At 59.8% G+C, this 57,400-nt stretch carries 46 protein-coding genes, 1 tRNA gene and 1 riboswitch; of the genes, 15 read left to right on the forward strand and 32 right to left on the reverse strand.

All coding sequences use genetic code 11. From position 1 onward, the window contains the following. The 10 genes from ACT6QH_RS01045 to fumC all read right to left on the reverse strand — a co-directional run. On the reverse strand, positions 1-359 hold a 359-nt coding region (locus ACT6QH_RS01045; protein ID WP_444972960.1), incomplete at its 3' end, for a GTP-binding protein. A 63-nt stretch (positions 360-422) separates the two neighbouring features. Further along, positions 423-2,498, reverse strand: coding sequence for an elongation factor G (fusA, locus tag ACT6QH_RS01050; protein WP_444972961.1), 2,076 nt, complete (start codon positions 2,496-2,498; stop codon positions 423-425). A 20-nt stretch (positions 2,499-2,518) separates the two neighbouring features. Continuing rightward, complete coding sequence (gene rpsG / locus ACT6QH_RS01055; protein ID WP_444972962.1) at positions 2,519-2,989, reverse strand: 30S ribosomal protein S7; 471 nt, start codon at positions 2,987-2,989, stop codon at positions 2,519-2,521. Between the two features lie 24 nt (positions 2,990-3,013). Beyond that, positions 3,014-3,385, reverse strand: a complete 372-nt coding sequence (rpsL, locus tag ACT6QH_RS01060; RefSeq protein WP_444972963.1) for a 30S ribosomal protein S12 — start codon at positions 3,383-3,385, stop codon at positions 3,014-3,016. A gap of 541 nt (positions 3,386-3,926) precedes the next feature. Continuing rightward, on the reverse strand, positions 3,927-4,910 hold the full coding sequence (locus tag ACT6QH_RS01065) for a malate dehydrogenase (protein ID WP_444972964.1): 984 nt from the start codon (positions 4,908-4,910) through the stop codon (positions 3,927-3,929). Between the two features lie 192 nt (positions 4,911-5,102). Beyond that, entirely contained in the window at positions 5,103-5,762 is a 660-nt protein-coding gene (locus tag ACT6QH_RS01070; protein ID WP_444972965.1) for a TPM domain-containing protein, read from the reverse strand. 264 nt (positions 5,763-6,026) lie between these two features. Further along, positions 6,027-6,863, reverse strand: coding sequence for a TPM domain-containing protein (locus tag ACT6QH_RS01075; RefSeq protein WP_444972966.1), 837 nt, complete (start codon positions 6,861-6,863; stop codon positions 6,027-6,029). A 155-nt stretch (positions 6,864-7,018) separates the two neighbouring features. Then, complete coding sequence (locus tag ACT6QH_RS01080) at positions 7,019-7,621, reverse strand: LemA family protein (protein WP_444973003.1); 603 nt, start codon at positions 7,619-7,621, stop codon at positions 7,019-7,021. A gap of 70 nt (positions 7,622-7,691) precedes the next feature. Then, positions 7,692-8,285, reverse strand: a complete 594-nt coding sequence (locus ACT6QH_RS01085; RefSeq protein WP_444972967.1) for a ParB-like protein — start codon at positions 8,283-8,285, stop codon at positions 7,692-7,694. 120 nt (positions 8,286-8,405) lie between these two features. Next, positions 8,406-9,794, reverse strand: coding sequence for a class II fumarate hydratase (fumC, locus tag ACT6QH_RS01090; RefSeq protein ID WP_444972968.1), 1,389 nt, complete (start codon positions 9,792-9,794; stop codon positions 8,406-8,408). Between the two features lie 331 nt (positions 9,795-10,125). Here fumC and ACT6QH_RS01095 point away from each other — a divergent pair, with 331 nt between their 5' ends. The 5 genes from ACT6QH_RS01095 to ACT6QH_RS01115 all read left to right on the forward strand — a co-directional run bounded on the left by ACT6QH_RS01095 (position 10,126) and on the right by ACT6QH_RS01115 (position 14,643). Further along, a complete protein-coding gene (locus tag ACT6QH_RS01095) occupies positions 10,126-10,329 on the forward strand; it encodes a DUF4169 family protein (protein WP_444972969.1) in 204 nt (67 codons plus the stop codon). Continuing rightward, on the forward strand, positions 10,310-10,588 hold the full coding sequence (locus ACT6QH_RS01100) for a ribbon-helix-helix domain-containing protein (RefSeq protein ID WP_444972970.1): 279 nt from the start codon (positions 10,310-10,312) through the stop codon (positions 10,586-10,588). The genes ACT6QH_RS01095 and ACT6QH_RS01100 overlap by 20 nt, the downstream gene beginning before the upstream one ends. 273 nt (positions 10,589-10,861) lie before the next feature. Beyond that, positions 10,862-12,001, forward strand: a complete 1,140-nt coding sequence (hflK, locus tag ACT6QH_RS01105; protein WP_444972971.1) for an FtsH protease activity modulator HflK — start codon at positions 10,862-10,864, stop codon at positions 11,999-12,001. Further along, positions 11,998-12,897: a protease modulator HflC gene (hflC, locus tag ACT6QH_RS01110; protein WP_444972972.1), complete on the forward strand. Its 900-nt coding sequence runs from the start codon at positions 11,998-12,000 to the stop codon at positions 12,895-12,897. The genes hflK and hflC overlap by 4 nt, the downstream gene beginning before the upstream one ends. A gap of 225 nt (positions 12,898-13,122) precedes the next feature. Continuing rightward, on the forward strand, positions 13,123-14,643 hold the full coding sequence (locus ACT6QH_RS01115) for a DegQ family serine endoprotease (protein WP_444972973.1): 1,521 nt from the start codon (positions 13,123-13,125) through the stop codon (positions 14,641-14,643). Between the two features lie 69 nt (positions 14,644-14,712). On the opposite strand, the gene serB is transcribed toward ACT6QH_RS01115, so the two are convergent. Further along, a complete protein-coding gene (gene serB, locus ACT6QH_RS01120) occupies positions 14,713-15,624 on the reverse strand; it encodes a phosphoserine phosphatase SerB (protein WP_444973004.1) in 912 nt (303 codons plus the stop codon). 22 nt (positions 15,625-15,646) lie between these two features. Between serB and miaA the strand changes: the two genes are divergently transcribed. After that, positions 15,647-16,570 (forward strand): tRNA (adenosine(37)-N6)-dimethylallyltransferase MiaA, encoded by a 924-nt coding sequence (gene miaA / locus ACT6QH_RS01125; protein WP_444972974.1) that lies wholly within the window; start codon positions 15,647-15,649, stop codon positions 16,568-16,570. A gap of 77 nt (positions 16,571-16,647) precedes the next feature. On the opposite strand, the gene ACT6QH_RS01130 is transcribed toward miaA, so the two are convergent. Together ACT6QH_RS01130 and ACT6QH_RS01135 are read right to left on the reverse strand one after the other, a co-directional pair. Further along, positions 16,648-17,754 (reverse strand): tellurite resistance TerB family protein, encoded by a 1,107-nt coding sequence (locus ACT6QH_RS01130; protein WP_444972975.1) that lies wholly within the window; start codon positions 17,752-17,754, stop codon positions 16,648-16,650. A gap of 109 nt (positions 17,755-17,863) precedes the next feature. Next, a complete protein-coding gene (locus tag ACT6QH_RS01135) occupies positions 17,864-18,658 on the reverse strand; it encodes a thymidylate synthase (RefSeq protein WP_444972976.1) in 795 nt (264 codons plus the stop codon). A gap of 177 nt (positions 18,659-18,835) precedes the next feature. Continuing rightward, a riboswitch (TPP riboswitch) is annotated at positions 18,836-18,968 on the forward strand. Between the two features lie 101 nt (positions 18,969-19,069). Here ACT6QH_RS01135 and thiC point away from each other — a divergent pair. Further along, positions 19,070-20,938, forward strand: coding sequence for a phosphomethylpyrimidine synthase ThiC (gene thiC / locus ACT6QH_RS01140; RefSeq protein ID WP_444972977.1), 1,869 nt, complete (start codon positions 19,070-19,072; stop codon positions 20,936-20,938). 165 nt (positions 20,939-21,103) lie between these two features. On the opposite strand, the gene ACT6QH_RS01145 is transcribed toward thiC, so the two are convergent. After that, on the reverse strand, positions 21,104-21,466 hold the full coding sequence (locus ACT6QH_RS01145; RefSeq protein ID WP_444972978.1) for a hypothetical protein: 363 nt from the start codon (positions 21,464-21,466) through the stop codon (positions 21,104-21,106). Positions 21,467-21,952: 486 nt separating this feature from the next. Here ACT6QH_RS01145 and ACT6QH_RS01150 point away from each other — a divergent pair. Further along, positions 21,953-22,029: transfer RNA gene (locus ACT6QH_RS01150), tRNA-His, on the forward strand. Between the two features lie 92 nt (positions 22,030-22,121). Here ACT6QH_RS01150 and ACT6QH_RS01155 read toward each other — a convergent pair. Both ACT6QH_RS01155 and ACT6QH_RS01160 read right to left on the reverse strand, forming a co-directional pair. Beyond that, the gene (locus ACT6QH_RS01155) at positions 22,122-23,045 is read right to left on the reverse strand and encodes an SGNH/GDSL hydrolase family protein (RefSeq protein WP_444972979.1); all 924 of its coding nucleotides are present in this window, start codon (positions 23,043-23,045) and stop codon (positions 22,122-22,124) included. Continuing rightward, a complete protein-coding gene (locus tag ACT6QH_RS01160; RefSeq protein WP_444972980.1) occupies positions 23,042-25,051 on the reverse strand; it encodes an FUSC family protein in 2,010 nt (669 codons plus the stop codon). The genes ACT6QH_RS01155 and ACT6QH_RS01160 overlap by 4 nt, the downstream gene beginning before the upstream one ends. 212 nt (positions 25,052-25,263) lie before the next feature. Between ACT6QH_RS01160 and recA the strand changes: the two genes are divergently transcribed. Continuing rightward, positions 25,264-26,349, forward strand: a complete 1,086-nt coding sequence (gene recA, locus ACT6QH_RS01165; RefSeq protein ID WP_444972981.1) for a recombinase RecA — start codon at positions 25,264-25,266, stop codon at positions 26,347-26,349. A gap of 222 nt (positions 26,350-26,571) precedes the next feature. On the opposite strand, the gene ACT6QH_RS01170 is transcribed toward recA, so the two are convergent. The 3 genes from ACT6QH_RS01170 to ACT6QH_RS01180 all read right to left on the reverse strand — a co-directional run bounded on the left by ACT6QH_RS01170 (position 26,572) and on the right by ACT6QH_RS01180 (position 29,183). Beyond that, positions 26,572-27,852, reverse strand: a complete 1,281-nt coding sequence (locus tag ACT6QH_RS01170; RefSeq protein WP_444972982.1) for a lytic murein transglycosylase — start codon at positions 27,850-27,852, stop codon at positions 26,572-26,574. Positions 27,853-27,874: 22 nt separating this feature from the next. Continuing rightward, positions 27,875-28,735, reverse strand: a complete 861-nt coding sequence (murI, locus tag ACT6QH_RS01175; protein WP_444972983.1) for a glutamate racemase — start codon at positions 28,733-28,735, stop codon at positions 27,875-27,877. A 127-nt stretch (positions 28,736-28,862) separates the two neighbouring features. Next, complete coding sequence (locus tag ACT6QH_RS01180; RefSeq protein ID WP_444972984.1) at positions 28,863-29,183, reverse strand: 2Fe-2S iron-sulfur cluster-binding protein; 321 nt, start codon at positions 29,181-29,183, stop codon at positions 28,863-28,865. Between the two features lie 283 nt (positions 29,184-29,466). Between ACT6QH_RS01180 and ACT6QH_RS01185 the strand changes: the two genes are divergently transcribed. Next, entirely contained in the window at positions 29,467-33,582 is a 4,116-nt protein-coding gene (locus tag ACT6QH_RS01185; protein ID WP_444972985.1) for an apolipoprotein A-IV repeat region-like domain-containing protein, read from the forward strand. Between the two features lie 411 nt (positions 33,583-33,993). Here ACT6QH_RS01185 and ACT6QH_RS01190 read toward each other — a convergent pair whose 3' ends face one another. Genes ACT6QH_RS01190 through ACT6QH_RS01205 form a run of 4 tightly spaced genes read right to left on the reverse strand, consistent with a single transcriptional unit; the run spans position 33,994 to position 37,572 of the window. Further along, positions 33,994-34,647 (reverse strand): ABC-type transport auxiliary lipoprotein family protein, encoded by a 654-nt coding sequence (locus ACT6QH_RS01190; protein ID WP_444972986.1) that lies wholly within the window; start codon positions 34,645-34,647, stop codon positions 33,994-33,996. Positions 34,648-34,655: 8 nt separating this feature from the next. Beyond that, entirely contained in the window at positions 34,656-35,579 is a 924-nt protein-coding gene (locus ACT6QH_RS01195) for an MlaD family protein (protein ID WP_444972987.1), read from the reverse strand. 57 nt (positions 35,580-35,636) lie between these two features. Next, entirely contained in the window at positions 35,637-36,440 is an 804-nt protein-coding gene (locus tag ACT6QH_RS01200; RefSeq protein WP_444972988.1) for an ABC transporter ATP-binding protein, read from the reverse strand. Positions 36,441-36,447: 7 nt separating this feature from the next. After that, positions 36,448-37,572: an MlaE family lipid ABC transporter permease subunit gene (locus tag ACT6QH_RS01205; protein WP_444972989.1), complete on the reverse strand. Its 1,125-nt coding sequence runs from the start codon at positions 37,570-37,572 to the stop codon at positions 36,448-36,450. Between the two features lie 297 nt (positions 37,573-37,869). Here ACT6QH_RS01205 and dgcA point away from each other — a divergent pair, with 297 nt between their 5' ends. Then, on the forward strand, positions 37,870-38,874 hold the full coding sequence (dgcA, locus tag ACT6QH_RS01210) for an N-acetyl-D-Glu racemase DgcA (RefSeq protein ID WP_444972990.1): 1,005 nt from the start codon (positions 37,870-37,872) through the stop codon (positions 38,872-38,874). A 6-nt stretch (positions 38,875-38,880) separates the two neighbouring features. Here the strand turns inward: dgcA and ACT6QH_RS01215 are convergent, their stop codons facing one another. The 3 genes from ACT6QH_RS01215 to ACT6QH_RS01225 form a co-directional block, all read right to left on the reverse strand. Next, entirely contained in the window at positions 38,881-40,128 is a 1,248-nt protein-coding gene (locus ACT6QH_RS01215) for an MFS transporter (protein WP_444972991.1), read from the reverse strand. 236 nt (positions 40,129-40,364) lie between these two features. Then, entirely contained in the window at positions 40,365-41,441 is a 1,077-nt protein-coding gene (locus tag ACT6QH_RS01220) for a glycosyltransferase family 4 protein (RefSeq protein ID WP_444972992.1), read from the reverse strand. Beyond that, positions 41,441-42,319, reverse strand: a complete 879-nt coding sequence (locus tag ACT6QH_RS01225; RefSeq protein WP_444972993.1) for a UDP-2,3-diacylglucosamine diphosphatase — start codon at positions 42,317-42,319, stop codon at positions 41,441-41,443. Before ACT6QH_RS01225 ends, ACT6QH_RS01220 begins: the two co-directional genes overlap by 1 nt. Before the next feature lie 278 nt (positions 42,320-42,597). On the opposite strand from ACT6QH_RS01225, the gene ACT6QH_RS01230 reads away from it, so the two are divergent. Then, on the forward strand, positions 42,598-43,443 hold the full coding sequence (locus ACT6QH_RS01230; RefSeq protein WP_444972994.1) for a fumarylacetoacetate hydrolase family protein: 846 nt from the start codon (positions 42,598-42,600) through the stop codon (positions 43,441-43,443). Positions 43,444-43,518: 75 nt separating this feature from the next. Here the strand turns inward: ACT6QH_RS01230 and ACT6QH_RS01235 are convergent, their stop codons facing one another. The 6 genes from ACT6QH_RS01235 to ssb all read right to left on the reverse strand — a co-directional run bounded on the left by ACT6QH_RS01235 (position 43,519) and on the right by ssb (position 51,043). Beyond that, positions 43,519-44,643: a carboxylate-amine ligase gene (locus tag ACT6QH_RS01235; RefSeq protein WP_444972995.1), complete on the reverse strand. Its 1,125-nt coding sequence runs from the start codon at positions 44,641-44,643 to the stop codon at positions 43,519-43,521. A 242-nt stretch (positions 44,644-44,885) separates the two neighbouring features. After that, the gene (locus ACT6QH_RS01240; RefSeq protein ID WP_444972996.1) at positions 44,886-45,620 is read right to left on the reverse strand and encodes a 16S rRNA (uracil(1498)-N(3))-methyltransferase; all 735 of its coding nucleotides are present in this window, start codon (positions 45,618-45,620) and stop codon (positions 44,886-44,888) included. Positions 45,621-45,774: 154 nt separating this feature from the next. After that, entirely contained in the window at positions 45,775-46,173 is a 399-nt protein-coding gene (locus tag ACT6QH_RS01245) for a c-type cytochrome (protein ID WP_444972997.1), read from the reverse strand. A 298-nt stretch (positions 46,174-46,471) separates the two neighbouring features. Then, positions 46,472-47,542, reverse strand: a complete 1,071-nt coding sequence (locus ACT6QH_RS01250; RefSeq protein ID WP_444972998.1) for an NAD(P)H-dependent flavin oxidoreductase — start codon at positions 47,540-47,542, stop codon at positions 46,472-46,474. Positions 47,543-47,613: 71 nt separating this feature from the next. Then, a complete protein-coding gene (gene gyrA / locus ACT6QH_RS01255) occupies positions 47,614-50,355 on the reverse strand; it encodes a DNA gyrase subunit A (protein WP_444973005.1) in 2,742 nt (913 codons plus the stop codon). A gap of 142 nt (positions 50,356-50,497) precedes the next feature. Beyond that, positions 50,498-51,043, reverse strand: a complete 546-nt coding sequence (ssb, locus tag ACT6QH_RS01260) for a single-stranded DNA-binding protein (RefSeq protein WP_444972999.1) — start codon at positions 51,041-51,043, stop codon at positions 50,498-50,500. Between the two features lie 430 nt (positions 51,044-51,473). Here ssb and uvrA point away from each other — a divergent pair, with 430 nt between their 5' ends. The 3 genes from uvrA (at position 51,474) to ACT6QH_RS01275 (ending at position 57,218) form a co-directional block, all read left to right on the forward strand. Next, positions 51,474-54,485 (forward strand): excinuclease ABC subunit UvrA, encoded by a 3,012-nt coding sequence (uvrA, locus tag ACT6QH_RS01265; protein ID WP_444973000.1) that lies wholly within the window; start codon positions 51,474-51,476, stop codon positions 54,483-54,485. Positions 54,486-54,704: 219 nt separating this feature from the next. After that, on the forward strand, positions 54,705-56,105 hold the full coding sequence (gene trmFO / locus ACT6QH_RS01270; RefSeq protein ID WP_444973001.1) for a methylenetetrahydrofolate--tRNA-(uracil(54)-C(5))-methyltransferase (FADH(2)-oxidizing) TrmFO: 1,401 nt from the start codon (positions 54,705-54,707) through the stop codon (positions 56,103-56,105). Positions 56,106-56,114: 9 nt separating this feature from the next. Then, positions 56,115-57,218, forward strand: coding sequence for an AMP-binding enzyme (locus ACT6QH_RS01275; RefSeq protein ID WP_444973002.1), 1,104 nt, complete (start codon positions 56,115-56,117; stop codon positions 57,216-57,218). Positions 57,219-57,400 lie beyond the last annotated feature (182 nt).

Below are 57,400 nucleotides of genomic sequence, written 5' to 3' on the forward strand. Positions count from 1 at the left end.
ATGTGCTCACGGGTCTGCGGCATCGGGCCGTCAGCGGCGGACACGACCAGAATCGCGCCATCCATCTGCGCCGCGCCGGTGATCATGTTCTTCACATAGTCGGCGTGGCCGGGGCAGTCGACGTGCGCATAGTGGCGGTTCTGCGTCTCATATTCCACGTGAGACGTGGAAATCGTGATGCCACGAGCCTTCTCTTCAGGGGCCTTGTCAATCTGATCATAGGCCGTGAAGGACGCACCGCCAGCTTCAGCAAGAACCTTCGTGATCGCAGCCGTCAGCGACGTCTTGCCATGGTCAACGTGACCAATGGTGCCGATATTGCAGTGCGGCTTCGAACGGTTAAACTTCTCTTTGGCCATGGGACACTCCGTTGGGTCTCTCTGGCGGATCTCTAAGGGTGAATTGGAAATTCAGTCCGACGCTCAGGCGTATTTGGACTGGATCTCCTGAGCCACGTTCGACGGCACCTGCTCATAGTGGTCGAACTGCATGGTAAAGGTCGCACGACCCTGACTGAAGGAACGCAGAGTGTTCACATAGCCAAACATGTTGGCCAGCGGCACCATTGCATTCACGACATTCGCGTTACCGCGCATGTCCTGCCCCTGAATCTGGCCACGGCGAGAATTCAGATCGCCAATAACCGAGCCAGTGTACTCTTCAGGCGTCACGACCTCGACCTTCATGACCGGCTCAAGCAGAACGGAAGCGCCCGTCTGCAGAGCTTCACGAAGAGCGGCGCGCGAAGCGATTTCGAAGGCCAGAGCCGACGAGTCAACTTCATGGAAAGCGCCGTCGATGAGCTGAACCTTCAGATCCACGACCGGGAAGCCGGCGATAACGCCCGCACCAAGCACGCTTTCAAGGCCCTTCTGAACGCCGGGGATGTATTCCTTCGGAACCGCACCACCAACGATCACGCTCTCAAACTCAAAGCCCTTGCCAGCCTCATTCGGCTCGACAATGAACTTGACGCGAGCGAACTGACCCGTACCGCCAGTCTGCTTCTTATGGGTGTAATCCACCTCGGTCTTCTTCGTGAGAGTCTCACGATAAGCCACCTGAGGCGCACCCACATTCGCGTCGACCTTGTAGGTCCGCCGCAGAATGTCGACCTTAATATCGAGATGCAGCTCGCCCATCCCCTTCAGGATGGTCTGACCGCTCTCGGTGTCGGTAGACACACGGAAAGACGGATCTTCCGCTGCCAGCTTGGAGAGAGCGATACCGAGCTTTTCCTGGTCAGCCTTGGACTTCGGCTCAATCGCAATCTCGATAACGGGTTCAGGGAACTCCATATTCTCGAGAATGATCGGCTTGGCCGTATCGCACAGCGTATCACCAGTGCGCACATCTTTCAGACCAGCAAGGGCGACGATATCGCCAGCGTGGGCTTCCTTGATGTCCTCACGGTTGTTGGCATGCATGAGCAGCATGCGGCCAACACGCTCGCGCTTCTCACGGGTGGAATTGGCAACGGTCGAACCCGCCTCCAGAACACCCGAATAGACGCGACAGAAAGTGATGGTCCCAACGAAGGGGTCATCCATGATCTTGAACGCCAGAACCGAGAGCGGCTCTTCATCGCAAGGCTTACGCTCGGATTCCGCTTCCGTGCGCGGATCAGTCCCATGAATGGAACCACGATCCACCGGGGAAGGCAGATAATCGACAACCGCATCAAGAAGCGGCTGCACGCCACGATTCTTGAACGCAGAACCGCAGAAGACCGGGTTGAAGGCGCGCGAGATCACAGCCTTGCGGATCAGAACCCGCAGCTCATCTTCGCTCGGCTCCTGACCTTCCAGGTAAGCCGTCATCGCATCATCATCAAGCTCGACCGCAGCTTCGATCAGCTTGTTACGATACTCGACAGCCTTCTCCTGAAGGTCGGCCGGGATCTCGATCTCGGAGAACTTCATACCAGAAGCGTCTTCGTCCCAGACGAGACCCTTCATGGTGATGAGGTCCACCACACCACGGAAATTGCTTTCCGCACCGATCGGAATCTGACAGCAGACCGGGTTGCCAGCCACACGATCAACGATCATGTCCACGCAACGGAAGAAGTCGGCGCCAATCTTGTCCATCTTGTTGACGAACACGATACGCGGCACGTCATACTTGTCGGCCTGGCGCCACACGGTCTCGGTCTGAGGCTCAACGCCCTGATTGCCGTCAAGCACGCAGATCGCGCCATCAAGAACACGCAGCGAACGCTCAACTTCAATCGTGAAGTCCACGTGGCCGGGAGTGTCGATGATGTTGAGGCGCTTGCCCCGCCAGAAAGCTGTCGTCGCGGCAGACGTAATGGTAATGCCGCGCTCCTGCTCCTGACTCATCCAGTCCATGGTGGCAGAGCCATCATGGGTTTCACCGATCTTGTGGTTCCTGCCCGTATAGAAGAGGATCCGCTCGGTGGTCGTGGTTTTGCCAGCATCAATGTGCGCCATGATGCCGAAATTACGGTAGTCCTCGATCGCGTGGCTGCGCGGCATGGCTCAGTCCTCGGTTCCGATCACCAGCGGTAATGCGAGAAGGCACGGTTGGCTTCAGCCATACGGTGCGTATCCTCGCGCTTCTTCACGGCTGCGCCGCGATTGTTGGCCGCATCGAGCAGCTCGGCAGAGAGACGCTCCACCATGGTCTTCTCGTTGCGGGCACGGGCGGAAGCAATGAGCCAGCGAATGGCCAGCGTCTGACGACGCTCATTGCGAACTTCCACCGGCACCTGATAGGTGGCACCACCCACGCGGCGGGAGCGAACTTCCACCGCCGGAGCCACATTCTCAAGCGCCTGAATGAACACTTCAACCGGATCGTGCTTGGCCTTCTCTTCGACAACGTCGAGAGCGCCATACACAATACGCTCGGCAGTCGACTTCTTCCCATCACGCATCACGGAATTCATGAAGCGGGAAAGAGTGCTGGAGCCGTACTTCGGATCCGGGATAACCTCGCGGCGCTCGGCCTTATGGCGACGGGACATCTTTCAATTCCTCACTTCAGCCGATCACTTGGGCCGCTTGGCGCCATACTTCGAACGGCGCTGCTTACGGTTCTTGACACCCTGGGTATCAAGGACGCCGCGCAGAATGTGATAACGCACACCCGGAAGGTCCTTCACACGACCGCCGCGGATCATGACCACGGAGTGCTCCTGAAGGTTATGCCCCTCACCCGGGATATAACCGATCACTTCGTAGCTGTTGGTCAGCCGCACCTTGGCGACCTTACGCAGAGCCGAGTTCGGCTTCTTCGGGGTCGTGGTGTAAACGCGTGTGCAGACACCGCGCTTCTGGGGGCTAGCCTGGAGCGCAGGCGCCTTCTCCCGCGCCTTCTGCGCCTCCCGCGGCTTACGGATCAGCTGGTTGATCGTCGGCATGTACGCCTTCGCCTCGTCCTGATCTGCGGCCGAAGCCGCATTCTTCATTTCGACGACCCGGACGGGCCGCCACGATTGGCCCCAAGGGCCTGTGAATTCTATTCGACCAGATGATTCTGGCCGCACCACGTCAGAAACGGCGTCGCCCGCTCCTTAAAAGGCCGGACACGCCAGTCGCGACAGAGGATCACATCACAAAGCCCTCGAAGAGGACCGGAAACGCGATCATGCACCTGAATTATCGCAGTGCTGTTTCTGGCAGCGTCGGAGCCTCGGATGCGGGAAGAGCCGAATATTTCAGGCATTTCCACTTTTTGCGTCCGAACCGGCATCGACTGTCTGCCGCGAAAGTGGGCTGCTTCTACCCGTAGAGTCGCTTCAAGTCAAGCGCTGGCGCGGCTTCAGAGCAACAAAACGCGCTAGACCAAGCTATTTTGGCGACTTCATTAGGATTTAGCCGCCTTATTTTCCGTTAACTCATTTTCAAAAGAAAAGCGCGGCGTTGAAACGCCGCGCTTCACAAAGCCAAAAAGAATCAGGCTCAGCCCAGAAGATGGGCCACACCATCACGCTCCTCAAGCAGCTCCTTGAGAGTCGCGTCAAACTTGGTCTTGGAGAAATCATCCATCGGCAGGTCCTTGACGACCTTGTAATCACCGCCTTCGCAGACGGCCGGCACGCCGAACACGATGCCTTCAGGAACGCCATAGGAACCATCAGAGGCCACACCCATGGAGACCCAGCCACCATTGGTGCCATGGATCCAGTCATGCATGTGGTCCACAGCCGCATTGGCCGCAGAAGCTGCGGAAGACAGGCCGCGCGCCTCGATGATGGCGGCGCCACGCTTGCCAACGGTCGGAATCAGCGTATCGCGATACCAGGATTCGTCACCGACGAGCTCGGGCAGAGACTTGCCGTTCACGGTGGCGAAGCGATAGTCGGCATACATGGTGGGGGAGTGGTTGCCCCACACGGCCAGCTTCTCGATATCCTGGCTCAGCACACCGGCCTTCTTCGCGAACTGCGACAGAGCGCGATTATGGTCGAGGCGCAGCATGGCGGTGATGTTGCGGGCCGGCAGATCCGGAGCGGACTTGGCGGTGATGTAGGCATTGGTGTTGGCCGGGTTGCCAACCACCAGAACCTTCACATCGCGCTTGGCGGCTTCGTTCAGGGCACGGCCCTGCACCTTGAAGATCTCGGCATTGGCGGAGAGCAGGTCAGCGCGCTCCATGCCCTTGGAGCGCGGACGCGCCCCCACGAGAATCGCGGCGTCCACATCCCGGAAAGCCACCTTGGCGTCATCGGTGATGACAACATCGGCCAGATTCGGGAACGCGCAATCCTCAAGTTCCATCACCACGCCGCCGACAGCACCCTGCGCCTGCGGCAGATCCAGCAGCTGCAGAATGACCGGCTGATCCTTCCCGTACATATCGCCATTGGCGATGCGGAAAAGAAGCGAATAACAGATCTGACCAGCGGCACCCGTGACAGCGACGCGAACGGCGGGTTTGCTCATATGAATATGCCCTTTGCCTAGAGTGAGCCCCTGAGGCTCGGCCGCGCAATCTAAGCGGCCATATCGCTCTTGGAAAGCCATGAGCGGGACGGTGATGAAAAAGACACGGGCGGCAAGGGGCCCATTTGCCGCTGCCCTGTCTTCCCCCGACCCACAGGCCCGGAGACGCTCTGCCTCCTCAAGAGCGGGTAATCACAGAATGATAACGCGATTTTCTATCTCGTTTGTGTCACCGGGCTGACGAGGCACCACTTGCGACAACATATCCCCTGCGCGTTCAACGCCGGCGACAAGTCCATCCGCCAGATGGCCATGCCGCGCCTGGCGCGCAATAAGAGCACAGATCTCCGCCCAGGCTGTTGCACCAAGGCGATTATGCACGCCCTCATCCGCCACAACTTCCACCATATGTTCATGCGCGGCGACAAAGATGAGCACTCCGGTGCGACCGGCCGTTTCAACCATGCCGTATGACAGAAACTTCTCAATGGCTGAGGAACGCACGGCGGCTTTCAGAGCCAGCCGCGGCACAACCTTGTCTGAAAAGCGCGGCAACAGCAGAATACCGGCCAGCACCATGAAGATAATGGCCTGCACTTCCAGAATGGCCAGCGCCGAAAAGGACCAGAACAGCAACGCGCCCCATGGCAGAACAAGCGCGACAAACCCCGCCCACATGAGTGGAAAGAATGAGTGCTGAACAATAGGGGCTTTTGAAATCACAACCCTTATTTCAGCCGCGGTCTTCTCCTCCGCCTCTGAAATGGCCGTGGCAATGCGATTCAGATTTTCCGGTGCCAAGCCGAGTTCCCCTCCCCCCATATCCGGCGAGGTAGTCCCGACAGAAGTCATAGCTCGCATCTCCAATGCGCAAGGCCCATCATCATTCCAGAGCACACGGAACATGGAGCACCTGCTCTCCGAAGCTAAGCGGAGGCCCTGCCGAAATGAACGCCGGCAACGAGTCTAGGTCTCACTGAATCCTGAAAAGAATCAAGACGGGGCCTGCGGAAAAATCCAACCGCGACGCATTAACCGCCCATTAAGGTAAATGCTGCGGTACAGTTCTCCCGAACGCTGTCCCATGGAAGCGCACCCAAACGGTTGTGGCTGCACCTACCAGTCGCCGGAAGCACCACCACCGCCAGAGGAGCCACCACCACCACCCCAGCTGCTGCCACCGCCGGAAGAACCACCCCAATCCCAGGTCGAGATGAAAACCCCATCATCGTCGTTGGAGCGCCGGCGCCGGCCGCCCTGCCCTCCGTTTCCGCCACCGGTACGCCAGATCACGAAAAGGCAGAACACAACGAACACGATGAAAATGATGAGATCGGTCCAGTCTTCATCCGTCATCCCCTCATTTTGCTGCTCAAGCGCACGTAGCCGGGCCTGCGCTTCTTCCGGGTCGAGGTTCAGCAGTTCAAGAATGGCCTCGGCTCCCTTGCGGGTCCCCTCAGACATATCCCCGTCCTTGAACTCCGGAATGATGACATTGCGAATGATAGTGCTGGCCATGGCATCCGTAAGAATGCCCTCAAGGCCGTAGCCCACTTCAATTCTCACCTTGCGTTCATTGGGGGCGACCAGCAGCAGCAGGCCATTATTTTCCTTCTCCTGCCCCAGCTTCCAGGACCGGAAAAGACCGTTGGCATAATCCTCGATCGGCAGCCCATCCAGCGAAGAGACGGTGGCCACCACGAGCTGATCCGAGGTCTTTTCCTCCTGCGCCACCAGTTCCGCTTCCAGACTGGTGCGTATTTCCGGGCTCAAAATCTGCGCTTCATCCACCACATGGCCTGTCAATTCCGGGTAGGAAGGCCCGGTTTGAGCCAGGGCGGGCAAAGCCAGAACAAGCCAGAGCAACATCATGGCCATGCCGGCCTGTCGGATCAGGGCAGGAACAAGCGCCCCATACCCGTTGGGGGAATGGGCCGGGGATAGTCTCCTCATATCCTGCTCATACCTCTTGCAGCCTGCCATGGTCCTCGCCGCCCCTCCCCACTGGCAGGCCCCAGAGAGCCCCTGCCATTACTCTGTCTTTCAGCTTTGAAGGCTGCGCCCCGAACAAAGCCGGGCCACAGCCTCCCGCATGCTGGCACCCTGCCTCAGTTGAATTTCACCTGAGGCAGCTTCATTTGTTCCTGAGAAATGGCGAAGGTCTCCATGGGCTTGTAAGAGCTGTAAAGCGTCATCGCCCAGATACGGCCGGGGAAGGTCTTCAGTTCGGTGTTATAAACACGCACGGCCTCGATATAATCGCGCCGCGCCACCGCAATGCGGTTCTCTGTCCCCTCGATCTGCGATTGCAGGGCCAGGAAGTTCTGGTTGGCCTTCAGGTCAGGATAGGCTTCTGAAATGGCCAGAAGCCGGCCCAATGCCCCCGAAAGCCGGGCCTGCGCCTCCTGGAACTGACGGAATTGCGCCGGGTCCGTGATGGTTGTGGCATCCACACGCACGGCCGTAGCCTGAGCACGGGCCTGCGTCACCTCATTTAGCACTTCGCGCTCATGCGAAGCGTAGCCCTTCACCGTCTCAACCAGATTGGGGATGAGATCCGAGCGGCGCTGATACTGGTTCATCACCTCACTCCAGGAGGCTTTGGCCTGCTCTTCCGCAGTGGGAATGGCATTGATGCCACAGCCTGCCAGCAGAATCGAAAGAAAGACGAGGAATAGCGGCGCTTTCAGCCGCCCAAGCCCAGAAACCATTGCTGTCATGATATCCTCTGCATTCAGATTCCGGCATTCCGGGCCGGCTTTGCGTTCAAAATGCGCCATCTCAAACCTTGGCAATATAGCCCGGCAGATCCTGCGCCTCATCAATCTGTGAAAGTTTCACGGCCATTTCTGTCGCCAATGCAACATCACACTCCAGTAAGCGCCGGCTCATGAAGGAGCGATAATAATCGCCCCATTTGAATTCCTGAAACGGTGTGTCCTCATTCGTATAGGCCTGCCCGCGCACACTGCGGGCCAGAGTCCGCCAGGGATTATCCGTCAGATCCCGGACATGATCCGGTATTCGGGAGTAAGGCCGCCGGTCGCCATTCACGTCGATCGGCCAGCAAAAATTCCGCGCTTCCATCTGAAGCCAGAATTCCTGCTGGTTCAGTGCAGACAGATCCGCCAGTTGCGCGCCGAGAATCACCTTCTCCCGGCCGATTTCCAGCAGAGCGCGGCACAGATGGTGGTGATCCACCATGTAAATCTGCCTCTCAGGGCCAAGCACATGCGGAATGGCCTTGTTCAGCAACAGCGCCTTCAGATCTCCCGGCGCAAGCTTGTTCATGGCCTGCGCACGGCGGCGCACTTCGGCCATTCCAAGCGTCAGCTGGGTGGGGTGAAGGTCATCAATGCTTACATTCTGTTCCATTCGCCTCTCCGCAATCTGTGGCGACGCGGGAGAGCAGAGCAACATTTCCCCCGCAGCGCAAAAGAAAACGGCGCATCTGTGAACACAGACGCGCCGCCTTCAATTCATCCTCCGGAAAGATCAGGCCGGAGAGATCATCTTCTCCGGGAGAACAACAGCGTCGAATTCCTCATTCGTCACATAACCACCGCCCACGGCTTCCTCACGCAGGGTGGTGCCATTCTTGTGGGCCGTCTTGGCGATCTTGGCGGCGTTGTCATAGCCGATCTTCGGAGCCAGAGCCGTCACCAGCATCAGGGAGCGCTCCAGCGCGGCCTTGATGTTGTCCTCACGCGCCTCGATGCCCACCACGCAATTATCGGTGAAGCTCACAGCCGCATCCGCCATCAGCCGCACGGACTGAAGGAAGTTGTAGGCCATGACGGGGTTGTAGACGTTGAGCTCGAAATGGCCCTGACTGTCCGCGAAGGTCAGTGTGGCATGGTTGCCGAAGATCTGCGCGCAGACCTGCGTCATCGCCTCACACTGGGTGGGGTTCACCTTGCCGGGCATGATGGAGGAGCCGGGCTCATTCTCCGGCAGGGACAGTTCGCCCAGGCCGGAGCGCGGGCCAGAACCCAGGAAGCGAATGTCGTTCGCAATCTTGAACAGCGAGGCTGCAACCGTGTTGATGGCCCCATGGCTGAACACCATGGCGTCATGCGCGGCCAGCGACTCGAACTTGTTCGGCGCCGTGGTGAAAGGCAGCCCCGTGATGGCTGCAACCTTTTCCGCAACCTTCTCGGCAAAGCCGATGGGGGCGTTCAGGCCGGTGCCCACAGCGGTTCCGCCCTGCGCCAGCTGCATCAGGCCCGGCAGCGTCATTTCAATGCGCTTGATGCCATTGGCCACCTGCTGGGCATAGCCGGAAAATTCCTGACCAAGAGTCAGCGGGGTCGCATCCTGCGTATGGGTGCGGCCAATCTTGATGACATGCTCCCACTGCTTGGATTTGGCAGCCAGCGCATCATGCAGCTTGTGCAGAGCCGGCAGCAGGCGATGCACCACCTCTTCTGAGCACGCCACATGCATGGCCGTGGGATAGGTGTCGTTGGACGACTGGCTCATGTTCACGTGGTCGTTGGGGTGAACCGGCTTCTTGGAGCCCTTCTCCCCACCCAGAATCTCGATGGCGCGATTCGAGATGACCTCATTCGCATTCATGTTGGACTGGGTGCCAGAACCCGTCTGCCAGACCACCAGCGGAAAATGCTCATCCAGCTTGCCGTCGATCACTTCCTGCGCGGCCTGCACGATGGCGTCGGCCAGCTGGGGATCGAGACGACCCAGATCCCGGTTGGTCTCGGCGGCAGCGCGCTTCACAATGCCCAGCGCCCGCACCACCGGCAGCGGCTGCTTTTCCCAGCCGATTTTGAAATTGCCCAGCGAGCGTTGCGCCTGAGCGCCCCAGTAACGATCCGCAGAAACCTCAATAGGACCGAACGTGTCGGTCTCGGTACGGGTGGTCATTGGTTAAACCCTTTCTTTACCGTGATGCGCGGCGGCGCGCTCATAGCACATCTTCTCACGGGGCGGGGAGAGCGTGCGTGACAGGCAATGCGAAAGCACGCGGAAAAATTGCGTGGCAAAAAGCTGAAATTATTCCAAAGTGGTATTCTAAGGCTGCATGGCATGGGGCAAACCGCCATATCCTCGCCTTTCTTACAGAGGTATTCTGTTCTTAAAACTCTGGAAAAATCGGCGTTTGCAACCGATTCCGAGAATGAGGGGGATGCAGGCGGCCCGCCCATACAGGCGCCTCGCCTCTCGGTTCGCAAAGTTGAAAAGTCTGGAGGGGCGATTGGGGGACGTCGTCAATCTGCACCGTGAACGCAAGGCGCGCAGCCGAAAGGCTGAAAAGGTGCAGGCCGAGGAAAACCGAATTCGATTCGGGCGGACCAAAGCCGAACGCAAGGCCCTTGCTGATGCGGCGGAGCGCCAGCGTCGCCTTGTTGAAGGCCATGCATTGAGCGGGAGGGAAGAAGATGAAAAGCCCCGTGGTTAAACGGTCCATTGTCATTGCCGGGCACAAAACCAGCGTGAGCCTGGAAGATGCCTTCTGGGAAGCGTTGAAGGAAATTGCCGCCAGCCGTCGGCTGACGCTTTCCGACCTTGTGGCCAGCATTGATGCCGCACGTAGCCAGGGCAACCTGTCTTCCGCCATTCGCCTTTTTGTGCTGGATCACTATCGCAGCGCCGCACAAAATATCCGCAGCACGGAGATGCCGGAACAGGCCATCGCATACTTCCCTCCCGTTGCGTAAACCGCAAAGCCACCCTATCTGCTTGCGAAGCGGAGCCGCACGTCGCGTTGAAAGCGAGCGTGTGGTTCCCTATAACCATCCCTCTCATGCGGCTCCGTCGCAGGGGATGGATTTCGACGCCTTTGAACCGGCGATGGTTTCATCATCTGCCGCGATCCATGTGGTGCGCCTGCCTTTCTGGCCGAGGTGCCACGGCGTGGTCCGCCTCGGCGGTGCTCGGGCTAGACACGGTGTGATGCGGTAGCCCAGGGGCGCCGCCGGGGAGAAACACGGATGTCATGGAAAAATCAGAGTGGTGGCCCATGGGGCAATGGGCCTCGCGGCCCATGGGGCAATGGCCCCTCTTCCTCAGGGCCAACGCCACCTGACATAGAAGACATCATCCGCCGCAGCCAGGATCAGTTGCGCACCATCATGCCGGGTTCTTTCGGCTTCAAGGGTGTCATTCTTGTTCTTGTTCTGGTGGTTGCGGGCTGGCTGATGTCCGGCTTCTATCGGGTGCAACCGGATGAACAGGGCGTGGTGCTGCGCTTCGGCAAATTTGTGGGCATCACCCAGCCGGGCCTTAATTATCACTGGCCCTATCCCATCGAGACGGTGCTGACCCCCAAGGTCACGCGCGTCAACCGCGTCGATATCGGCATGCGCATCGCTGAAGACGGCCGCACCGGCACCACCATGCGTGACGTGCCGGCTGAAAGCCTGATGCTGACTGGCGACGAAAATATCGTTGATGTGGACTTCTCGGTGTTCTGGGTCATCTCCAATGCCGAGGAATATCTGTTCAACGTGCAGAATCCTCAGGGCACCATCAAGGCCGTGGCCGAAAGCGCCATGCGCGAGGTGATCGGCCGCACGGATATTCAGCCCATTCTCACCGGCGCCCGGCAGAATATTGAAAATGCCGTGCAGGAGCTGATGCAGAACACGCTGAATGGCTACAAGGCCGGCGTCAGCATCACGCAGGTGCAGTTGCAGAAGGTCGACCCGCCAAATCAGGTCATTGACGCCTTCCGCGATGTGCAGGCCGCCCGCGCCGATGCCGAACGTTCGCAGAACGAAGCGCAGACCTACGCCAACCGCATTCTGCCTGAAGCGCGCGGCAATGCCTCCCGCATCGAGAATGCGGCCCAGGCCTATCGCGAGCGCACCGTGGTGGAAGCCCGTGGCCAGGCTGATCGCTTCCTCCAGATCTACGAGGAATATCGCAACGCCAAGGATGTAACGCGCCAGCGCATGTATCTCGAAACCATGGAGCAGGTGCTCGGCCGCCTCGACAAGGTGATCGTGGATAGCAGCAGCACCAGCCGTTCAGGCGAAGGTGGTGGCGTGCTGCCCGTTCTGCCCCTGAATGACATGCTGCGCGGCAAGCCGGCGGCGAATGCAGGCCAGACCCAGGGAGGCCAGAAGTGAGGCATCAGGTTCTCGGCGTCGTCATCGCCATTCTCGTCGCGGTCGGGCTTGTAGTGCTCTACTCCTCGGCCTTCATCGTCAGCCAGACCCAGCAAGCGCTGGTCCTGCGGTTTGGTGAGCCTCTGGAGCCAGTGACCCAGCCGGGCCTGCACTGGAAGGCCCCCTTCATTGACAGCGTTGTCTATCTCGACAATCGCATTCTTGATCTGGAAAACCCCTCTCAGGAAGTGATCGCCTCCGATCAGAAGCGGTTGGTGGTGGATGCGTTCGCGCGCTACCGCATCACCAATCCGCTGCGCTTCTATCAGGCGGTTGGCACCGTGCAGGCGGCCAATTCCCGGTTGGCGACCGTTCTCAACTCGGCCCTGCGCCGGGTGCTGGGCGAAAGCACCTTCATCGCTGTTGTGCGCGACAATCGTGAAGAGCTGATGCACCGCATCGCCGAGCAGGTGAACCGCGAGGCCGCCGGCTTCGGCATTACCGTGGTGGATGTGCGCATTCGCCGGGCGGATCTGCCGGAAGCCAATAGCCAGGCCGTGTTCCAGCGCATGCAGACGGAACGTCAGCGGGAAGCCGCCGAAATCCGCGCGCAGGGTAACGAGGCCGCCCAGCGGCTGCGGGCGCGCGCCGAAAGAGAAGCCACCATCATCCTGGCCGAAGCCAATTCCAAGGGTGAGCAGGTGCGTGGTCAGGGCGATGCTGAACGCAACCGCATCTTTGCCGCAGCCTTCGGCAAGGACCCTGACTTCTTCTCCTTCTATCGTTCCATGCAGGCATATGAAGCCAGCATGAAGCCGGACGATACCCGGCTGCTCATCAGCCCGGATTCCAGCTTCTTCAACTACTTCCAGAACCCCCTCGGCGCAGCCGCCAAGCAACCGGCTGCGGCGAACTGAGGTCGCACGACCCGGTGTCGGAAGAGGCACCGGGCCCGCGCCTTAAACTCACTGGAATATGGATAAATCAGAACGGCGGAGCGTGTGAAAACACGCCCCGCCGTTTTCATATCTGCCTGACACGCCGGTTTCGTCTATCAGCCGCAGAACGGCCCGCTTCCACCTGATAGAATGGGCGCTCAAATTCTGTGTCCCGCCATGGTCGTGGACATTCCGAGGACAACCATGCCCGCACTCCGCTTCTCGCGCTCCGGCCACAACAGCGCCATGCGCAAGCTGATGCCGCCGCTTTCCACAATGGCCCTCGCGCTGGCCTGCGCGACGCCGCTCGCCACTCATCTGCTCATGCCGCAGCCGGCACAGGCCGCAGCGACCAAGGGGCCAGACACGGTGGCCGATGTCGCCGAAAAGGTGATGGATGCGGTTGTAAACATTTCCACGGCGCAGAATGTCGCCGCATCCCGCAGTGTGCCAGTGCCGGAACTGCCGCCCGGCTCACCCTTTGAAGATTTCTTCGAGGATTTCTTCCGCCACCGGAAGGAGGATGGAAAGGACGGTGGCCCGAGGCGGGTCTCGTCTCTCGGCTCCGGCTTTGTCATTGACCCGGCCGGGCTGATTGTGACCAACAACCATGTCATCGCAGATGCGGATGAAATTTACGCCAATTTCAGCGATGGCACCAAGCTGAAGGCAGAATTGATCGGCCGTGACACCAAGACCGACCTCGCCTTGCTCCGCGTCAAGCCGGAAAAGCCGCTGACCGCAGTTAGCTTCGGTGATTCAGACCAACTGCGCGTAGGCGACTGGGTCATGGCCATTGGCAACCCGTTCGGCCTAGGCGGCACGCTGACGGTCGGCGTCGTCTCCGCCCGCAACCGGGATATCAATTCCGGGCCCTATGACAATTTCATTCAGACCGACGCCGCCATCAATCGCGGCAATTCCGGCGGGCCGCTGTTTGATATGGAAGGCAGGGTGGTGGGCATCAACACTGCCATCATCTCCCCTTCGGGAGGATCTATCGGCATTGGCTTTGCGGTGCCCTCAGCCACGGCCAAGCCCATACTGGCACAGCTTGAGCAATTCCACGAAGTGCGGCGCGGCTGGATTGGCGTGCGCATTCAGCCGGTGACAGATGATATCGCCGAAGCGATGGAGCTGCCCTCCACCCAGGGGGCCCTGATTGGCGTGGTGGACAAGGAGGGCCCTGCGGCGAAGGCTGGTCTACAGGCTGGAGATGTCATCCTCACCTTCGATGGAAAGCTCATCAAGACCGTCCGAGATCTGACCCGCACCGTGGCCGATACCATGGTGGGCAAGACAGCCCGCATCGAAATTATCCGCAAAGGCAAGCCCCAGACCCTGTCCTTGCAGGTCGCCCGCATGCCCGTTGAGAAGGAGGCGGAAACCAAGCCTGCCACCCTTTCAAAGGAAAAGACCACAGCCCCCCGCAAAATGCTGGGCCTTGAGCTTTCCCCCATCACGGAAGAACTCCGCCAGCGCTTCAATATTCAGAGCAGCATTCAGGGGGTGGTCATCATCCATGTGGATGAGAATTCGCCCGCTGCGGAAAAGGGGCTCGTACCGGGGCTCATCATCATGCAGGCCGGGCCCGAGCCGGCCAGAACCCCGGATGATGTAGAGCAGCGCATTGCCCAGCTCCAGCAAAAGGGCAAGCGCGCCATTCTGCTTCTGGTTTCGGATGGAGAGGGAGAGCAGGAATTCATCACCCTGCCGCTGGAATAAAAGCCCGCATCAACGGAGCGGCTGCATGCCATACATAAAGCCCCCGCGATATTGCGGGGGCTTTTTTGTTCAATGCACCTCTTCAGGCGTACGGAACTCTTCAGCCGTGTAGCCCTGCATATAGAGCAACGCAGTCAAGTCGCCATGGTCAATGCGGGCATGGGCCGCTTCCGCAACCTTGGGCTTAGCATGATAGGCAACCCCCAGCCCAGCCTCGGCCAGCATGGACAGATCGTTCGCTCCGTCCCCCACGGCCAGCGTTTCAGAGGGTGCCAGATGCATCTGGTCGCGCAGCTCCACCAGTGTGGCAAACTTGGCGTCGCGGCCCAAAATCGGGTCCGCCACCTTGCCTGAGAGAATCTCACCTTCCACAAGCAGGGTATTGGCGCGGTTTTCATCAAAACCGATCCATTCCGCGACCACTTTGGTAAACAGGGTGAACCCCCCGGAAACCAACGCCGCATAAGCCCCGTTGGCGCGCATGGTAGCCACCAGCTCGCGGCCGCCGGGGGTCAGGTGAATGCGCTCCTTCAGCACATCCGCCACGACATTCACCGAGAGCCCCTTCAAAAGCGCCACGCGCTCGCGCAAGGCCGGCTCGAAATCAATCTCGCCACGCATGGCTCGTTCAGTGATGGCGGAAACATGCGCCTTCAGCCCGGCCTTGTCGGCCAGCTCATCAATACATTCCTGGCCAATCATGGTTGAATCCATATCCGCCAGAAACAGGCGCTTGCGCCGGCCGGCCTCCAGCTGGACAACCACATCCACCGGCGCACCATTCAAAGACTGACGCACAGTTTCCGCAATGGCGCGCGTATCAGCCCCAAGGGTGGGCTTGAAATGAATATCTACTGCCACATCCTGGTGGAGAACCACAGGTTCTTGCGCACGGGGCAGCACAGCGCGCGCATTGTGGATTGCCTCATTCGTGATTGCAGGGGCAGAAGGATTGGAAATCAGCGTTGCAACATAGGCCATGACGATACCGGAACCTAAGGACATGAAAAGATCGGCGGTGCTTATCGCGGGCCCTACCGCCAGCGGTAAATCGGCGCTTGCCCTTGCGCTTGCCGAACGCAGGGGCGGAGTCGTGCTTAATGCAGATTCCATGCAAGTCTATGGCGATCTCGCCATATTGACGGCGCGTCCAAATGACGCAGACCTCGCCCGCGCGCCCCATCGCCTCTATGGCCATGTGGATGCGGATGCGGAATATTCCGTCGGGCGCTGGGCGGAAGAGGCTCAGGCAGCCATGCAGGAATGCTGGCGAACCGGGCAATTGCCCATTCTGGTTGGTGGCACCGGCCTTTATTTCCGCGCGCTGACACAGGGCCTTGCCGAAATCCCTCCGGTGCCCGAACAGATCCGCTCCGCTCTGCGCGCGGACGCCGAGCAGGAAACAAACCAGACCCTGCACCACCGCCTGCAACAGGCCGATCCGCAAAGTGCGGCCCGCATCGCCCCGAATGATCGACAGCGGATTTTACGCGCGCTGGAAGTGAAGGCCGCTACCGGTCGCCCGCTGAGCGCATGGCAGGCCGAGACTCAGCCCCCCTTCCTGCAACCGGAAAAAATTGTCCCCCTCGTGCTGGAGGTAGACCGCACCTTACTGTGCGAACGCATTGATACGCGCTTTCTCGATATGCTGGAGGCGGGTGCGCTGGAAGAGGTGCGCGCGCTGGCCGCCCGCAATCTGCCGACGGGCAGAACTGTGCTGAAAGCCCATGGAGCCCCCGCCCTCACACGTCATCTGGCTGGAGAGATCACGCTGGAAGACGCTATCGCGGAAGGGCAAGGTGATACGCGGCGTTATTCCAAGCGCCAGAATACTTTCTTCCGTCACCAGATGGCCGAATGGCCGCGCCGCGCGCCGGAAGAAGCCCTGCCCTATCTGCTGAGTGCAATCGACAGGCAGCAGGATTAAGGCTCCGCCTTTTCCTGAAGATAATATGCCCGGCCGTGCGGACGACCGGACATATTATTGTGCGTCACCAGGGAAGATCAGGCCGCGTTGAGATCGCGATCGATCTGGGCCTTGAGGCCCGCATCAATATTCAGCGCCTGAGCGAGACCCGCCAGATATTGTTGTTCCGCCACGCTATCCACCCGAATGGACATGGCGGACACGGCGTAGATTTCCATAGCGGCCTGAGGCGTTGTGGCGGCGTCAATCAGCGTCTGCGGATTAACGGGCGTCGTGAGATAACGCATCAGCGCCTCACGATCATCCGTACTGGCCCCCACCTTGGCCAGCCCCTGAGTGATGTGCTTCAGCTCATCGGCATCAATCTCGCCATCCGCCTGCGCCGCGGCTGTCATGGCGCTCAGCAGCACAGCGGAGAATGCCTCAGGACCACCGGGCATTTTTTCAGGTGCGAAGGTGGTGTCGGAAGGCTCGACATCACCCATGAGGCGGGAAGCCCCCCCCCCCTGCTGGGCCTGCCATTTGCGGAAGGCATTGAAGGCCAGCATGCCGATCACCGCAAGGCCGCCATATTTCACCAGATCATTGCCGCCAGCGGCCTTGCCACCGGAAGTGTTGCCGGAGGGAGCCTGCTGCGGCATCGGGGCAGGAACGGGCGCGGAACCGGAAGAAGACGGCACGGAGGCCGGCACACTGCCGCCGCTTCCCAGCGCATCCGTCACCATATCGGAAAGACCGCCACCGCTGCCGCCCCGCGAGGCGGAGGTGCTGCCCTGCTGTGCAGCGCCGCCCCCAAGGACCTGTCCCAGCAGATCGCCAAGGCCGCCCGGCAAACCACCGGAAGCCGCACCGCCCTGAGAGGAGCTGCCCCCACCAAGCACCTGGCCGAGTATGTCACCCAGCCCACCCGGCAGACCCGACGCATTGCCCTGCGGCCGAGCACCGCCCTGCGGCGCACCACCGCCCAGCACCTGGCCGAGAATATCTCCCAGCATGCCGCCGGCACCACCCTGCTGCGCAGTAGAGGAGCCTTTCACCCCACCACCACTGAGCACCTGGCCTAGCACTTCACCCAGAGCCCCTTGCAAACCGCCTGAATTGCCAGATTGCCCGCCCCTGCGGACACTGCCATTCGAAAGAGCCGCCCCAAGCAACTGACCTAGAAGGCTACCTGCGTCCGCCATCGAAATCTCCCCCGACATCTGAGCGTTGATGTTTCACCCTGTCACATTTTCAAGGCAAGAACACGGTTGCCTGAAAGCGCCCGCACCATTTGCGTGCAGAAACCACACCCTACACCGCAACCGGCGCGCGGATAACAGGCCACGGATCATAATCCTCCACCTTCACATCCTCATAACGGAAGGCGAACAAATCCTTCACCTGCGGGTTCAGTTGTAGCCTGGGCAAATGGCGGGGCATGCGCTCCAGCTGCTCATGGGCCTGATCGAGATGGTTCACATACAGATGGGCGTCCCCCATGGTGTGGATGAAATCCCCCACCCTCAGCCCTGTCACCTGCGCCACCATATGGGTGAGCAAGGCATAGGAGGCGATGTTGAAAGGCACCCCCAGAAACACATCGGCGGAACGCTGGTAAAGCTGGCAGGAGAGCTTTCCATCCAGCACCGCGAACTGGAACAGGCAGTGACAGGGCGGCAACGCCATTTTCGGCACATCGCCGGGGTTCCAGGCCGTCACGATCAGACGGCGGCTGTCGGGATTGGTGCGGATCTGCTCCACCAGATCAGAGATCTGGTCGATCACACTGCCATCCGGCGAGGGCCAAGAGCGCCACTGATGGCCATAGACCGGTCCCAGATCGCCTTCCGCATCCGCCCACTCATCCCAGATGCTGACGCCATGTTCCTGCAAATAACGCACATTGGTGTCGCCAGCGAGGAACCACAGCAGTTCATGCACGATAGACCGCAAATGCAGGCGCTTGGTGGTGACAAGCGGAAAGCCCTTTTCCAGATCAAACCGCATCTGATGTCCAAATACGGAAAGAGTGCCCGTTCCGGTACGGTCGTCCTTGCGAACCCCTTCCGAGAAAATGCGGCGCATGAGATCAAGATATTGCTGCATGCAATGGGCCTTCGCTTTGGAATGTCAGCGGCTGTGTTGCCCTTCTTATTCCCCTCCCGAAGAAATTTTCCAAGCCTGCTTTTCACACGGCCCGGTTTTTCCGGCCTGTGATACAAGGCGCACGGACACAGCTTCATGAGAAGCGTTGACTTTCGCTGCCTGTGTGGCCCACAGTCCTCCTGTTCCAAGGGGGGCCCCGTGATGGGGCTGAGATTTCGCATCGCCTGAACCGGCAAGGTTCCGGCACCGCGTTGACCCTTCGAACCTGATCCGGGTCATACCGGCGAAGGGATCGGAACCCGTGCGGCAATGCCACAGGCGCATCCGCATCCGCCTCCTGCAGCTTGAACCCCGGCTCTCACTTCGCCCGCGCGTGCACCCCTCGCCCGCGCCAGCTTGATGGAGAACCGCATGCTTGATGAAGCTTCCACTTCATCCCTGAAAGTCACCACCGGGCCCCTGCCCCAGTCCCGCAAGATCTATCTTGAGGCGGGGCGGCCGGATGTGCGCGTCGCCATGCGCGAGATCGCCATTTCTGATCCGGCAGAAAAGCCGTTGCGTGTCTATGACACCTCCGGCCCCTATACTGACCCGGAAGCCGTCATCGACCTGACCAAGGGCCTGCCAGCCCTGCGCGCGGAATGGATTCTCGCCCGTGGCGATGTGGAAGATATTGAAGGGCGCGCCATTCGCCCGGAGGATAACGGGCTGAAGGCCGGGCAGGAATCCGCCATGCCGCAGTTTGACCGCACCGGCCGCAAGCCGCTGCGCGCCAAGCCCGGCAAGCGCCCCACCCAGATGGCCTATGCCCGCGCCGGCATTATCACGCCGGAAATGGAATATGTGGCCGCGCGCGAGAATCTCGCCTTCGCCAATGGCGGCCCGCACCCGCGCCACAAGGCCATGGGGCTCGGCGCGCAGATCCCCACCGAGATCACCCCGGAATTCGTGCGTGAGGAAGTGGCTCGCGGCCGCGCCATCATCCCCGCCAATATCAACCATCCTGAAATCGAGCCGATGGCGATTGGCCGGAACTTCCTGGTGAAGATCAACGCCAATATCGGCAACTCCGCCGTCACCTCCGGTGTGGCCGAGGAAGTGGACAAGCTGGTATGGGCCACCCGCTGGGGTGCCGATACGGTGATGGATCTGTCCACCGGCAAAAACATTCACACCATCCGCGAATGGATTATCCGCAATTCGCCGGTTCCGATCGGCACTGTGCCGCTCTATCAGGCGCTGGAGAAGGTCGGCGGCATCGCCGAGGACCTGACCTGGGATGTCTTCCGCGATACGGTGATCGAACAGGCCGAACAGGGCGTGGACTATATGACTGTCCATGCCGGCGTGCGCCTGCCCTTCGTGCCGCTGACAGCGGACCGGGTAACCGGCATCGTCTCGCGCGGCGGCTCCATCATGGCCAAGTGGTGCCTCGCCCACCACAAGGAGAGCTTCCTCTACGAGAATTTCGAGGAACTGTGCGAGATTCTCGCGGCCTATGACATCTCCTTCTCGCTGGGCGACGGCCTGCGCCCCGGCTCCATCGCCGATGCCAATGACGCCGCCCAGTTCGCCGAGCTGGAAACGCTGGGCGAGCTGACAGAAATCGCCTGGAAACATGATTGCCAGGTGATGATCGAGGGCCCCGGCCATGTGCCGATGCACCTCATCCGCGAGAATGTGGAAAAGCAGCTCAAGGTTTGCCACGAAGCGCCCTTCTATACGCTTGGCCCGCTCATCACCGATATTTCCCCCGGCTATGACCACATCTCCTCCGCCATTGGCGCAGCGATGATTGGCTGGTTTGGCACGGCAATGCTCTGCTATGTGACCCCGAAGGAACATCTGGGCCTGCCAGACCGCGATGATGTGAAGACAGGCGTGATCTCCTACAAGATCGCTGCCCATGCGGCAGATCTGGCCAAGGGGCACCCGGCGGCGCGCATCCGCGATGATGCGCTCTCCCGCGCCCGATTCACCTTCCGCTGGCGCGACCAGTTCGCTATCTCTTTGGATCCGGAAACCGCAGAGCGTTTCCATGATGAGACGCTTCCGGCCGAAGGCGCCAAGGTGGCGCATTTCTGCTCCATGTGTGGGCCGAAATTCTGCTCCATGAAGATCTCGCAGGAGCTGAAGGTCGAGGCGGGTGATATTGCCCGTGCGGAAGCCGATAATACGGCTGCCGAAGGCATGGCTGAGATGGCGCGCAAGTTCCGCGATAGCGGCAGCGAAATCTATCAGCCCGCGCCGGATGTCACCCAGCCGCCTGCGGCGGAGTGATGGCCCACCGGACCCCCTCCTCAATGCAGGGCTGACCCGGAAAAGATAAGCACAGAGAATGGCCGTTCCTGCCGGAGCGGCCATTTTCACATGGAAAAGGGCCGGCCCCACCGGACCGACCCCACTTCATCCGTACCTGCTGATGCAAGGCGCAATGTCCAAGGCTCAAACCTCAGGTTTCACGACATCAAGCGGGCCATGGTCATCGCAGTGATCGCCATGGGGATGATGCAGGCGACCCTCCACCAGATAATCCACATGGTCGCCATGCGGCACGGCTTCATGGCCGCAACCCGGCCCGTGGGTATGGTCAGCCTCATGCCCTTCCACATTGCCGGGGGTGCAGCGATCCGGATTGGTTTCGCTCACCTCGATCACATGTTCATCCACATGATCCCCGTGGGGATGATGCAGATGACCATCATGAAGATAATCCACATGGTCGCCATGGCGCACCGCTACATGGCCGCAACCGGGCCCGTGCGTATGGTCATGGTTGGCATGTTGCGGCTTCTTGCAGTCACCCATTCCAGCTCCTCCTGTTTGACCTGCCTCCTCGGACAGACGTGCCGGCGACGTTTCAGTCTCCGGCCCCGAACCAGCCCCCATTGAAGCGCTGGCTCGCCCCTTCCCGATGCGGGATTTTGCAGAAAGTGATATAACATATCATAATGAGAAGAGGTGCTTGAAGAAGCGTTTTCCCATCAAGCGCCCGGATGCCTCAAAGACGAATCTTGTGCGGAATCGGCAGAAGGTCTTTTGAAAAAAGAGGCACCATATGCCTCACATGTCGCAGATTTTGGTTTTCAGGACGTACGCACGTTTTTTTCAATGCTCCCAGAACTTCGCGCAAGCATTTGATATTGTTGCGTTAAACCAAAGACGCAGCTCCGCCACAAAAAAATAAACGCGCTTTACCACAAAGCCTGTGGAGAGCGATCGGATCTGTGCTTGCAATCCGGGAAAAGGCCGACTAATTTTCGCGCTCACTTCAAGGGCAACAGCCCGAGGCGTGCAGGTGTAGCTCAGTTGGTTAGAGCGCCGGTCTGTGGAACCGGAGGTCGGTGGTTCGAGCCCACCCACCTGTACCATTCAGAAGTGATTTCCAGAATTTCAGATATTCTCGTTGTGAAGTGCGTTTTGCGCGCGCGAAGAGGCTCCCCGCCACCAGCACGAGAGCAACTCAATACAAGCCGTGATAGGCCGATGATGAATCCCTTGATACGGAGGGTTTTATAGCGAGCCCCGCCGGCTTCTTGCTCGTCCCACTCCCCTGCAAGGCTTCCAGAATGGTTGCGGACAGCAACTGCGCCAGACAAGCATAGCCAGCCTCATTCATGTGGAAGCGATCCCATGAGAGCAATTGCCCAAAGCCGGTCGGGTCGCGCCGAGACCATGCTTTCATCATGGAATAGCGCGGCAGAAGCGAAACACCCTGCATCTGCGCCGCATCATTCACCGCAGCCACGAAGGTTTCATAACGTGGCACATTGAGGATCAGCGGATAATATTGCTGATTCATCAAAATGACCGGAACACCCGCTGCATCCGCAATTTTCAACCCGGCCATTACAATATCCGAAAGCCTGTCGGCCCGTCCGCCAAAGACATAATCATTGGTGCCCACCTGCCAGATCAAAAGATCCGGCTTGTGCGGCTGGGACAGGAAAGCCTCCAGGCGCCTCAGGGTCGCCGGCCCGCGTTCACCCGAAACACCGGCATTCATCACCGTAACAGCCTGAGGGCCCAGAGCCTGCGACAGATGCATGGCCAGTTGTGCAGGAAAACTGCCCTGCCTGGATGCCCCAACCCCGGCTGTGCTGGAAGAACCAATGGCCAGAATGGTGACCCGCCGCCCCTCAGCAAGCGCCTTTCGCGCAGCCTCCAGCTTTGGCACAGGCTGTGGGCGGGCCGAGATGGGACAAACCGCTTCAGCCCATGCAGGCGGCACAGCCAGAGCGGTGAGCACACATACCAATGGCACCACCGCGTGCATGATGACACGCAAGACGCCATGCGCCAGTTTCCAGCCAAGATCCATCGCCACGCACATGAGACAGGAGATGCCAGCCCTGCCCCAAACTGGCAAGCTGACGAACAGCCTCATCCCGCTTTCAGGCTCACAGCCTCTGGCACAAGATTGGCAATCTCCGGCCCATAAATGCGTAATGTGGAAAGAATGCGCAAAGCCCCCAGCAAGGTCTTGAAGGCTGAGGCAGCGTAAAGAGCATCTCCTTTTTCGTCCTTTCCAATCGCATCGCGGGCAAGGGCATGGCCCTGCTCTGCAATGACAACCAACTCTGCCAAACCCGCCCGCCAATTATAGAGGTGCAAACGGGCCATGCCGGCCTGTAACGCACGCACCTCACCGGCCCAGGGCACTTGCGGGTCCAGATCCCCCTCAAGGAATGCGAAAGCCGTTGCCGCCAGCCCGGTCGCAAACCCGATTTCGGTTTCGTAATAAGGGTTGGCCTTCTGCGCCTTGAGCTGGGGCGCAATGGTGCTGGCAAGAAAGGTGAGGCGCATCTGGGAACGCTGGCTCAGCGCCATATCGGCATTGGCGCTACGCCGCAATGTGCGCGCGGCCGCCCGCAACAGACGCAAACGCAAAAGCCATGGCGCCACAGGCAAGACAAGCAGCCCCACAACACCACACACAGCAAAACTCAGCGTCAGCGCCAGAAGATCCTCCAGCGCTCCCGCCATATCATATGTCATGACATTTTCCGGATCGAGCGCCACCAGAAACATCAGAATGATATTCACCCCTGCAAGCTTGTAGGGGCCATCCATGCCGATCAGCATGTATGACACCAGAAGGAAAGGTGAAATCGCCAGAGCGAAGAAAGGAAAATCCGAAAACAGCGGCACTATCTGAAAACTCACCACCAATGCTGGGACAAGCCCCAGTAATATTCCCCATATGATGGTGCGATAACCCTGCGTCGTGGTCAGCAGCAAGGTATAGACGCTGGCAATAGTGATGCCGATAGAGGCTGCATCCCAAGCTGTAAGCCACCAGAAAACCGTGATAATCAACACGCTGGAGACAAGCTGTAACGAAACAATGGTCGCAACCAGGCTATCCGCCCCGGCAATATGGAAAGGCCCGGCGACCGGAACCGGCTCGATCTTCGGATCATGCAAAGCTCTGTAACCCTGCAAAATCTGAACGCAATTACCTGCGAAAGCCTGCCAGGAAACTGGCTTCTCATCCTCCAGAGCCTCCGTTTTCGCTTCACGGATCTGCACCTGAAGCGCCCCGGCGGCATCTCCCCATTGCTTCTGCGCCTCTTCCGCAGCCTGCGGGCTGGAAAGCGCCTGTGGCAAAGCCGCAACCAGCGCCATCAGTTCCGGTTTCTGCGCCTCGGAATGCGACAAGGCGCGCGAGATGAACAGATTGCTCATGATGGCCCGGTTCATGCTGCGAATGGCATTGACCCGGTGTTGCGCCCCCGGCACACCCAGGGAAATCCGCCGGCCGTAACGGTGCAACTCAGCGAACAGATCTGCCAGCTGCACCCGCGCGGCAGCCCCTTCCACGCCCGGCTTCAGGCACATATTCAGAAGGCGCGCTGACTCTTTCAGCTTTTCCGGCAAATCCAGATTGCCAAAACGCGGAAACAGAATAGCAGAAGCCGCCCAGGTGGCCAGAATGCCAATGCACACTTCCGTTGCACGGCTCACGGCAATATCCGCAGCCATATCCGGGCTCAATACGCCAGACAGCCCCACAATCGCGCCAGTGTAGCCAGATAGCGCGAAAATATAGGCTTCCAGATCCCTGAACCACATCAGCATCCACTGGCACAGCCCCAGCCACAGGCACAGGCTCAACATGAAGAGCACCCGATGCTCGGCAAACAGAGCCACCAACGCCAGCCCCACAAGGGCCCCCACAATCGTACCGGCCACCCGCGCGAGGCTCTTGGCCGCGACCTGATCCGTATTGGCATTCGCCAGCACAGCAACTGTGATGACAGACCATTTCGGATCCGGCATGGAAGACCAGAAGGAAATGCCCAGCGCCAGAAGCGACGCCAGGGTAAACTTCAGGCCAAAAAGCAACACAGGCCCGTTCAAACGGAACCAGACGGGCTTTTCCTCAGCCATATGAAGCCTCATTTGGATTCTCTGATTTTCTTCTAGCCTGAACTCCGCTTTTTTTCATGCGCCCCTGCATCCGTAACAATGCCAATATCCGCTTTCTCCCACCACTGTTGAGATTGCGCACACTCAAAACAGGAACATATTGCGAACGAGGAACATATCATGTACATACATTTCACGTTCATTTTCCCTTGCGCCAATACCGGAGCGCGGCGATGACACAGGCAACACTCCGACTCGTCGAAGGTTCTTCTATGGATAAAACCAAGGCTCTGGATGCCGCGCTCTCCCAGATCGAACGCCATTTCGGCAAAGGTTCGATCATGAAGCTCGGAAAAGGCAAGGCGCTGGAGATTGAAAGCGTCCCGACCGGCTCACTCGGGCTGGATATTGCGCTTGGCATTGGCGGGCTGCCCAAAGGGCGTATCGTCGAAATTTACGGCCCTGAATCTTCAGGTAAAACCACGCTGGCCCTGCACACGGTGGCAGAATCTCAGAAGCGGGGCGGAATCTGCGCCTTCATTGATGCCGAACATGCGCTGGATCCGGTCTATGCCCGCAAGCTCGGCGTCAATCTGGATGAGCTGCTGATCTCCCAGCCGGATGCAGGCGAACAGGCGCTGGAAATTGCCGATACGCTGGTGCGCTCCGGTGCGGTGGATGTTCTGGTGGTGGATTCTGTAGCCGCCCTGACCCCGCGCGCCGAGCTTGAAGGCGAAATGGGTGACAATCAGCCCGGCATGCAGGCCCGCCTGATGAGCCAGGCCCTGCGCAAGCTCACCGGCTCCATTTCCAAATCCAACACCATGGTCATCTTCATCAATCAGATCCGCATGAAGATCGGTGTTGTTTATGGCTCTCCAGAAGTCACCACAGGTGGCAATGCGCTGAAATTCTACGCTTCCGTGCGCCTTGATATCCGCCGCACCGGCGCCATCAAGGAGCGCGATGAGGTGGTGGGGAACCAGACCCGCGTAAAGGTGGTGAAGAACAAGCTCGCCCCCCCTTTCAAGCAGGTCGAATTCGACATCATGTATGGCGAAGGCGTTTCCAAGATGGGCGAATTGCTGGATCTGGGCGTGAAGGCCGGAATCGTGGAGAAATCCGGCGCATGGTTCTCCTATGACAGCCAGCGCCTTGGGCAGGGCCGGGAGAATTCCAAGAACTTCCTGCGGAAAAACCCCGAAATCGCCGAGCGGATTGAAGCCGCCATTCGTCAGAACGCCGGCCTTATCGCCGAAAAGATTCTGGAAGGCGAGCCAGAATCTGACGCCGACGGCACTCCCCCTTCGGACGACTGAACACAGGCAGGCCAGAAGCGGAGCCTCCCTGGCCAGTCTTGCCGGAACTAAGAAAAAGCCCGCACTTTGATGCGGGCTTATTCATGTATCTGTCACCGTGCCGGCAGGGCCATTCTTCCTTGGCCCATCCAAACTCCAATATATCCCAAGCCGGCCCGAGCTCATCATTGCATGGGGCCATGCCGCCCCTTTTGCAAACCCCTCGAAGATCAACTGCCAGTATCACGGCATACTGCGCAGAGTGCCCAGCACCTCAAGACTGGCATAACCGTCCGCAGGCTTGATTCCACTGCGCTGCTGGAAGGCTTTCACAGCCCGCATCGTCGCCGGGCCCACCCGGCCATCCGTACCCTTTGTGTCATAACCGGCAAAAGTCAGGCGTGTTTGCAGTTCCTGAAGCTCGGCAATGCTCAGGGCGCGCTCGCCACCGGGCCAAGGCGTCACGAACGGCCCTTGCCCCATGACCCGATCTCCCAAATGCACCACAGCCAACGCATAATTGGATGATGGATTATAGCGGCGCACGGCATAGAAATTATGCATCAGAACCAGAGCCGGACCACCCCATCCTCCCGGCAACCACAGCCGCGCGGGATCGCTCAGCCCTCGGAAAGACTGGCCATCAATGGTGGTGACCCCCATGCGCGACCATTCGTTGAGGCTGCGCTTCTTTGAACTTTCTGCAAGGCGACGATCAAAACCGGAAGGCAGCTTCACCTCATAGCCCCAAGGTTCACCCCGGCGATATTTACCCCGCTTCACCAGATAGTTTGCTGTCCCGGCCAAGGCATCATCCGGGCGACCATAGGGGAAGATGCGGCCGTCGCCATCAAAATCCACCCCCATGTTCAGCCACACTTCAGGCATCCACTGCGTGTGGCCCATAGCCCCAGCCCATGATCCCGTCATCTGCTCGGGGCGCGCCCAGCCGCGCTGCACAATCACCAGTGCATTGAGCAGCTCCTGTTCCCAATATTTACGCCGACGCGCATCGCCCCAGGCCAGCGCCGCCAGAGAAGGGAAAATGGGTTTCATATGGTCCGTGCTCTTGAGCACATCACCATACACACTCTCCATGCCCCAGTAGCCCAGCATCACGCGGCGATCGACGCCATAACGGTTCTCGATCCGGTTCAACAGGCCGGCATATTGCGCCGCCCGCTCGCGCCCGGTCTCGATCCGCCAGTCCGAGACACGACGGTTGAGATATTGCCACGTCTGCTCTGTAAATTCCGGCTGAGCCCTGTCATGGGCATACACGCTCTTGTCCGGCTGAAGCCCGGAAAAAACGGCATTATAGGTAGCATCGCTGATGCCACGCTTGCGCGCTTTGGCCCGGAAGTGTTCCACCCAGACAGGAAAGGACTGTTTGGCCTGCTGGGCCAAAGCCGTATCCGGCACACCAAGGCCGGAGACGCCCGTCAGAGCAGCACCTAACAAACCGAGAGAAAAAGCCCTGCGGCTCATCGGCAACTCAGAATGCGGGGGCATGGATGGGGTCATGAAAGGCTCCTCCATTTTCATGTCAGCAGGCCGCCGCAAGCGGCCACGCCAGAATTTCAGGGGTCGAGACAGGCCGGCCAATCAGGGCAGAAACCCGCGCCGCATCCAGGGCGCGTGCCGTTGACACCAGCCGAACAGGCGGCAAGCCGCCAGCCATATCGGGGTGTAATGAAGTGCAAACCTGCCCGCTGGCCAGCAAGGAGGTTACGCGACGAGCAATGGCCGGTGCGGGGTCCACCCACGCAACCGGCCATGGCGCAAGCGCCCGCATCCGCTCAACCAGCAGGGGATAATGCGTGCAGGCCAGCACCACGGCATCGGTACGCCGGCCATCTTCATCCACGAAACAGGGGGCGATTTCGGTGAAAATATCGGCATCCGCCACCTCACGCCCTGCCAGCACCTCTTCCACAAGGCCGGCCAAACGCGAACTGGGAACCAGATCCACCATGCAGGCATTGGCAAATTCGCGGATCAGGCAGGATGTGTAATCACGCCGTACGGTCGCCGGCGTCGCCAAAATACTGATGCGCCGGGAAAGTGAAGCCGCACAGGCCGGTTTCACTGCGGGAACCGTGCCCACGAAAGGAATGGCGTGGCGCGCGCGCAGACCCGGCAGTGCCAGTGTAGAGGCCGTATTGCAGGCGATGACGACCAGAGAGGGCTGATACTGGGCAATCAGCCCATCCATCACTTGCCCCACCCGATCAATCAACGCTTCGTCAGACAGGGCCCCATAAGGAAAAGCCGCATCATCCGCAGCATAAATGAAATGCGCCTGCGGCTGTGCTTTCGCGATTTCGCGAAACACGGAAAGGCCGCCCACCCCGGAATCGAACACCAGTATGGTGGGCGTCGGAAGAGAGACGGGCGACACAGACATGGTTCTCTCGCAGCAACACGCTTCAGCGAGGTTTATCCTCGATGGCACTGGCAGGATTGTGGCCAATTGCCGTTAAGGACCCGTAAAGCAAACCATTGCGCCCGAAAACCGCGCCCGCGCCGAACCCTCAGCCCTGAAATTCAGGCGTATGCAACACCAGACCGTTCAGGGCTTCCGTCATCCTGATCTGGCAGGAAAGGCGTGAACTGGGCCGCACATCAGTCGCGAAATCCAGCATGCCCTCTTCCATTTCCGAAGGCTCGCCAACCTTATCCTGCCAGCCTTCACCCACATACACATGGCATGTTGCGCACGCGCACGCGCCGCCACACTCAGCCGTAATACCCGGCACGCCATTGCGCACAGCAGCTTCCATGGCTGTGGCGCCTTCAGCGACCTCCACATCATGGCGGGTTCCGTTGAATTCGATGAAAGTGATCGCAACCATGAGCCTATCGTGCCGTCATCTGGAATTTGAACAAAGCAAACCTCTCATATCCGTTGCTCCCGCCGGTTGCCAGAGGCTCCGCACCATACGCGTTAACGATATATTCATTCTCTCCACATGCTCGGTTCAATCCTGAAGGCTACGGCCTTACAGTAAGGGATGATAAACCATTTCCCGTGGGAGTTGCGCCCGTGCGCAAGCCTGGGGTGTGAGTATTGGCATCGTTGCGGTTAGGTCTCCGCACGGCGCTGAAGGCAGAGGCGACGGCAAGATGAACAATCCGATGAAGATCCAGGATCCCACGGAGGCCGCTCTCTCGGCGATCCAGGAAGCTCTTACGCTGGAACTGGACGGCGCAAAATCGGAAACCTCCGAGGCCGCGCAGAATGCGGAGGGCGAATTGCAGGACAGCCCCGCCCTCCCCGAGCTGGAGGATCCCAGCCTGCTGACGGAGCGCCCCACCCTACAGGATATGCCAGATGCGGGTGATGCCATTGCGCCTGCCGTAGCCCCCATTCGCCGCCGTACGCCCAGCCCGGAAGGCGAAGACCGTCGCCGTGAACCCGCACCCCGCACCCGCCCGGAAGGGACGGAACGCCGCGCTGCCAATGATGACCGCCAGACCTTCGGTCAGCTTGTCAGCCAGCTGCGTCGTCGCCCCAGCATGGCCCCTTACTGGTGGGCCATTTTTGGCGGCCTGCTGTGGGTTGGCGTTGGTATCGCCATGGCCTTCGCCTATCATCGCGGGCTGGTGGAAAGCTCCAACGGCGTGCAATCACTGCTGGATTCCCCGGCGCTACTCGGCGTGTTCGCCTCTATTCTCCTGCCGCCGCTCGCCTTTCTCGGCATGGCCGCCATGGTGCGCCGCTCGCAGCAGCTTGAGGTTATCGCCCGTTCCATGACGGATGTGGCCCTGCGCCTCGCCCAGCCGGAAACCATTGCGACGGAATCCGTTGTCACCGTGGGCCAGGCCGTGCGCCGTGAAGTCTCTGCCATGGCCGATGGCGTGGACCGCGCCACCGCCCGCGCCACCGAGCTTGAGGCCATGGTGCGCGCCGAGGTTTCCATTCTCGAACGCGCCTATGAGGACAATGAAATCCGCATCCGCTCGCTGGTGGATGAGTTGCAGGCCGAGCGCCACGCCATACAGCTTGAGACCGAGCGCCTGCGCGATGGCATTGCCGGCACCGAGGCCATCCTCTCCGAAGAGGTGAAGCTGATCTCCGGCCGCATCCATGACACCATGATGGAAGCCAGTGAGCAGGTGACGGAGATTCTCAGCCAGAAGGGCGAGAACATCACCTCCGCCCTCGCGCAAGTGGGCGATTCCATGATCGACAGCCTCACCGCCAAGGGTGCGGAACTGATCGACCGCCTCCAGATCACCGGCTCGGAAATCCGCGACGACCTGTCCAGTTCCGGCGACCTTCTGGTGGAAACGCTGAAATCGCGCACGGATGATCTGGCCACGAACCTCCTCACCACCACAACCGACGTGACGGCGATGATCGACCGCTGGGGTGTGGATGTGAACGTCAATATCGACCTGCTCAAGGCGCAGATCGGTGAGACGCTGGCCCAGAATACCACCGAGTTGCATCACGAGATTGCCGCCCGTATCAGCGAATCCGGCGACAATCTGCGGGCAGCAAGCGAGACCATCGTGGCGGGCTTCGCCAGCCGTGGTGATGAGCTGGTGCAGCGTGTTGAGGAAGGCAGCCAGAAGGCCGTCGAGACACTCGGCACCCGCGGCGTCGTGCTCGCCGAGCAGATCCAGATCGCCAGTGATCGCATCTATGATGCCGTTGTGGTGCGCGGTGAAAGCCTGCCTGAGCGCCTTGCCGAAACGGGCGAGCGCATCTCCACCTCTCTGGATCGCTCCGGCACGCAGGTCACCTCCGCCCTTGTGGAGAAGGGCGACGCCATCACCGCAGCCCTGACCCAGGCCGGCGAGGAGATGACAGAGCGCCTTTCAACCGTGGGTAGCGATATCACCAAGTCCATTGGTGCGCGTGGCTCCAAGGTGACGGACAGCTTCCGCGAAACGGCGGACATGCTGGGCGTGTCGATCGGCAACAAGGGCGAGGCCATCCGCGAGATGCTCACCGCCCGCCTCACCGCCATCGAGGAAACCATCACCATTCAAGGCTCTGAGCTGGCCGATCGGCTGCATCAGGAAAGCGCAAGCCTGGCCCGGACAGTTCAGGATGGTGTGAAGGCCTTCGACACCACGGTGCGGGTGCATGCGCCTGAACTGGTGGACCAGATCAATCTGCGGGTGAACACCGTCAACGACAATCTCCGCCTCTCGGTGGAATCGCTGGATGAGCGCCTGAACTCCACCACCTCCGCCGTGGCCAGCACCATGGATCAGCGTCTCGCCCGCATTGAGCAGACGATGGACCAGCGCACGCAGAGCTTCAGCGAGACCTTCGCGGCCCGCACGCTGGACTTCGCCCGCTCCATCGCCGAGGGTACGCGCGGCACCAATGATGCGCTCGACAAATCGGTGGAGACGCTGAACACCCTGTTCGCCACTTCCAGCAAGACCATGGGCGAAACCATGGCTGAGCATGTCGAGAAGGCCAGCCGCACGCTCGACAATCGCGTGCAGGATGTCGCCTCCATGCTGGACGGGCGCGTGGCTCATATTGAGCAGCAGGTGTTTGGCCGGCTGGAAACCATGGCCGATACCTTCGAGAACCGCTCCGCCGTCATGGCCGATACGCTGGCCAACCGGGTGGATACGGTTTCCGGCCACCTCAAGACCGAAGCCGCCGAAGTGGAGCGCGCGCTCACCTCGCTTTCGGAGAATGTCACCACCTCGCTCAGCAGCCATGCGGCCAAGGTGTCCGAGTCTCTCGGCGACCGGCTGAACGAGATCGCCCATCTGATCGACGACAAGAATGGCGCTTTCCTCGTGGCACTGGAGCGCACCAGCCAGCGTGCCGTGAACGAGATTACCGCCACCAACAGCTCGCTCAAGGGTGATGTTCAGGCCATTATCGAGCGGCTGGGTGAAGCCAACTCCACCTTCCAGGAAGCCATGGCCTCGGCCGTGGGCAATCTTGGCGACTTCTCCGGCAACTTTGCCCGCCAGGTGGAAGGCTTCAACAAGACTGTGCACGAGATTGGCCATTCGGTGGAAGACTCGGCCCAGCGCTTCGATGCACAGATCGAAACCCTCAAGTCGCTCTCCAGTGGAGCGCTCACGGATGTGGGTGGCCTGACGGAGCGGCTGGAGCAGCAGGGCCGCCTGTTGGGCGACGCCACCCAGGCTCTTGGGGCCACGCATGATCGTGTGGAATCCACCCTCACCGCCCGTCGCGCCGCCATGGAGGAGATCTCCGGCACGCTGGTGCAGCGTGTGGAGGATCTGGAAAGCCGCCTCCAGCAGTTCCACGCCATGATGGACGCCAGCTTCAAGGGCACGCAGGACCGTGTGCGCCAGATTGCCGGCGCTGTCTCGGAAGCCTCTACGGGTTCGGCCCGCGTGATCGAGGGCCAGTTTGAACTGGTGCGCGATGCCGCCAATGCTGAGCGAGAGCGTACAGCTGCCGCCCTGCGTCAGACCTATGAAGCCGCCTTGCAGGACATGCAGAAGCTGTTTGGCGACACGGGCTCGCGCTTTGCTGATGCCGCCCGCGAACTGAAGCAGACTGCGCAGGATGTGCAACATTCCATCGAACTCGCCCGCGAGGAGATGAAGCGCGGCATTCTCGAACTGCCGTCCGAGACCGAAGCCAGCGCGGCCACCATGCGCCGCGCCGTGGCCGAGCAGATCAAGGCTCTGGCTGAACTCAACGAGATCGTTGCCCGGCAGGGACAGGCTCTCGATGTGGTGGAAGCCGGCGCACGGAGCGCCACCCGCTCTCTGGCGCGAGAAAACAGCCTTCATCTCATTGGCGAGACCCGTGCGAAAGCACGCCCTGCCCCGGTGGAAAAGGCGGCGGATGTAAATGAAAGCCTGCTTTCCGAACTTCTCGGGGATCTGGCTCCGGCTGAAGCCGCGACCACGGCCACCCCTGTGGTAAAGGCTGCGCCCAAGGCAGAGACGCCGGAAAGCAGCCTGGCCAGCCTCTCCGCCGAGATTGGCCAGCTTGTGGATGCCCGTGCACTTTCAGAAGCGTGGGACCGTTATCTGCGCGGGGATCGCAAGGCATTCATCGGTCGCATCTACACCCCGCAGGGCCGCAAGACCTATGATGCCCTGCGCCGGCGCTACCGGGAGGAGCAGAGCTTCCGCACCGCAGTGGAACACGCCCTGAGCACCTTTGATGAGGTGCTGGACAAGGTGAGCGCAAACGACAAGGGTTTTGTCGCCACCAAGGCTCAACTGAACAGCGATAAGGGCCACGTTTACACCATGCTGGCCCAGGCCGCTGGACGCTTCCAGTAAACAGTCGTCGCTCCAACAGAAAGGGCCGGTGAGATCATCTCACCGGCCCTTTTTTGTGATGAAGCATTCTCACAGGCAAATGACGTGTGAAACAGAAGTGAGAAGATGCCATCGGCATTTGTTCAGCTCACTGACCGGGCAGAGAGAACCCCAGCCGCATTTTTCGGGAGGGGGCCGGATCACGACCACAGCAACAAGTCGGTGTCTGCAATTGAAAAGGGCCGGAAACAGCGGGTTTCCCCTCACTGCCCCAGCCCATACATTCAATCACTTAACTGCCCCAAAGAGCGAATATCGTATAATTATATAACGGTATACAGATATACGATTGATGCTGAATACAAAATACCAGATGCCCGAAAAGACGAGAGCCCCGGTTTTCCAACCGCCAGCCCTCACACGAATATGGCCTTAGAAATACCGGGCAGCCCAGCTCACCAGAGACACCAGCACCTCATCAGAAGCCGTATCCAGCGCCTGGGTCACTGCCTCGCCAGATGTGGAGGCGGCAGGCACCGAGGCCTTGAAGACCTTCGCCGCAGTAATAGCCCCGGAGCGGTTATTCACTACCTTGGCCGAGACCTCCACCACCGCACGCGGGCCTTCTTCTGTCATATGCAACCCGAAAGCGCGAATATCCGTCAGCAGCTGATAATCAGCAGTCACACCATCGCCCGGCCGTGCGACCCGGCGCAGATTGCTGCCATTCTCGAAGGACTGGATGATGCGGGCCTGCAACAACGGCGGGAGCTGATCCACCCACTGGGCATTTCCCAGATAAGCCACCTGCCCGCCACCGGGCTCCACCACAATCTTGTCTGTATTCAGCACAGCCAAGGCAGATGGCATGGCCACCACCAGTTGACCTCGCCCCCGCCCCCCGGCTGAAAAATCACCGGGCGCAGAGAGATTGTAGGTCGGCACCGGCATGGAACCACAGGCCGCAACACTCAATACCAGCCCGGCCCCCACAGCCATGCGGACAACACTCTGCTGATGCTGCTGAAGCGTCCGGCAGAATGTGAGCAAAAAAGACGGGCGCTCAGCCCCGCGCGGATCAGTCATAAAGCTGCTCATCGCCTGAATGTCGGAACGGAGGAGCCGCCCCCCGTGATGAATTGTTGCGGGTTGCGCTGGATGCTTCTCAGCACCCGGTCGATCTCACCCAATGTACGCCGACCATCAGACGCCAGCGCCTCATACTGACGCAGGGTGGGACCGGCAAAACGGTTGATCTGGTTGCTCAGCTCCGCCGTGCGGGTATCCAGATTATCAGCGAGCTGGCGCACGGAAGCGGCTGCCTCTGTGGCCTGAACAAGAACGCCATTCTTATCCTCGGTGGCATTCTTCAGGTTCACCACCATGGCATCAACATTATTGGCGACAGTGTTGAGGCGGGCGATCAGGGCCTTAGAGTCCTCAATCACGCTTGCCACATCATTGGAGCGATCAGCCACGGCCTTGGAGAAGGTATCTACATTTTTCAGAATGGATTCAACATCTTCCGGCTTAATGGCCTGAAGCAAGGCATCAATCCGCTGTGCTGCGCCCTGTGCTGAATTCAACAGCCCTGCAAAACCCAGAACCCCATCTGCCGGAATGCGCGGATAGCCATCAGGCCCCACGGGCAAGGGGCCCGCATCCGGTTTACCCCCAGAAATGGAAATGGCCACAATACCCGTGATGCCCTGGGTCTGTAGACCGGCTCGCGCATCGGCCAGAACCGGCACATTACCATTAATGCCCACCAGAACCTTCACCTGCCCCGGCTGCCCCGCCACCAGACCAAGCTGCGTGACCTGCCCGACAGGAATGCCATTGAACAGCACAGCATTGCCTTCCCGCAGGCCAGCAACCGAACCATTGAAGACAATCTCATAGATCTTGCGACCGCTGGTATCTTCAGGCCCGGCGAACCAATACACAAAGCCAAAAGCCGCCGCGATAACGGCCAGCGTGAAGGCTCCGATGATGGTGTAGTTGGCTCGTGTTTCCATGCCGCTCTCTCAATCGTCCCTGTCCTGCCATGGCCCATGCCTGAAACGCATCCCGCGTTATCTCAGGCCCGCCTGCACGGCGCGGGCACGCGCACCGTGGAAATAGGCCCGCAGCCACGGGTGCTGGGACGCCATCATGGTTTCGATTGTTCCCTGCGCAATCACCTTCCCACTCCCCAGCGCCGCGATACGGTCGCAAACAGTGTGAAGGCTGTCCAGATCGTGGGTTACCATGAAAACGGTAAGGCCCAAAGTCTGTTGCAGGGTGCGGATCAGTTCATCGAACTCCCCGGCCCCGATCGGGTCCAGCCCCGAGGTCGGCTCATCCAGAAACAGAATTTCAGGGTCCAGCGCGAGTGAGCGCGCCAGTGCCGCGCGCTTGATCATACCGCCGGAAAGTTCGGAGGGCAGCTTTTCCGCCACATCCGGTTTCAGCCCCACCATTTCGATCTTGGCGAAGGCGATATCGTCCATCAGGCGCGGGGAAAGGCCCAGATTTTCCCGCAAGGGGAACTGAATGTTCTGCTTCACTGTCAGCGAGGAGAAGAGCGCCCCTTGCTGGAACAGCACACCCCAGCGCCGTTCAACGGCAGAGCGCTGCCGCTCGCTGAGTCCATCCAGATTCTGGCCAAACACCTCCACCACGCCCGAGCGTTTGGGCACTAGCCCGAGAATAGTGCGCGTGAGCACGGATTTGCCGCCGCCAGACGCCCCGACAAACCCCAGAATCTCACCACGATAAATATCGAGATCCAAATGGTTGAGGATGATTTTCTCGCCAAAGCCGACAACGATATCGCGCACCTGAATGATCGGGTCATGGTGCTGCGGTGTAGTGAGGGCGGGCTGCTGGGCATCCATGGCGGCCTCACATATTCACGGCGGCGAAGAAGATGGCGAACAGGCCATCCATCACGATGACGAGGAAGATGGCTTTCACCACAGAAGCTGTCGTGCGCTCGCCGAGGGATTCCGCACTACCGCCCACCCGCATGCCTTCAAGACAGGCGACAATGCCAATGGTCGCGGCCATGAAGGGGGCCTTGTACATGCCAACCTCAAACTGATTGAGGTCAATCGCCGTTTTCAGGCGGGCCATGAACACATCCGGTGTGATGCCGCCATAGAACCAGCACACCAGCCCGCCACCCACAAGAGCAGCCATGGAGCCGATGAAAGTCAGCAATGGCAAGGAAATGACAATGGCGAGAATGCGTGGCACCACCAGCACTTCAATGGGATCGAAGCCCATCACGCGCAAAGCGTCCATCTCCTCACGCATGCGCATGGAGCCAAGCTCTGCCGTATAGGCGCTGCCGGAACGACCCGCGAGCATGATGGCGACAATGAGCACCCCCAGCTCACGCAGCACCAGCACGCCCACCATATCCACCACATAAATATCCGCGCCAAAGCTGCGGAAATGGAAGATGCCCTGCTGGGCGATAATGGCCCCGATAAGAAAAGTGATGAGCAATACGATCGGCACGGCCCGCAGGCCCACCCGGTCCATCTGCGCCACCATGGAGGTGAAACGGAATGTCCGCGGACGGATAATGACGCGCCCCAGCGCAGCCATCACCGCCCCGACAAAATTCATCAGGGCTAGCGCATCCTTGGCGACGCGCACCATATTGTGCCCGAGAAGCTCCAGCCCCTTTTCGCGGTGGCGCGCCGGCGGGCGGGGCTGATTGCCTCCCTGCTCCACCTCACGCAGCAATACCGCATGGCGAGGCGACAAGCCCACCACTTCAGGGGCCAGCCCATCTTTCGTCCAGGCGCCCATCAGGCGCTCCAGCAGCACCGCACCGAACGTATCCATGCGCTCAATGCCGGAAAGATCGAGAGAAATATGAGAAGCGGAAATCTGCCCGACGGGATGCGCTGCCGTCGTGGCGTCCACTTCCTGTTCAAGGGCGTCGGCGCATTCGGCCGTCCACAGGCCATGGCCGGAAACGGCCAGATGATCCCCCTGTGACTGCACCGAAATCATTGCACTTTGCGGCAATTCGACGTCCCCCGAAATCCTCCTTCACCGCGAGCCATCGCCCCAAGCTCCGGCGCGGGCCCAGCAAAGGCCCGAACTGCAACGGCATTCCATGTATCTGTGATGGAAACCGCAAATATACGAATCTGTTAAGGCTATGCCCTGTAGGCTCCGCTTACCACATTGCGGTGGTGTCATGGTCCATTGCCTTGGCCTGTCGGGCATTTTTTGGGTAGCCCGTGCATTTGTGGCACACTTCTGCCCCCGCTTTCAGCGGCATCCTTTTTTCGCACAGGCTTTTCCATGCCCGCCCCCATACCTTCCCCCGCAGCACCCCAGCTTCATGTGCGCGTGGTGCGTTTCCCTATTCAGGGCACCTTCACCATCGCACGCGGCTCGAAGACTGAAGCCCTCGTCGTCGAGGCAAAACTGTATGATGGCACCTTCTCTGGCAAAGGCGAATGCGTGCCCTATGCACGCTATGGCGAGAGCGTGGAGGGGGTGCGTGATCTCATCACCAGCCTGAAGGACGATATTGCCGCCGGGCTGGATCGAGCCGGCCTGCAACAGCGCCTGCCTGCGGGTGCGGCCCGCAATGCACTGGATTGCGCCTTCTGGGATCTGGAAGCCAAGCGCAGCGGCATGTCTGCGGCGCAACGTGCAGGCTGCACGCCCATGCGCCCGCTCACCACGGCCTATACGCTCAGCCTGGATACAGCAGACGCCATGGCCCAGGCAGCGGCAGCGGCCAATCGCCCGCTTCTAAAGCTGAAACTGGGCGCGGAGGGAGACCCGGAACGGCTCGCCGCCATACGCTGCGCAGCCCCCAACAGCCGATTGATCGTGGACGCCAATGAAGGGTGGAACGCCACCATCTTGCCGCAGATGCTGGCCGCCTGCGCACAGGCCGGTGTGGAACTGGTGGAGCAACCCTTGCCAGCAGGCGCGGATGATGCCCTGGCGCACATGCCCCACCCTATCACCATCTGCGCGGATGAGAGCGTACATGATCGTGCCGGCCTTGCCGCCTTGCGGGGCCGTTACGATGCCATCAACATCAAGCTGGATAAAACCGGCGGCCTGACTGAAGCTCTGGCCTTGGCCGAAGAGGCTGAACGGCTGGGCTTCTCCCGCATGGTCGGCTGCATGCTGGCTTCATCACTGGCCATGGCTCCGGCACTTCTTGTGGCACAGCGGGCGCAGGTGGTGGACCTCGATGGCCCCCTGCTTCTGGCGGAAGATCGTTCCCCTGCCCTGCATTATGAAGAGAGCATCGTTTTTCCGCCAGAACCCGCGCTGTGGGGCTAAGCGCCCCTATTTTGCCGGAGAGTGAAAGGGAGCCGCACGGCGGTGCATTTGCATGGCCAGCCCGGCCACCAGAATGCCAAGGCCACCAAGAGCCGCCGATGTGAGAAAGGCATAAGAACCCATACGCACCCACAGTACCCCGGCCACCACACTCGCTGCGCCCATCATCAGGCTCACAGTCCACGATGCAAGAGACTGCGCGGAAGCGGAACGATGCTCCGAAACGCCGCGCGCAACCAGTTCCACCATGCCCAGATAGGTCGCGCCAAAGGTAAAAGCGTGCAGCAATTGCAGAGGAAGCAGCAGCAGCAATGGCGGATCAAACGCCATGGCCCCAAAACGCACCACCGCCGCAAGCCCTCCCATCATCACCATGGGCAAGGCGCCAATGCTGGTGATAAGCCGGCTGCCGAAACGAAACAGCACAATCTCCGCCGCCACGCCAACCGCCCAGAGCACACCAATGGTGGAGAGCGAAAACCCCTGCGCCCGCCATTGCAGAGAGCCGAAAGCATAAAGCAAAGCGTGGCTGGCCTGCACCAGCGCAATAGCCAGCACCGCGACCACGAGCCACCACACCTTCCTCATGCTACCCCGCGCGGCATGAGCCACCGGCGCAGGGCGCTCCAGCTCCGGCAAGGTGAACAAGCTCACCAGATAGGCCAGATGCCCGAACAGCATCATCAGCACGATGGACCCCGCCCCAAGCAGGGTAATGATGGCCCCTCCCACCAGATTGGCCATCAGGAAAGAGCCGGACCCCCATTGCCGTGAACGCCCATAATCTGCCCGGCCGGCACGGGCCTGTCTGGCGGAATAGGAATCCAGCAGGGAGAAGCTGGGGTTCCAGCTCATGGCCATAAGGCCAAGCACAATGAAGATGAGCAACGGCTCCACGCTCAACGCCAGCGCTGTCGTGCTCAGGCATGTGGCCGCAGCCAGAGCAATCAGCAAGGCGCGCGGACGCCCCCATCGATCTGAAAGAAAACCCAGAACAGGCGTGGCGAACAGGCGTGCAATCAGCGGCACGGCCAACGCCACGCCAATCTCTTCCGGCCCCAACCCGCGGGACTGAAGCCACAGCGACAAATAGGGCATGTGAATGCCCAAAGGCAGATAGAAAGCGGCGAAGGCGGCTGCGAGTGCCACGGAAAGCGGAATATGCCGCATCAACTTGCCTGAAGTGGCCTGAGTGACGGCGAGAGCACCAGATTCTCCCTTGTCATCCTGCCCTGCGCCGGATTGCGGCGACATGCCTTCTGCTCCCCTCGCACCGCGGATAACTTGAACCGAACATCTGAGCCATGGCCGCGAGAGCCGGCATCAAGCCGACATGTTGCGCCATTCCGCAGCATCTCATCCGGCCGCTGAGTATCTCACGCGAGATAGAGCATGTTCTACATGATTTGGCATGCCTCATCTGGCACGCAGCCATGCACAGCGGCTCCCAGAATGCGAGCAGAACCTACCCCCAACAGCCTGCAAAATCTTCAGGATGCAATGGCCGTGCGCCGACGGCGTAGCCAGTAACGCCGGGCGATGGGGCCAATATCATGCGCCACCAGCACATTTTCCAAAAACTGTCTTGCGCTCTCCCGCCACGTATAGCGCAAGGCAAAACGGCGCGCCGCTTCGGGAGACAACTCCAACGCCCGCAGACAGGCACCGCGCAGGTCTTCATCCAGCACGCCTACCGGCTCCGTCGCATCGGCCAGCACATCCATGGGGCCTGTCACCGGATAGGCCGCCACGGGCAAACCGCTGGCCAGCGCCTCCAGCAACACAATCCCGAACGTATCTGTGCGGCTGGGGAAGCAGAACACGTCACAGGCCGCATAAACCCGCGCCAGATCTTCCCCTTCCTTCGACCCCAGAAAATGCACTTCCGGGAAACGAGCCTTCAAATCATCAAAGGCCGGCCCCCCACCTACCACCACCTTGCAGCCAGGCAGATCCAGCGAGAGGAAAGCCTCGATATTCTTTTCCACCGCCACCCGGCCCACAAAAAGAAAGGCAGGTCCCTTCAGACCCAGCTTCTCCCGCGTGTCGTCCTCGGGACGGGGGCGGAACAGCTCTGCATCCACACCACGCGACCAGCGCATGAGGCGAAGGAAACCGCGCGCCTCAAGATCCCTCTCCAGCGTGGCCGTTGAAACCATGACCCCGCCGCCCGCATTGTGGAACGAGCGCAGCCAGGCATAGCTCAGCCTCTCCGGCACCGGCACGCGGGCGGAAAGATATTCCGGAAACTTGGTATGGTAAGAGGTGGTGAAAGTCCGTCTCTGGGTTATGCAGGCCCGCCGCACCAGAAGGCCAATTGGCCCTTCCGTGGCGATATGGACGAAATCCGGGTCCAGCTCTTCCATCCGCCGCCGGATCATGCCGGGAGTGACAAGCGAGAGGCGGATCTCCTGATAGGTGGGCAAGCCGAACGTACGGAAGCCTTCAGGGGTGAGAAAGACGACCTCCGCCCCCAGATGGGTTGCCTCCTGCGCCAGATATTCCAGCGAGCGCACCACACCATTGATTTGTGGATGCCAGGCATCCGTGGCAATGAGCACACGCATCACGCGGCCGCCTTTGCCCCTTCCCCGGCCTGTTTCTGCGTCGAAGTCTGCGGCTCTTGGCTTGGCGCAGTTTCCATCCGGCGTGTCCAGCACAAAATCTCCATCTGCCCGTCATCGCGCTCGGCGATGGCGGTGCAACTTTCAACCCAATCTCCGCAATTGACATAGCGCACGCCGAAGCGATCGTGAATGACCGCATGGTGGATATGGCCACAAATCACACCATCCACCTCACGGCGCCGGGCCTCATCGGCCACGGCCTCCTCGAACTTGCCGATGAAGTTTACGGCATTCTTGACCTTCATCTTCGCCCACTGGCTGAGAGACCAGTAGGTGAGCCCCAGACGACGGCGCACAAGATTCACATAGGTATTGATGGCCAGCGCGGTCGTGTAGGCCCCATCGCCCAGAAAGGCGAGCCAGCGGGCATGGCGCACCACCACATCAAACACATCGCCATGGATGACCAGATAGCGCTTGCCATCCGCCGCCTCATGAATGGCGGTTTCTGTCACCTCGATGCCCCCGAAATGGGTACCATAATAATCGCGCAGAAATTCATCGTGATTACCGGGCAGATAAATGATGCGCGCACCCTTGCGCGCCTTGCGCAGCAGCTTCTGCACCACATCATTATGCTTCTGTGGCCAGTGCCATGAGGACTTCAACCGCCAGCCATCAACGATATCGCCAACCAGATAGATCACATCGGCATCATTGTGCTTCAGGAAATCCAGCAGCAGATCCGCTTGGCAACCGCGCGTGCCCAGGTGGATATCTGAAAGGAACAGTGTCCGGTATCGGTGCGGGCGACCTTCGGTCTCATCTTCACGAGACAGCTCAGGGTTGGAGGCCTTCGCCTTGTCCAGCGTATCCATGGCAGATCCTGCTTTTGACGGGCCGACAGGTTCCGCCCCCCTGCCGAAACAACCCGAACCACACCCCGAAACAGAAAGCATGTGCTTCTGAAGCAGGCCCAGACTTAGCCGGAGTCGCCTGTCCGTTTTATGACGCACCCGCGAAATGCAGCGCAGCACCTCCTTCGCAGTCGCACCATTGACCCGGAGCGCGCCACGGGCCAGCCTGTACAGACGCGCGACGCAAACCCTGTCGCTTTCAAAAAACACAAACTGCTCAAGAACATGGGAGAACAAGCATGAAGCTGGTGCGCTTCGGGGAAAAGGGACAGGAAAAGCCCGGACTTGTGGACGCCAATGGGCAGATTCGAGATATCTCAGCGCTTGTGCCCGATCTTGCAGGGGCATGGCTCTCTCCGGCCAGCCTCGCCACCATTGCCGCCCATGACAGCGCCAGCCTGCCTCTGGCGCCCGAAGGTGTGCGCCTTGGCCCCTGCGTGGCCCGCCCCGGCAACTTTCTGGCTGTGGGCCTGAACTTTGCCGACCACGCCAAGGAAACCGGCAATCCCATTCCTCAGGAGCCCCTGCTTTTCAACAAGGCCCCCAACTGCATCTGCGGCCCGCACGATGATGTGCCCATGCCCCGCAGCAGCCGCAAGATGGATTGGGAGGTGGAGCTGGCCTTCGTGATCGGCACCCGCGCCCATTATGTGGAAGAGAAAGATGCGCCCTCCCATGTGGCTGGCTATTTCATCTGCAATGATGTTTCGGAACGCTACTTCCAGATGGAGCGCACCGGACAATGGACCAAGGGCAAGAGCCAGGAGAATTTCGGCCCCCTCGGCCCCTGGCTGGTGACGCCGGATGAGCTGGGCGAAACGGATGCGCTCTCCATGTGGCTGGAAGTCAATGGCGAGCGGGTGCAAAATGGCTCTACCGCCACCATGATTTTCCGCATCCCCTATCTGATCCACTATATCAGCCAGTTCATGGCGCTGGATCCGGGCGATATCATCACCACTGGCACTCCGCCCGGCGTGGGGCTGGGCCACCGCCCACCCCGCTTCCTGAAAGCAGGAGATGTGATGCGGCTGGGCGTTGATGGGCTGGGCGTGCAGCAACAAACCGTCATAGCCTGCGCCTGACGGATCGCCGATTTCAAAAACCAATGGCGCGGATGGTGTGATCCGCGCCATTTCTCATGCCATGATGAGAGGGTCTCAGTGCAGCGTGGTTTGCGCAAGCCAGTGCTTCACCGCCTTCAACGCATCTTTCTTGTTGCCCATGCGGTGCTGCGCTTCCTGAAACACAGCCAATTGCATATCCGCGCTGGTGCCCTGTTCCACAATGGCACGCACGCCCGACATTTCATCCAGACATCCCAGATCGGCGGCGTCATCCGAAACCAGGTTCAGCACGCCCTCCACAGCATCACGCACCGAAATGGCACGGCGCTGGGCCAGATCCACAAAAGACCCATGCACCCCATAACGTTGGGCGCGCCACTTATTCTCAGCGGCAATGGCATGGTCAACACTATCAGCCCGCGCATTATGATGCGGGTTTCGCACCAAAAATCGCACCAGCGCACGATAAAGAGCTGCAATCGCCACCGCATCTTCCAGCCGGGTGCAACTGTCCGGCGCACGCAACTCCAGCCAGGGCGCATCCAGAGCGGGGCGCACGACCCACCACACATAGCCTGAAGCATCCATCATGCGCGCAGAAGCCAGCGCATCCACATACCGCTCATAAGCGGCATTATTCTCGAACATCTCCGGCAGGCCAGTACGCGGCACATCATCATGTGCGGCCAGGCGATAGCCCATCACCCCTGTTTGCCGTGCCCCCCAAAAGGGTGAAGAGGTGGACAGTGCAATGAAATGAGGAATGTAAGGCACGATCCGGCGCATCACATCCACCCGCATGTCTGGATCCGGCAACGCCACATGCACATGCAGGCTGCACACCATGCTGCGCGGGGCCGATGCCCGCATATCGGCCATGGCGGCTTTCAGCTTCTTGTCACCCTTTCCGCCGCGTCCATCCTCCCAGCTGGCGGTAGGATGCGTACCCGCCGCCATGAGGCCCAGCCCATGCTGCGCCCCCACCTGCCCGACTGATCGGCGCAGATGGCGCAATTCGTCCTGCGCCTCCCTCATGGACGTCCCGAATGCAGAGACCGTCCCCACGCGCCATTGCAACCCGCCATGCCGCGCGGCAGAGCCCAGCCTCTCCCCCAGCTCCTCATGAAAACCAGCAGGAATGCGTTTTTGCATCGCCTTGGAGCCGACATCAATGACGAAGAACTCCTCCTCGATACCGAATTGGTAGTGCTGCGTCATTTGCCCCCCATTTTCTGAAGAAATGCCATTGGCGCGTGAACATAAGCCCCGATGCGCGCAACAGACAGACCGAAAATCAGACAAAAATACGGCGCAGCTCCCCTTATTTTTCAATACTCTATACAAACAAAGACTTATCGCGATGCACAAATGCGATGCACAATGCCAATATCTGCTCCGCAATAAGAAATTCAACGAACACTTATATTGTAATTATTGTGATCCGATGAAAATTTCCGCTCCTATTTTTGACAGCCTGCGGCCTCTACCAATGCCAGCGCCGCCACGGCTGCCGTATCCGCCCTTAAAATGCGCGGCCCCAGAGAAAGGGTGATCGCGCGAGGGGCAAGCATGGTCCGCTCTTCCGGCGAAAAGCCCCCCTCCGGTCCGATCAGCACACTCACCGGGCCAGCAGGTGCTGCCCGAAGCGCCAGAATGGGATCAGCCTCCTTGGCCCCTTCATCGCAAAACACCAGATTGTGCGTGGCGGGCAACTCTGCAAGCCAGGACTGAAGAGGGCGCGGCGCGTTGATAACCGGCAAAGTCAGAAGGCCACATTGTTCAGCGGCTTCCACCGCATTCGCAGCCATTCGTTCCAGATTGATGCGGGAAACCTGCGTGTAACGGGTCAGCACCGGGGTCAGCACACCTGCGCCCATCTCCACGGCTTTCTGAACCATATAATCCAGCCGGGCATGTTTGAGTGGCGCGAAGGCATATTCGCGGGTTGGTGCTGGCGGCTGAGGGCGCACCTGTTCTTCCACCACAAAACGCGCCTCGCGCTTGCCACCCGCCTGCCGCACGGCTCGCCATTCCCCATCCCGGCCATTGAACAACAAAATGGCGCCATCCACGGGCAGGCGAATAACATGCAGCACATAATGCGCCTGCTCTGCCGGCAACACGATCTCTGCTCCAGCGGCAAGATCCTGAGGCACATGAAGGCGCTGGGCACGAAAATCATAATCAGCAGGCATGGGGCTAAATCCTTTCCGTTTCGGCCTCTCACCACGAGACACGCGCAGAAACAAGCCCCTGCGGCACATGATGATGCACAAATGCTTGCGGCGCGCATCCAGAAGAGTGCGCGCCGCATCATCACAAGATTTTCAGGATGGAGAGAGAAGCGAACTACTTCTTGTTTCCATCCGCATCGAACTGCGAGAGAAACGCAATCAGATCCGCCCGCTGATCGTCTTTCTTGATTCCGGCAAAGGCCATCTTGCCTTTCGGCGCCAGCACCTTGGGGTTGGTCAGATAATTATTCAGAGTTTCCACATCCCAGATATTCCCGGCGGCCGCGCCCTTCTGAATATCCTTGGAATATTTGAACCCCTCGAAATGCGCCCATTTCGCCCCCACAATACCATTCAGAGGCGGACCAACCCGCGGCTTGGCTTTGGTGCCAATCATGTGGCAAGCCATGCATTTCTTGAAAACCTTTTCCCCACGCTTGGCACTGGGCTCAGCGAAGGCTGAAGTGGCGGCAATGGTGGCCGCAGCAGCCAGAACAAGAGAAACCAGACGCATCAAATTCTCCCTGCGGCACACATTTGGGATGAATGCGCGCCTCTTGTTATTCACAAGCAGAACATTCCTGCCAAAAGCAGGTGAACATCGCCGTTTCATTATCATATTTCAAAAGTGCAAACAGGGAGCTGCGACCATGAGACCTACCTTCAAAGATCTCACACCCTGAAACGCTCAAGGCGAGGCAACGCCAGCTCACCTGCCTATGTTGATGCGTCAGCTTTTTCACAGCTGCATCAGCTGCATGGAAAAGCTGTCGGCTATCACTCCACTGGCAGAAATACAGGTTTGAAAAGCATCAGCCCCCGCGGGCCGCCTCATATTCACGCATCAGAAGCTCAACCAACTCCAATGCTGGCAAGGCCCGCGCCAAAGGAGCTCCCTGTCCGGCCCATTGCGCGCCATAACCCGTGTTTCCCGCCGCTTTCGCCGCCATATTCAGGGCCTTGCCCGCATCATAAGCCACCGGATACGAGGCTGGGCATTGACCTTGCCCGGCCAGATCCTGCCCCAACGCCGTAAACTCATTCACGATGCAACGGGCCGGACGGCCAGAAATAGTATCCGTGACCAGCGTATGGCCCGCACGAGCCCCCAACACAGCGCTGCGATGGGCTGGGTCTGCGGCACTTTCCGGACAGGCAATAAAGGCCGTGCCCATCTGTACAGCGGCGGCCCCCAGATCAAGACACGCAGCGATTCCGCGCCCTGTCATGATACCCCCCGCTGCGATAACAGGTACGTTCAAAGCTCGGACCAGAAGCTGCACCAGAGTGAACGTCGGCAGTTTTTCATCACCTGTCGCCGGATCGAAAATGCCTCTGTGCCCTCCAGCCTCATAGCCTTGCGCGACAACCGCATCCATGCCGGCCGCAACGGCCGCATGTGCTTCCTCCACACAGGTTGCGCTGGCTATCAGAAACGTCCCCGCCGCCTTGAACCGCGCAATCTGCTCAGCTTTTGGCAAGCCGAAATGAAAACTCACAATGGCCGGACGCTCCTCCTCGAGCATATCCGCCATGGCATCATCTTCAACAAAGCTGCGATAGATCTCGTTCAGCTCCACAGGAGGCTCAGCACCGAAGACCTGAAACCGGGGCGCAAGCGCCTCAAGCCACCGGGCTTCCCGTGCAGCATCTCGTTCCGCAGGCGCATGGCAGAACAGGTTTACATTGAAAGGCTTATCCGTTCCGCTCTTCATCTCCCGGATCAGCTTGCGGCCAGCTTCAGCATTCACCGCTCCCAGAGCGATAGAGCCAAGCCCGCCCGCCTTCATGACCTCAAGAGCAAGGGCCGGCGTGGACGTGCCAGCCATCGGAGCCTGAATGACAGGGCAGCGCATACCCAGACGCTTCAGAAAAGTCGTCATGAAATCACTCCCCATCAGCAAGCCATGCACCAAGACGCGCGACGTTTTACGAGATCAGGCCCTCGCGCAGATTACGCTTCCGGCGCACCTTCAGAGGCCCCGGCATCATCACCGGCGTCCTCATCCTCACCACCAGCTTCTTCGCTGATATGCTCCACCGATACCACCCGCTCACCCTCAGCGGTATCGAACACGATCACCCCCTGGCTCGCACGGCCAACAATACGGATGCCGTCAATCGGGCAGCGGATCAGTTGCCCACCATCCGTCACAAGCATGATCTGGTCGTGCTCTTCAACCGGGAATGAGGCCACCAGCGGTCCGTTCCGATCATTCACGGCCATGGCGGTGATGCCCTTACCCCCACGCCCGGTGACACGATACTCATACGAAGACGAGCGCTTGCCATAGCCATTTTCGGAAACGGTGAGGATGAACTGTTCCGCCTCGCTCATCTCCACATAACGGTCCTGCCCCAGATGGCTGCCGCCTGTCACATCCTCATCGGCATCCATCTCCACGGCATCCGCAGTTTCACCCTGCAAGGCACGGCGCATCTTGATATAGGCCATGCGTTCGTCAGCCGTGGCCTCCACATGGCGGATGATAGCCATGGAGATCAGGCGGTCATCATCATCCAGCCGAATGCCGCGCACACCCATGCTGTCACGCCCCTTGAAGAGACGAACATCCGTGGCCTGGAAGCGAATGCAGGCCCCCTTTGCCGTGGTCAGCAGCACATCATCATTTTCATGACACAGCGCCACATCGGCAATAGCCTCGCCCGCATTGAGCTTCATGGCGATCTTGCCGTTCCGGTTCACCTGCGCGAAATCGGACAGCGAATTGCGCCGCACCGTGCCGGATGTGGACGCAAACATGATCTGCGCGGCTTCATCCTCTTCCCCCTTCTCAGGCAGAAGCACGACGGATGTAATGTGCTCATCCTGCGCCAGCGGCAGAATGTTCACCAGCGCCTTGCCCCGCGCCTGAGGCGCGGCCAGCGGCAGACGCCACACCTTCAGCTTGTACACCTGCCCCTTGGAGGAAAAGAACAGAACCGGCGCATGGGTGGAAGCCACGAACAGCCTCGTGACGAAATCCTCGTCGCGCGTCTGCATGGCCGAGCGCCCCTTGCCGCCGCGCCGTTGCGCCCGATACGTGGATAAGGGCACACGCTTGACATAACCAGCGTGAGAAACGGTCACCACCATTTCCTCACGCTGGATCAAATCCTCGTCATCCAGATCGCCGAAGCCTTCGACAATTTCCGTACGACGCGGGGAGCCAAACTCATCACGAATGGACAGAAGCTCATCGCGGATAATGCCGCGCATACGCGGACGGCTGGCCAGAATGTCAAGATAATCAGCAATCTCAACGGCCAGCTTTTCCAGCTCATCGGCGATTTCATCACGGCCAAGAGCTGTCAGGCGCTGGAGGCGCAGTTCCAGAATGGCGCGCGCCTGCTCCAGAGACAGGCGATAGGTGCCATCTTCGCGCAACATATGTCGCGGATCAGCAATCAATGCGATCAGCGGAGCCATGTCCCGCGCCGGCCAATCGCGTGACATCAAAGCCTCGCGGGCGCTAGCTGGATCCGGCGCCGTGCGGATGAGGTGGATCACCTCATCAATATTGGCCACTGCGATGGCCAGCCCCACCAACACGTGCGCCCTGTCGCGCGCCTTGCGCAGCAGATATTTCGTCCGCCGGCTGACCACTTCCTCACGGAAGGCGATGAAGGCCGTCAGCACATCATGCAGATTGAGGAGACCAGGCTTGCCCCCGGAGAGGGCAACCATATTCACGCCGAATGAGGTTTGCAGCAGAGTCTGGCGGTAAAGATTGTTCAGCACGACATCTGCCTGAGCGTCGCGCTTGATTTCGATCACCACCCGCATGCCATCGCGATCGCTCTCGTCGCGGATCTCAGAAATGCCCTCAATGCGTTTATCCCGCACCAGCTCGGCAATTTTCTCGATCATCGTCGCCTTATTCACCTGATAGGGAATTTCGGTGACGATCAGGGCTTCACGATCCTTGCGGATATTTTCGATGGCCACACGGGCCCGCATGAGGACGGAGCCCCGGCCGGTCATGTAGGCCTGCCGAATGCCGGTGCGCCCCAGAATGAGGCCGCCGGTGGGAAAATCCGGGCCGGGGAGATGATCCAGCAGCGCTTCCGGCTCCAAGGTCGGATCATCCAGCAGCGCTACGGTTGCATCCACCACCTCGCCGAGATTATGCGGCGGAATATTTGTCGCCATACCCACGGCAATGCCGCCAGCGCCATTTACCAGAAGGTTCGGCACCTTGGCGGGAAGAACGGATGGCTCCCGTTCAGAATTATCGTAGTTGTCCTGAAAATCGACGGTCTCCTTATCGAGATCGTCGAGCAGGGCATTGGTCACTTTCTCAAGGCGCACCTCGGTATAGCGCATGGCCGCAGCCTGATCGCCATCCACCGAACCGAAATTGCCCTGACCATCCACCAGCGGTACGCGCATGGCGAATGTCTGCGCCATGCGCACCAAGGCATCATAAACCGACTGATCGCCATGGGGGTGATATTTACCAATCACATCACCGACCACGCGGGCCGACTTGCGATAGGACTTGTTCCACTCATACCCATTCTCGTGCATGGAGAACAGGATGCGGCGATGCACCGGCTTGAGACCATCACGCACATCCGGCAGGGCGCGCGCGACGATCACGCTCATGGCATAATCGAGGTAGGAGCGTGACAGCTCCTCCGTAATGGAAACAGGCCGGATATCAAAAGACGGATTGCCGCCGGAACCCGGCATCTCGGATTCAGCCAAGAGTCAGCACTCACCTAATATCGAAGTTGCGATCTATTAGCCGATTCATGCGCACAAAGCCATGTGAGCCGCAAGACGGGTGCAAGAACGGCGCACAGAGCGAACCATCGCCCTGTGCCTTTCGCAATCAGAACGGAATTTCATCGTCCAGATCATTCACCGGGCGACCGCCGCCAGAGCTGCCACCCGAACTTCCGCCACCACGACGGCCGCCGCCGCCATATCCGCCACCAGAACCACCTTCAGAGAAGCCCCCGCCCATCGAGCCGGAAGAGCCGAAATCGGAGCCCCCGCCATAATCATCACCGCCGCCTTCACCGCCACCACGGCTATCCAGCAGGGTCAATTCGCCACGATAAGGGCGCAGCACAACCTCGGTCGTATATTGCTCCCGGCCATCACGCTCGAACTTGCGGGTTTCGAGCTGTCCTTCGATATAAACCTTGGAACCCTTGCGCAAAGACCGCTCGGCCCGACCAATCATGTTTTCATTGAAGACCACCACACGATGCCATTCCGTGCGGTCACGCCACTCCCCGGTGGCCTTATCCTTCCAGCTTTCAGACGTGGCGACACTGAGATTGCACACACGCCCACCATTCTGAAAACTGCGAACCTCCGGGTCACGACCCAGATTGCCGATCAGGATCACCTTATTGACGCTGCCGGCCATGGGCGGGCCTCCATTCATTTTTCGGTTTCAAGCGGGTCAGCACCCTAGCGGGCCCACCACAGCACGCGAGAGGCAAAGCGCGTTATCCACCGCAAAGCCTGCGCACAAGGCGACACCCCTCCAGCCCCGACTATATGTTTCCATTTCGTTCTAATTGGAGCAACAGCATCATGCAAGCGGCGCGCATCATCAAAAGCATGGTTTTTTGACTCGCACAAGGCTGAAGTTCGCCATATGTTCTCGCCATACTCGCCCACGCCAGTTGAGTCTCTCACCATGCTTTCCACCCCGACATGCAGCCCCGCCCCTTGAAATTTTCACAACCCCTCCCTCATTAGAGTGAAGTGGCAGCAGCCGCTCTTCAGCATCTTTTCACGCGCGTCGGACAGGCCAGCCTGCCCCGGTTCATGCGGCCGCCATTGAGATTTTCATGCCGGATCACGATACGCCCTCACGGAATTTGCCCCTGCCCGCATCCTCCAGCAAGCGAGATGCGCGCACCCTCTCCATTCGTGGCGCGCGCGAGCACAATCTGAAGAATGTGGATCTTGAGGTTCCGCGCGACAGCCTGGTGGTGTTTACCGGCCTTTCCGGCTCAGGCAAAAGCTCTCTCGCCTTCGACACCATCTATGCCGAAGGTCAGAGACGTTATGTCGAAAGCCTTTCGGCCTATGCCCGCCAGTTTCTGGAAATGATGCAGAAGCCGGATGTAGACCAGATTGACGGCCTCTCCCCGGCCATCTCCATTGAGCAGAAGACCACTTCCAAGAACCCGCGCTCCACCGTCGGTACGGTGACGGAAATCTACGATTACATGCGCCTGCTCTGGGCCCGTGTAGGTGTGCCCTATTCACCCGCAACCGGCCTGCCAATTGAAAGCCAGACCGTATCCCAGATGGTGGATCGGGTTCTGGCCCTGCCAGAGGGCACCCGCCTGTATCTGCTGGCCCCCGTGGTGCGTGGCCGCAAGGGCGAGTATCGCAAGGAACTGGCCGAATGGATGAAAAAAGGCTTCCAGCGCGTCAAGATTGACGGAGCTTTCCATGAAATTGCCGACGCCCCGGCGCTGGACAAAAAATTCAAGCATGACATTGATGTGGTGGTAGACCGCATCGTTGTACGGCCGGACCTGACCCAACGCCTCGCGGACAGCTTTGAAACAGCTCTGGCGCTGGCTGATGGCATTGCCGTCACCGAGTTTGCCAATGAAACAGATGAAAAGGGCGCTCCGCGTCGCCTTGTCTTTTCAGAGAAATTCGCCTGCCCGGTTTCCGGCTTCACCATTGCGGAGATCGAACCGCGCCTGTTCTCCTTCAATAATCCGTTCGGTGCCTGCCCGGCCTGTGACGGGCTGGGCGTGGAACAGACCATAGATCCAGATCTTGTTGTGCCGGACAGGATGCGCACCTTGCGACAGGGCGCGATTGCACCCTGGGCGAAATCCACCTCACCCTATTACGGGCAAACGCTGGATGCGCTGGCGAAGCATTATGATTTCAAACTGAATGTGCCCTGGTGCGACCTGCCGGAACAGGCGCGTGACGTGTTGCTTTATGGCTCGGGCAAAGAGAAGATCCTCTTTGCCTATCACGACGGCGCGCGCGCCTATGAAACCGAGAAGACCTTTGAAGGCGTCGTGCGCAATCTTGACCGGCGCTGGAGGGAAACGGAGAGCGATTGGGCGCGGGAGGAAATCTCTAAATATTTCTCCACCGTGCCCTGCAAGGCTTGCGGCGGGTTCCGCCTGAAGCCGGAGGCGCTCGCCGTCAAGATCAACGGTTTCCATATTGGGGAAGCAGGTGCGCTCTCCGTCAGAAATGCCGCCCGCTGGTTCGAGGATCTTCCCCAGCATCTGAGCGACAAGCATAACGAGATTGCGACCCGCATTCTCAAGGAGATCCGCGAGCGACTGGTCTTTCTGCTGGATGTGGGGCTGGAATATCTGACACTGGCGCGCGCCTCCGGCACACTTTCCGGTGGCGAAAGCCAACGCATCCGCCTCGCCTCACAAATCGGCTCCGGTCTGACGGGCGTGCTCTATGTGCTGGACGAGCCCTCCATCGGCCTGCATCAGCGCGACAATACACGCCTGCTGGAAACACTGAAGCATCTGCGAGATCTCGGCAATACGGTCATTGTGGTCGAGCATGACGAGGATGCAATTCTCGCCGCAGATTATGTGGTGGATGTCGGCCCCGGCGCCGGAATCCACGGCGGACGTATCGTCGCGCAGGGTACGCCGAAGGATATTCTGGCCAACCCTGCCTCGCTGACGGGGCGCTATCTCACCGGGGAACTTTCCGTCGGCGTACCGGCACGACGCAAGCCGGATGAGCGACGCATGCTGAAGCTGGTGGGCGCGCGCGGCAACAACCTCAAGAATGTCACCGCCGAAATTCCGCTGGGCCTGTTCACCGCCATTACCGGCGTTTCCGGCGGCGGCAAATCCACCCTGCTGCTGGATACCATTTACAAGGCCGTGGCCCGCCGCCTGAACGGGGCGAATGATGCCCCCGCCCCCCACGACAAACTTGAGGGACTGGAACACCTCGACAAGGTCATTGATATCGACCAGTCCCCCATCGGGCGCACACCCCGCTCCAATCCCGCGACATATACGGGTGCCTTCACGCCCATCCGTGAATGGTTCGCCGGCCTGCCGGAGGCCAAGGCGCGCGGCTATGGGCCGGGGCGCTTCTCCTTCAATGTGAAGGGGGGACGCTGTGAGGCCTGCCAGGGTGATGGCGTCATAAAGATCGAGATGCACTTCCTGCCGGATGTGTATGTCACCTGCGATGTCTGCAAGGGCAAACGCTATAATCGCGAAACGCTGGAAGTCACATTCAAGAACAAGTCCATCGCCGATGTACTCGACATGACGGTGGAGGAAGGTGCCAGCTTCTTCAAGGCTGTACCTTCCGTGCGCGAAAAGCTGGAGACGCTGCGTCGGGTCGGGCTGGATTATGTCAAGGTGGGCCAGCAGGCCACCACGCTTTCCGGTGGCGAGGCCCAGCGCGTCAAGCTCTCCAAGGAACTCTCCCGCCGCGCCACCGGGCGCACCCTCTATATTCTGGATGAGCCGACCACGGGCCTGCACTTCCATGATGTGAAGAAGCTGCTTGAAGTGCTCCACGAACTGGTGGAACAGGGCAACACGGTGGTGGTGATCGAACATAATCTCGATGTCATCAAGACAGCAGATTGGGTGATCGATCTGGGCCCTGAAGGCGGCGATGGCGGCGGTGAGATTGTCGCCACAGGCACGCCGGAAGAGGTGGCCGCAAATCCGCGCTCGCATACCGGCCACCATCTGGCTGAGGTGCTGGCACGCCGCCCCGTGCCCGCAGTTCCTGCCCAGCCTGAAATCGAAGCGGCCGAAGAAGCGCCTCGCCCGAAACCTCGAGGGCGACGGAAGAAGGCGACCTCTCCGGCCTCCCAGTAGTTTCTGCCTCAAACCCTGCCCGGCCTTTGGCTCACGGCCACCAAATGCCGGCCAGGCCACGAATCCCTTGGCCTGGTGCAGTGGCGCCCGATACAAGAGCGGGGATAGAGCCTGCACCAAAAGAGCACAGGCGAGAATTTCTTCGAATCTTCATATAAGAGGGCCGAGAAGCGAAGGCCCATGCCTTCTCCACCATTTTGCCCCCACAGGAGGGTGTCTATGAACCCGGTTCACATTATTGGCGCTGGCCTTGCCGGCTCTGAAGCCTGCTGGCAGCTCGTGCGCCAGGGTGTGCCGGTGGTTCTGCACGAAATGCGCCCGGTGCGCACCACCGAGGCCCATCAGGGCGAAGGCTTTGCCGAACTGGTGTGCTCCAACTCCTTCCGCTCGGATGATGCGCAGGGCAATGCCGTAGGCGTGCTCCACGCCGAAATGCGCAAGGCGGACTCCCTCATCATGCGTCTGGCCGATGCACATCGCGTGCCTGCGGGCGGCGCGCTTGCCGTAGATCGCGAAGCCTTCTCCCAGGCCGTGACAGCAACACTGGAAAATCACCCACTTGTCACCATCGTACGGGAGGAAATCACCACCCTGCCCCCGGCCGAATGGGATAATGTCATCATTTCAACCGGGCCTCTTACGGCTCCGGCACTGGCAGAGGCCGTTCTGGACCTCACCGAAGAAAGTGCTCTCGCTTTCTTCGATGCCATTGCGCCTATCGTGCATTTTGACAGCATCAATATGGACAAGGCGTGGTTCCAGTCCCGCTACGACAAGAGCAGCCCGGATGGAACCGGGGCGGATTATATCAACTGCCCCATGGATGAAGCCCAATATCATGCATTCATTGATGCACTGCTTGAGGGTGAAAAGGTTCCGTTGCGAGATTTTGAGGCAAAAACACCCTATTTTGACGGCTGCCTGCCCATTGAGGTGATGGCGGAACGCGGTCGCGAGACTTTGCGCTTCGGCCCCATGAAGCCCGTTGGCCTCACTAACCCTCACGCGCCGGACGTGAAAGCCTACGCCATTGTCCAGTTGCGGCAAGATAACAAGTTGGGCACGCTTTATAATATGGTCGGCTTCCAGACCAAGCTGCGCCATGCCGAGCAGGTGCGCATCTTCCGCACTATTCCAGGGCTGGAGAATGCGGAATTTGCCCGTTTGGGCGGCTTGCATCGCAACACTTACCTCAACTCACCCCGCCTGCTGGACCCGCAATTGCGACTGAAAGCAGATCAGCGCCTGCGTTTTGCCGGGCAGATCACAGGCTGTGAGGGCTATGTGGAAAGCGCGGCCGTAGGCCTGATGGCAGGCCGTTTCGCCGCAGCTGAGCGACACGGAGAAACCCTCACCTCACCGCCGGAAACTACAGCGCTGGGCGCGCTGCTGGGACACATTACCGGTGGCCATATTGAAAGCGAAGAGAGCGGCCCGCGCTCCTTCCAGCCCATGAATATAAATTTTGGCCTGTTCCCTCCGCTCAGCGAAGCGCCGCGCGGGGAAGGCGGCAAGCGCTTGCGGGGCAGTGAGAAGGCCCTGGCCCGCAAGAAGGCAATGGCAGCACGCGCCCTTGCCGACATCGAGCCGTGGCTCGACACGAACACAACTGCGGCTTAAGAGACCATCATGGCCCGTATCGTCCAAACTGTTCCGCCCATCGAATATAATGCCGACCCGTCTCGCTTCACCGTCGATACGGTGTTGAAGCGCGATGTATTTTCCGTGGTGGAGCGCGGTACATGGACAGATGGTGATGGCCAGCAATGGCCAGCTGTACGCCGTCGCTGGAATGAGGTCTCGCCCTGGCTCACGCTTCTGGCGCGCCGACTGGCCGCATTTGAAGTGCAAGCGCTGGAGCGAGTCACCCAAACCGGGGTCACCACCCCCCTCTTGGCGGTGGGCCATCGCTTTCTGGTACGCGGCTGGATTGAAGGCGTGCCATTGCAAATTGCCCGGCCGACGGGCGACAGCCACTTCTTTCATTCCGCCCGGCAAGCGCTCCACACTCTGCATCGCAGCGGCTATGTCCACAATGATCTGGCCAAGCAGCAGAACTGGCTGCGCGGTGCGGATGGCGAAGCCTGGCTGATGGATTTTCAGCTTGCCTTGCCTATCAGCCGTCGCTGGAAGCTGGGGCGCGTGCTGGCCTATGAGGACCTGCGCCACCTGCTCAAGCACAAGCGCACCTATTGCCCCGACGAGCTGACCCCTCGCGAAAAGGCCATGCTCGCGAAGAAGAGCATTCTCACGCGCACATGGATGGCAACAGGCAAGAAAGTCTATCGGTTTGTGACCCGTCGCCTGCTATCATATTCGGACACGGAAGGGCGCGGCCCCCGTGTGACGCAGCTCGGCCCCCGCATCATTGAAGCATTGAAGACCCACCCGGATGTTGCCGACGCACATATGGCGGACTTCCAGACACTGGGCGGGAAAGTTGGGCTCTACGCATTCGTCGCCCCCAAGCCAGGGGCAAGCCCGACTGAAGAGGCGCTGCGCAGCCATCTCGCGAATGCTCTGCCAGACAGACCTTATCTGGATCATCTGCAAATTGTCACCGCCCTTCCACGGAATGACAATGGAGAGGTGAGAGATGATCTGCTGCTTCTGATCGCCCGTAATCAGATTGAAATGCTGCGCGATCTCTCCGGCTCCGACGCCACCCTGGCACTGGTGACAGAGATCGCGCGTCATCGCCGGAATCTGACAGACCGGATTACGCGCACCTAGGGCGCATATACACGCCTACAATATAAAAGCCATATCAGTATACACATATGCGGCTATGCGGCTATGCGGCTATGCGGCTATGCGGCTATGCGGCTATGCGGCTATGCGGCTATGCGGCTATGCGGCTATGCGGCTATGCGGCTATGCGGCTATGCGGCTATGCGGCTATGCGGCTATGCGGC

The organism is Haloleucobacter albus, assembly GCF_052492075.1.

What these genes read in the sequence shown, in the direction of transcription:
- recA (WP_444972981.1), top strand. Translation starts at nt 25,264, where the DNA reads ATGACACAGGCAACACTCCGACTCGTCGAAGGTTCTTCTATGGATAAA.
- ACT6QH_RS01100 (WP_444972970.1), top strand. Translation starts at nt 10,310, where the DNA reads ATGAAAAGCCCCGTGGTTAAACGGTCCATTGTCATTGCCGGGCACAAA.
- ACT6QH_RS01185 (WP_444972985.1), top strand. Translation starts at nt 29,467, where the DNA reads ATGAAGATCCAGGATCCCACGGAGGCCGCTCTCTCGGCGATCCAGGAA.
- ACT6QH_RS01085 (WP_444972967.1), bottom strand. Translation starts at nt 8,285, where the DNA reads ATGGAACAGAATGTAAGCATTGATGACCTTCACCCCACCCAGCTGACG.
- ACT6QH_RS01250 (WP_444972998.1), bottom strand. Translation starts at nt 47,542, where the DNA reads ATGACGACTTTTCTGAAGCGTCTGGGTATGCGCTGCCCTGTCATTCAG.
- murI (WP_444972983.1), bottom strand. Translation starts at nt 28,735, where the DNA reads ATGTCTGTGTCGCCCGTCTCTCTTCCGACGCCCACCATACTGGTGTTC.
- ACT6QH_RS01235 (WP_444972995.1), bottom strand. Translation starts at nt 44,643, where the DNA reads ATGACGCAGCACTACCAATTCGGTATCGAGGAGGAGTTCTTCGTCATT.
- ACT6QH_RS01205 (WP_444972989.1), bottom strand. Translation starts at nt 37,572, where the DNA reads ATGATTTCGGTGCAGTCACAGGGGGATCATCTGGCCGTTTCCGGCCAT.
- ACT6QH_RS01180 (WP_444972984.1), bottom strand. Translation starts at nt 29,183, where the DNA reads ATGGTTGCGATCACTTTCATCGAATTCAACGGAACCCGCCATGATGTG.
- ACT6QH_RS01220 (WP_444972992.1), bottom strand. Translation starts at nt 41,441, where the DNA reads ATGCGTGTGCTCATTGCCACGGATGCCTGGCATCCACAAATCAATGGT.
- thiC (WP_444972977.1), top strand. Translation starts at nt 19,070, where the DNA reads ATGCTTGATGAAGCTTCCACTTCATCCCTGAAAGTCACCACCGGGCCC.
- ACT6QH_RS01160 (WP_444972980.1), bottom strand. Translation starts at nt 25,051, where the DNA reads ATGGCTGAGGAAAAGCCCGTCTGGTTCCGTTTGAACGGGCCTGTGTTG.
- ACT6QH_RS01230 (WP_444972994.1), top strand. Translation starts at nt 42,598, where the DNA reads ATGAAGCTGGTGCGCTTCGGGGAAAAGGGACAGGAAAAGCCCGGACTT.
- ACT6QH_RS01065 (WP_444972964.1), bottom strand. Translation starts at nt 4,910, where the DNA reads ATGAGCAAACCCGCCGTTCGCGTCGCTGTCACGGGTGCCGCTGGTCAG.
- ACT6QH_RS01215 (WP_444972991.1), bottom strand. Translation starts at nt 40,128, where the DNA reads ATGTCGCCGCAATCCGGCGCAGGGCAGGATGACAAGGGAGAATCTGGT.
- ACT6QH_RS01170 (WP_444972982.1), bottom strand. Translation starts at nt 27,852, where the DNA reads ATGACCCCATCCATGCCCCCGCATTCTGAGTTGCCGATGAGCCGCAGG.
- ACT6QH_RS01245 (WP_444972997.1), bottom strand. Translation starts at nt 46,173, where the DNA reads ATGCGTCTGGTTTCTCTTGTTCTGGCTGCTGCGGCCACCATTGCCGCC.
- ACT6QH_RS01155 (WP_444972979.1), bottom strand. Translation starts at nt 23,045, where the DNA reads ATGAGGCTGTTCGTCAGCTTGCCAGTTTGGGGCAGGGCTGGCATCTCC.
- gyrA (WP_444973005.1), bottom strand. Translation starts at nt 50,355, where the DNA reads ATGCCGGGTTCCGGCGGCAATCCGTCTTTTGATATCCGGCCTGTTTCC.
- rpsL (WP_444972963.1), bottom strand. Translation starts at nt 3,385, where the DNA reads ATGCCGACGATCAACCAGCTGATCCGTAAGCCGCGGGAGGCGCAGAAG.
- ACT6QH_RS01240 (WP_444972996.1), bottom strand. Translation starts at nt 45,620, where the DNA reads ATGCCTGCTGATTATGATTTTCGTGCCCAGCGCCTTCATGTGCCTCAG.
- ACT6QH_RS01145 (WP_444972978.1), bottom strand. Translation starts at nt 21,466, where the DNA reads ATGGGTGACTGCAAGAAGCCGCAACATGCCAACCATGACCATACGCAC.
- ACT6QH_RS01070 (WP_444972965.1), bottom strand. Translation starts at nt 5,762, where the DNA reads ATGACTTCTGTCGGGACTACCTCGCCGGATATGGGGGGAGGGGAACTC.
- ACT6QH_RS01115 (WP_444972973.1), top strand. Translation starts at nt 13,123, where the DNA reads ATGCCCGCACTCCGCTTCTCGCGCTCCGGCCACAACAGCGCCATGCGC.
- ACT6QH_RS01225 (WP_444972993.1), bottom strand. Translation starts at nt 42,319, where the DNA reads ATGGATACGCTGGACAAGGCGAAGGCCTCCAACCCTGAGCTGTCTCGT.
- serB (WP_444973004.1), bottom strand. Translation starts at nt 15,624, where the DNA reads ATGGCCTATGTTGCAACGCTGATTTCCAATCCTTCTGCCCCTGCAATC.
- dgcA (WP_444972990.1), top strand. Translation starts at nt 37,870, where the DNA reads ATGCCCGCCCCCATACCTTCCCCCGCAGCACCCCAGCTTCATGTGCGC.
- hflK (WP_444972971.1), top strand. Translation starts at nt 10,862, where the DNA reads ATGTCATGGAAAAATCAGAGTGGTGGCCCATGGGGCAATGGGCCTCGC.
- fusA (WP_444972961.1), bottom strand. Translation starts at nt 2,498, where the DNA reads ATGCCGCGCAGCCACGCGATCGAGGACTACCGTAATTTCGGCATCATG.
- miaA (WP_444972974.1), top strand. Translation starts at nt 15,647, where the DNA reads ATGAAAAGATCGGCGGTGCTTATCGCGGGCCCTACCGCCAGCGGTAAA.
- ACT6QH_RS01075 (WP_444972966.1), bottom strand. Translation starts at nt 6,863, where the DNA reads ATGAGGAGACTATCCCCGGCCCATTCCCCCAACGGGTATGGGGCGCTT.
- ACT6QH_RS01190 (WP_444972986.1), bottom strand. Translation starts at nt 34,647, where the DNA reads ATGACTGATCCGCGCGGGGCTGAGCGCCCGTCTTTTTTGCTCACATTC.
- ACT6QH_RS01195 (WP_444972987.1), bottom strand. Translation starts at nt 35,579, where the DNA reads ATGGAAACACGAGCCAACTACACCATCATCGGAGCCTTCACGCTGGCC.
- ACT6QH_RS01080 (WP_444973003.1), bottom strand. Translation starts at nt 7,621, where the DNA reads ATGGTTTCTGGGCTTGGGCGGCTGAAAGCGCCGCTATTCCTCGTCTTT.
- ssb (WP_444972999.1), bottom strand. Translation starts at nt 51,043, where the DNA reads ATGGCCGGCAGCGTCAATAAGGTGATCCTGATCGGCAATCTGGGTCGT.
- ACT6QH_RS01135 (WP_444972976.1), bottom strand. Translation starts at nt 18,658, where the DNA reads ATGCAGCAATATCTTGATCTCATGCGCCGCATTTTCTCGGAAGGGGTT.
- ACT6QH_RS01200 (WP_444972988.1), bottom strand. Translation starts at nt 36,440, where the DNA reads ATGGATGCCCAGCAGCCCGCCCTCACTACACCGCAGCACCATGACCCG.
- trmFO (WP_444973001.1), top strand. Translation starts at nt 54,705, where the DNA reads ATGAACCCGGTTCACATTATTGGCGCTGGCCTTGCCGGCTCTGAAGCC.
- fumC (WP_444972968.1), bottom strand. Translation starts at nt 9,794, where the DNA reads ATGACCACCCGTACCGAGACCGACACGTTCGGTCCTATTGAGGTTTCT.
- ACT6QH_RS01130 (WP_444972975.1), bottom strand. Translation starts at nt 17,754, where the DNA reads ATGGCGGACGCAGGTAGCCTTCTAGGTCAGTTGCTTGGGGCGGCTCTT.
- ACT6QH_RS01275 (WP_444973002.1), top strand. Translation starts at nt 56,115, where the DNA reads ATGGCCCGTATCGTCCAAACTGTTCCGCCCATCGAATATAATGCCGAC.
- uvrA (WP_444973000.1), top strand. Translation starts at nt 51,474, where the DNA reads ATGCCGGATCACGATACGCCCTCACGGAATTTGCCCCTGCCCGCATCC.
- rpsG (WP_444972962.1), bottom strand. Translation starts at nt 2,989, where the DNA reads ATGTCCCGTCGCCATAAGGCCGAGCGCCGCGAGGTTATCCCGGATCCG.